Source organism: Bacillus sp. ATD (assembly GCF_050585765.1).
GTDB classification, from domain to species: domain Bacteria; phylum Bacillota; class Bacilli; order Bacillales; family Bacillaceae; genus Bacillus; species Bacillus stercoris.
In genome coordinates, this window is record NZ_JBOBQH010000002.1 from 112943 (window position 1) to 168610 (window position 55668).

Below are 55668 nucleotides of genomic sequence, written 5' to 3' on the forward strand. Positions count from 1 at the left end.
CGAGAAATTGACAAGCAACATGATTTTCAGGGCGGTGTTGGTGAGGTGGTTGAGTCCTATGTCGCACCGGCAGACTTTGAAATGAATGGGGAAGTCATTAAAAAGGGATCATGGGTCCTTGTCACAAAGGCTTCTGAGGAAGTTTGGGAACAAATCAAAAAAGGTGAAATTACCGGTTATTCAATGGCTGGTACTGCTGAGACAATTGAAAAACAAGAAGAAAAGCTCGTTTCTCAAGATAAAACAGATGAGAAAGGGCTTTTTTATTTGCTCAAAAACTTTTTTGTTGGAAAACAACAGCAATCGTATGAAGAGCCGGTTGAAAAGGCGGGCAGAAAGTTTTCTGCTTCAAACCTGCAAGAAATTAAGAATGCTCATGCAGCCCTTGGTAATTTACTGAGTCAGGTAGAAACAACAAAAGGGGAGGAAGAAGAAATGACTTCGGAAGAAGTAACAAAATCCATTCAAGCCGCTTTAGAGCCAATTGAGAAGCGACTCGAAACATTAGAAAAAGAGGAAGAACTTAAAAAGAAAGATAAAGAAAAAACAGAAGAAGAGGTTGAAAAAGAGGGCGAGAAGTTGAAAAAGGCAATTTCAGAAGCTGTTCAACCGCTCGTTGATCGAATTGAAGCAATCGAAAAAAAACGTGGAACATCTAAGCAAACCGAAGAATCGGGTTCTGAACAAGTTCAAAAATCAATCTGGTCAGGGTTGTTTTAATGGATAAGGAGGATACGAATGAGAAATCAAGAGGTTATTAATAAAGCAGAAATGACGCTTTCTACTTTAGAGAGCGGCGGGATTATGAACCCTACTCAAGCTTCAACTTTTATTCGAATGGTTCAAGATACGCCAACTATTTTAAGAGATGCGCGTGTTATTCAAATGGACCATGACACACAGAAAATCGAGAAGATCGGTTTTGGTCAGCGTATTTTAAGGGCAGCCCAAGAGGGAGTTGCGTTAACTAAAGATCAAAAATCAGTTCCATCAACTAGCACAGTTAACTTAAGCACAAAAGAAGTTATTGCTGAAGTTAACATCACTTATGACACACTTGAAAACAACATCGAAAAAAATGGCCTTCAAAATACAATCATGCAAATGATAGCTGAACGTGCTGCGATTGATATTGAAGAGTTGCTTGTAAATGGGGATACATCTTCGTCCGACTCATATCTTGCACAATTAGATGGCATCAGAAAACAAGCTACATCTCATATTGTCGATGCTGCAGGTGAGGAACTGACACGCCAAACATTTAAACGAGGATACAAAGCTGTACCTCCTAAATATTTGCGAATTCCGCAGGAGTTCCGTTTCTATACATCGCCTGGTATTGAGGTTGAATGGAAAGATCGTGTAGCGGATCGTCAAACGAACTTAGGGGATGCAGCTGTTCAAGGTGGTCTTTCTTCTGCGTTTGGTGTTCCGGTCAAAGGTATTGCGAACTTACAACCTTATACGATTGGAGAAGGAGATACAGCCACAGATGTTTCTGATATCATCCTTACTCATCCGAAGAATATTATTCTCGGATTCTCTCGTAACATTCGGATTGAAGTAGATAAGGACATCCGTCGCCGTATGTTTATCATTGTTTTGACAGCGAAATTGGATAGTGTTTTTGAAGAAGAAGACGCAGTAGTCAAGATTGTGAAAGTGAAGGAGTAGGTGGTCTGGCGTGTATACTGCAAAGCTTATTAAAGGCAAGACATACAATGTCATGGGAGTTACCTTTCGGGCAGGTGTCAGTCAAACAGTACCGAAAAGGCTCTATGAGTATTTAAATGAAAATCCATATTTTGTACTAAACCAAGAGCTTAATAATCAAAAGGCTGATCCGATAAATTATACTGAATCGGAATTGAAAGGGATGAATAAAGCAGAGCATGAATCCATTATTTCTAATCTTGGTGGCAATCCGTCTGACTTCAAAAACGCAGATGAAAGAATTGCCTACATCCTTAAGCGAATAGATAACAAAGGGTAGTGACCTATGCTGTTAATCACTCCCTATGAATTAAAGAGTTATTCAGTTTTTGAGTCTGTAAAGACCAGACCTGACGAGTTGTTAAAACAGGATATACTTGAGGCAACTGCCGATATCATTCTTAAAGTTGGACATGATTTTTCAGATGCAGAGTATATTCCTTTGCCTGAAACGGTTCGACTGGCCCTATTAAAGTTGTCTCAGTTTTATGCTCTTATAAATGGCGACGAGTCAATTATTAAAGGATATACAACTGAAAAAATTGGTGACTATTCATATACTCTAGGGGATGGCAGTTCTCTTCAAAAACCTGATGTGTATGCATTAATAAAAGATTATGTGAAACCGGCTGACCCTGATTTAGAAGGGATTGAAGCGAGAGTGCGGATGAGATCAATATGAGTTATCAATCCTTATTGACTCACAGATGTGACATTTACCATCTGCAGGAGAAAAAAGAAAATAGACAGCAAAAATTCGGGGTGCCGGTTGAAGATGTTCAACCGGTTTTTTCGTACCCTGATGAGCCGGACATAGAAAATCAGCCGTGTTATTTTACAGAAAAGAGTCAGTCCATTATCCAACAGGAACCAAATGTAGCTATTTATCAATCATTCCTTGTGCATTTCCCTGCTACTGCTGATATTCGAGTAAATGACAGGACGGTTTGGGATGGTACTGCTTATAAATTACAGAAGCCCCGCAAAGTCAGGAATCATCATTGGGAAGTTACGGCAGTACGGGAGGTTGAATATTTGTGAAGATCAAAGGTCTTGATCAGTTCATTCAGTCATTAAACCGTGCTTCTCGTGGAGAATTGAAAGGGGAATACGAGAAGTGGCTTGAAGCTATGGGTTTTGAGTTCCTAGACATTATTCAAGATGAAATTATCAGGACGAAGACGGTAGACACACGCTGCTTGCTTAATTCCTTTCAGAAAGGTGACCAGGATAATATCTTTTCAATGACAAAAGGCAGCTTAAAGTTGGATGTTGGAACAAATCTGGAATACGCCTCATACGTGAATGACGGGCACTTTACGATCGATCCGTCTAAAAATCAGGATAGACGATGGGTTCCAGGGCGGTGGAAAGGCGACCGTTTCGAATATGAACCTGCCGAAAGAAATTCCGGTATGCTGCTGAAGTTCCAATGGATAGACGGTTCTGGGTTTTGGGATAACGCCATGGCTATATTTCAGTTGATGTTTGAGAGAAGCCTTGAGCGGAAGCTGCAGCAATGGATTGATGAAGAATTTTAAGGTGGTGCTGCCATGAATCAAGAAGTAGGTTCAATTATGAGCTATCTATACAAACTGTATCCTGTTCAAGTGTATGAAGAAGAAATACCGCAGGACTTTGCTGTTCCGTCTCTTTACTTTCCACCGGCTTCCACGGTCGATGGGACGGACACAGTATCTACGTTTCAGAAAGCCTATGTTTTAAACGTGAAACTCTTTCACGAAAATGCACAGAAGGCTCATAACGAAGCGGAACGAATTGCGGATACACTTAGAAGCAATAGGGGCATAATTCCGCTCATGCAGGAATCTGGCGAGGATACGGGGGATTTTATTCGGCTATCTCGAATAGAAACACGGGTGTCAGACGATTACGCGACCATTGTCTTAAACTGGACGAGCCGCTATTGGTATGAGCGGGAAGAACAGCGTTCATTGGATGGTTTTAAATTTAAAAGTGGGGTGAAATGATGGCCGCTAAAAAAGAGAAAGCGGAAAATGCTTTTTATATTAAGGATTTGCGAGAGCACAGTCGAGAGCTCTTTGGGGTAAAACCCGAGGTGTTTGACGGTGCTCTTTTTCATGTTCATAAAACGAGTATTACAAAATCGGAAGCGAAGAAGTTGATTTCTCAGTTTCTTCAAAAGGAGGTCAAATAGATGAACGGCGGAACTTTCACACCTGGCAAGGAAAAAGAGCGTGCCGGTATTTACTTTAACTTCAAAACGACCGCGGAGAACCGTGTTTCTGCCGGAGAACGCGGGACAGTTGCGCTGCCGATAGCATCCAGCTGGGGTGAAGTTAAGAAATTCATTTCTATCTCTTCAATCGAGGATTTGAATAAAAAAGTGGGGCTTAACATCGATGATCCGTCTCTTTTGCTTTTACGTGAGGCAATGAAAAAGGCAAGTACAGTCTTGCTTTATCGTCTGACGGAAGGTCTTCGTGCTTCAGCAGACATTAGTGAAGGTGTAAAAGCTACTGCTCTTTATGGCGGCACTAAAGGAAATGACATCATTATCAGCATCACGGAGAATGTTATTGACTCTTCGAAAGTTGATGTCACTACCTACCTTGATCAGTCAGAAGTTGATAAACAAACAGTTTCTAAAGCTGAAGAGCTTAAACAAAATAACTATGTCACGTTTACGGGGAAAGGGGATTTAACAGTCACTATTCCGTTAACCGGTACGGCCCCTGAAGACGTCAGCGGTGCTCTCCCGGCATCTTCCGGAATCCGCTTGTCAGGTGGAACAGACAAAACACCGACAAATGCCGATTATACAGCTTTCTTGGAAGCGACTGAAACGGAATACTTTGACACAATCGCACTGCCTGTAGAGGATAACGAGCAATTAAAAGCAACGTTTGTTGCGTTTATCAAACGGCTGAGAGACAACCAAGGGCAAAAAGTTCAAGGTGTTCTTTCAAATTACAAGGGAGACCATGAGGGTATTATCAATGTAACTGGTGGTGTCCTGCTTGAAGATGGAACGGAGATCCCTCCTGAAAAAGCTACTGCTTGGGTTGCAGGCGCAAGTGCTGGGGCTACATTTAATCAATCACTTACATTTGTAGAATACGAGGGAGCTGTAGATGTCCTTAACCGAATTGACAACGACGAAATCGTTGAACGATTGTCAAATGGGGAATTCTTGTTTACTTATGATTCTCGTGATAAATCAGTAGCGGTTGAAAAGGACATTAATTCACTCACAAGCCTAACAGCAGAGAAAAATAAGATGTTCCAGAAAAACAAAATTGTCCGTGTACTTGATGCAATCAATAATGACCTGACATCTCAATTAAAAGCATTGATCAAGTCTCGCAAAGCAAGCGGCAGTGACGTTCCCGCTACAAATGACGGACTGCAGTTTGTAAAAACGCTGATTACTCAATACTTGAGTGTACTTCAAGATAACGGGGGAATTACTGATTTTGATTCAGAGAATGACATTACAATTGCTCTGAATAACGATCGTGACGGCTTCCTGATTGATCTTGCAGTTCAACCGGTGGATGCAGCTGAAAAATTCTACTTTAATGTTGAGGTGAAATAAGAATGGCATTAAAAGCGCAAAATACCATCTCGGGTAAAGAGGGCAGGCTGTTTCTTGATGGAGAAGAAATGGCTCATATCAAAACGTTTGAAGCCAATGTGGAGAAAAATAAATCCGAGGTAAATATCATGGGCCGTAGGATGACGGGGCACAAAACGACTGGAGCAAATGGAACGGGAACAGCCACTTTTTATAAAGTGACATCTCAATTTGTTCTTATTATGATGGACTATGTGAAAAAGGGAAGCGATCCTTACTTCACTTTACAAGCTGTACTGGATGACGCCTCTTCAGGACGTGGCACTGAGCGTGTCACCTTGTATGATGTGAACTTCGACTCTGCGAAAATCGCCGGGCTGGATGTTGATTCTGAAGCATTGGAAGAAGAAGTGCCGTTTACCTTTGAGGATTTTGATGTGCCTGAACAGTTAAAATCCACATTCTAATCACTTTCACGAAAAATCGTGAAACCATCCCGAGATATTCACGAAAAATCGCCGAACTTTAACGAAGAAATTCACGAAAAATCGTGAACTCTCACGAGATATTCACGAAAAAATGTGGTAAGATTACTTTAGAAGTAATCCAACTGAACAAGTTTCAAATAGAAACATGTATTTCTTTCAAAAGAAATGCATAAAATAAAAAAATACCGGAGTGCGGCAACACCCCGGCCTGTACAAATGTTGGCTCCTCATTGGAGCGCTGGCTATGAAGGTACGTATGGACCTACCCTAGAAGTTTCTCAGGCCTCAAAGGGTGGTCTATTTCTTTTTGTCTATATACGTCAACAAGGCGAGAATAAACATTCCCGTTCCAAGCATTAAACTAAGCGCTTGAAATGTCGACATAGGCGTCACCCCCTTTCAGGGGATTTAGCCAGCAGACCACCTTTGAGTTAGCCGTGCAAATGTACAGGAATAATTATACACTAGACAACCATTTTTGTGGTTGTCTTTTTTGTTAGCATGAGCAGTGATAGCAACACCAAACAATGGAAAAAATTGTGTGATGTATTTTTTGTAATGCATTTCAATTCTCTTGAAAAATTTTAGAGGAAACACCTATAATCTAGGGAAAACTAGTAGAATCTAAGAAAATCTAAAACATTACCACTTGATAACGCTGTGGTAAAGTGGTTAAAATAGTATTATCAATACTATTGCAAAGGTATTCATGAATACCGGTGTAATGCATTTCATTCTTGGTTTTCGTGTATTTCTTTCACAAGAAATGCATAAAATAAAAAAGTTAGAGTGCTGCAACACTCTAACTTTAGAAGCTACCTAGCCAAATTTCACTAAGACACTTCGGTGTCTTTTTTTCTATGAGTCAGTATGAACGTAACTAGGGTTAAGACCCAGATCATGATGTTGCCTATTAACCCAGCAAAGTTTATCATGACCATTAGTACTTCATATGTCGTCATTTTTATCACCTCCCCTTAACATTTAAGGGCAAACAAACCTGTGGGAGGCGGTAGCTTCAAAAATCTATTATACATGAATTATATGGAAAGCACATTCAAAAAGTATGAATGTGCTTTTTTTATTGTCCAAAACTAAAATAAAGGAGTTAATAAAAAATGAGCAAAAAAACATACGATCTTTCATTCTTTATGCCAGGACAATCCATTGAAGCGGAAGAAGTAAAAGTGCCGATTTCTAAACGGTTTGTAGACAAAGAGGGCAACGTTGTTCCATTCATTTTCAAAGCAATTACGACTGAACGAATTGACGAACTTGAGAAAGAGAACACCACTTACAAAAATGTAAAAGGCCGCGGTCGCGTAAAGGACTTGGACAGCCAACGCTTTTATGCTCGTATTGCGGTTGAAACGACTGTTTATCCGAACTTTAAAGCTAAGGAACTACGTGAGGCTTACAAAACAGAAGATCCAGTGGAAGTCGCCAAACGTGTTCTTTCAGTCGGCGGTGAGTATGCGAACTGGCTAAACAAAGCAATTGAAATCAACGGTTTTGATGATGATCTCGAAGACCTTGAAGAAACAGCAAAAAACTAGTAAAAGACGGGGACAAAGAGGCTGTATATCTTTATTACGCGATGCATGAGCTCAAATACGCCCCGTCAGAATTAAGAGAACTATATGAGGCTCCGAAAGAATTCAAGGCGCTCTTATATGGGTTAATCGGTTATAAGCTTGAGCTGTTAGAAAAAGAAGTGAAGAAGGGAGGTAATTAACTATGGCTAAACTAACAGCTACGTTTGAATTACATGATAAGATTTCCCGCAAGCTTCGAATGATACAAGGCAATGCTGAAAGACTTAAGAGGGCTACTAATGGTCCTCTTATTTTTGATGCTGAAGATCGGACTGAGAGAGTTATGCAGCGAATTGACCGATCAGCCAACCGTTTGACGGCTCGGGCTCGATCGATTGAAGTGGATCTAGATGATCGAGCTTCAAATGGCTTACATTCTATACGCCAGCAAGCTGAGGATCTTACCGAGGGCAGCCATGAGGTGACAGTTTCCGTAAATGATCAAGCTACACCACGTTTTCGTTTGATCCGTGGAGGTCTCTCTGATTTGAATCGCTCGCACGCTGAGCCAACTGTTTCAGTTCGTGATCATGCTTCAAACCAATTAGATGAGATCCATCGTCATGTGTCCGATGTAGACGGCGAACATGCTGAGCCAACTGTTTCTATTAAGGATAGAGCTTCAGCGGCTCTGGATGCAATTGAAGCGAAAATAGACAGCTTGAAGGATGCTACCATTACTCTGGCAGTTGCAGGCGGTTTTTCTGCAGGTTCAATTATGGGTTCTGGTAAGAGTACAATGTCTCAGGATGCTTATGTGTCAGCAACTTCAAACGTTAATAAGAAAGATGTTGCAAGAATGACGGATCAGATCTATTTCAACAATAAAGCGGGCAGTTCTCGTGAAGAAGTCAGTTTATCTTTGAGAAACTTATCACAACAGACAGGGGCGTCTAAAAAAGCTCTGGCTGATTTGACTGAGTCGTCAAGTAAGATTGCCCAGCTTATGAATGCTGATCAGGCAGAGGTAGATCGTGCTTTTAGTTCGATGTATAACAACTTGAAATTGTCTGGGAAACAAAGCGGAGACTTAATTGCTTATGTATATCGGAATGCCGGTGACCAAGCTGACGATTTATTGGACACGATGAATGAATACAGTTCCACCTTTAAAGACTTGAAGCTCACAGGCGGCCAAATTGCAAACGCCATGATAAAAGGAACAAAGGGTGGCGCCAGAAACTTCGATAACCTAGCCGATAGTATGCGTGAGTTTAACATCCGCCGAACCGAAATGTCTGATAGCCAAGTGGACGCATTTAAAACGCTGTTCGGAGCCAAGGAAACTAAGAAAATGTTCAAGGGCTTCAAAGATGGTTCAATAAGCGGAGAGGAAAGTTTATTTAGGGTGGCAAAAGCCCTTTCTAAAGTGAAAGATAAAACAAATCGGGCTGCTATTGCAACTGAGCTTATTGGAACACAATACGAAGACCTTAAGCAGCCTATTTTAGATATGGCTGAGGGTATTGGTACAAGTGCTAAAACAAGCGGTGAATTAGAACGTAGCTTTACGAAACTTCGGGATAATAACCCGATGACACCGGTTAATGATGCCATGAGAGATTTTGAAAGCATATCTAAGGATATGGGAACCTCTCTGCTAACTGGATTAGGACCGGCCTTTGATAAAATCAGTTCGTTCATTAATAGTAAAGAAGGTCAGGAAAAACTTAAAGAGATCAAAAAAGATATTGCCGATCTTGGTAAGGAGATAGGTGATAAGTTAAACGTAGCTATTGAGTGGAGCGTCAACCATTGGGATGATTTGAAAACAGCGATTAAAGTTGTGATCCCTTCTTTAATTGGATTGATTGGTTATTTGAAAATACTCCGTCCGTTGTTAAAAGGCATAGGTACTGTCGGAAGTGATGCAGCAGGCGTAATCCGAAAGTTAATTCCAAAACGTACTCCTGAAGCTGGCACTAATACGAAAAGTGAAAGGAGGAACAGAAACAGTAATCGTAATGCCAGCACAAGGAGCAGAGAATCCAAAACTGCCACAGGTCCAACGAGTTTACCTCGAAGCGGCAGCTTAACATGTTGCTGTTGTAGCGATGGAGGTAAAAATGATCGCATTCGTAGAAGACGAGGGAAAAGAGTTTTAGGTCGACGCGGTAATTCAACCCGAATGAACCCTTCTGACAGATCAATTACTGTGTCATCTGAACGGTTGGAGAGAAGGCGTTCCGGTAGAACTGTAGGTACTAATCCAACCAGAGATTCAAGATCAGCAATAATCACTACGAGATCGGAGCTATACTCAGCTGGTAGAGCTGCAGGCGGTACATCGAAGTTCGGGAAAGTCTTAAGTCCTCTGAAAAGTGTTGGCAAGTTTGCAAAGGGAGTCCCTCTATTAGGAACAGCTTTAGCGGCAACAGATTTAATTGGGATGAATAAAGACAATGTTGGTGAAAAAATTGGATCAGCTGGCGGTGGTCTTGCTGGAGCGGCTACAGGAGCAGCTATTGGCAGTGTTATTCCAGGAGTGGGAACAGCCATTGGTGGAATAGTTGGTGGTATAGCAGGCACCATGGGCGGTTCAAGTTTAGGTAAAGCGTTTGATGGTTCAGAAGTAAAAAAGAAACTAGACAGTACATTATTTGATCAAAAATGGTGGTCTGAAAAATGGTTCGGTATTAAGAGTAATGCGAAGACTTCTCTGAATGGGTTAAGTGATACATGGTCTCATGTAAAAGAAAAGGTGAAGTCTACTTTATTTAATAGTGAATGGTGGTCTGAGAAGTGGTCTGGCGTTAAAAGCTGGGCACAGGACAAATGGAATAGTGCATCATCTGTTTGGGAGTCCGTAAAGGGAAAAATAAAATCCACTTTGTTTAGTGAGAAGTGGTGGTCAGGAAAATGGGAAGGCGTAAAAAGTTGGGCTCAAAGTAAATGGGACAGCGCGTCTTCTGTTTGGCAATCAGTTAAAGGAAAGCTGAAATCCACTTTATTTAGCGAGAAATGGTGGTCAGGAAAATGGGAAAGTGTAAAGAGCTGGTCAAAAAATAAATGGGACAATGCTAAATCAATATGGAAAAGTGTTAAGAGTTCCATCTCAGAAACCCTTTTTAGTAAGAAGTGGTGGTCTGAAAAGTGGCAAAATGTAAAGGAATTGGGAAGCAGTATTTTAGGCGGAGTAAAAGAAGTTGGTGGTAAAGTAGCTTCAAGTGCGAAAAAAACTGCTGGTAAAGCGTGGGGATATGTGAAGAGTGGCGTAAACTATTTATTTGGTACGGGAAAAGAAAAGCCAAAGAAACATGCTACTGGTGGTTACATTACGAAGCCAACGATTTCTTGGATTGGTGAAGCTGGTAAAGAATTTGTTATCCCTGTTGAGAATAATAAAGGGCGCGGCAAAATGCTCCTTTCTCAAGCTGCTTCAAAATTAGGGATGAGTGTAGTTGATGATATAGCGTCTGCTTCACCTGCAGGAGGTGAACCAGCAACTTCCCCGCTAATCCGTAGAGCGGCGGTGACTGCTTCTGTATCTCCTATCATTGACACATCCAGTCTTGATGAACAAGCGACTTCATTTGGTCAACAGTTCACTAAAGGCTTTGATCAAGGAATTGGAGAGAATGTTGTTTCTATGGACGCTTGGAAACAGAAAAACGTTGGCCAGCCAATGAACAATTTAATCTCTTATTCTCCGAATTATGGAAAGCAAGTGGTTAATGGCTATGCCAAAGGTCAGAACAGTACTTCAACCGGTACAGATGGCTTCTTGCAGACGAAGGTTAAAACGCCATTTCAGAACACTGTTAATAAATCTTCATCATGGGGAAGCGGAACGGTCAAAGGTTTTGCTTCTGGACAAAATAGTTCACAAACTGGTACTGATCAATACGTCAGCACTCATATTAACAAGCCGTTTATCCGATCTAAAGAATCATCAAACGGCTGGGGAAGCGGTATGATCGGGAATTTTATTTCGGGCATGACTTCTAAGGCAAGTGAAGTCCATGAAGCTGCCAAGGAACTGGCGAAAAAAGTTGAGAAGGCATTTCGTGAAGAGCTTGATATTCATTCACCTTCCCGTGTCATGATGAGTCTCGGTCGTTTTGCCTCTATAGGTATTGTAAAAGGTCTGGATTCTGTTGATGTGAAAAAGTTTGCTGAAAAACAAGCAGGTTCACTGGCTGCTGCTTATTCCGGAATGGGAGCAGTAAGCGGAAATGTGAAGCAATGGCTTATGGCTGCTATCATGGCTACAAAGACGCCGGTGAGCTGGCTCCCAGGGCTGATGACAATTGCTCAGCATGAGTCAGGCGGTAATCCGAAGGCAATCAACTTATGGGATAGTAATGCGAAAGCAGGACATCCATCTCAGGGGCTCATGCAGACAATCCCAAGTACCTTCAACGCACACAAACTGCCGGGCATGAATAATATTCTTAACCCGATACACAACGCTGCTGCTGCGATTAGCTATATCAAAAGCAGATATGGATCAATTAATAATGTACCAGGCATTAGAAGCATGAGGCACGGAGGTCCATATGTTGGCTACGCTAACGGCGGACTTATTACCAAAGAGCAGATTGCACGTGTCGGTGAAGGAAACAAACGGGAATGGATCATTCCAGAGGAGCGAGGCATCCGTGGACGTTATCTGTTAGCACAAGCAGCTAAGGCACTCGGAATGGAAGTCACAGACCCATCTAAAAACGGGCAAACTGAATTATCTTCCGGTCAGGTAACAGTTGCCACAACGGGTCGTAATCAAACAACAGTTACAGCTGCAGGCGGCAAAGAGGTCATTATTCAGTTTAATGGCGATCAGCATTTTCACAATGACCAAGACATGAACAGTCTTGTAGCTAAGATTAAGCAGGCCCTTGTCGATGAGCTTGAACAGGATATCAACATTGGAACGAAGGGAGTCGTTGCTTTTGACTAAATCCATATATGAATTCTGGATTTCACAAGGGAAGGATAAGCTACGGCTTCCTGTCCTTCCTGAACAAATTGATATTTCAAACACAATTCAAAATGAATCAGTAAAAGTGGCTAGTTTTGGGGAGATCACTTTTATTGATAAACCGGGAGCGAAAGAAATTTCGTTCTCTTCTTTTTTTCCAAAGAAACATAGCCCGCTTGCTGAGTATAAAGGATTTCCTTCTCCTGAAAATGCTATTGCAAAGATCGAGAAATGGGTGAAATCTAAAAAGCCGATTCAATTCTTGATTACTGGAACGAAAATTAATTTAACTTGCAGTATCGAGGTTTTTTCTTATAGCGAGGGCCAAAAAGATATAGGTGATCGTGATTATGAAATGAAGCTGAAGGAATACAAAACTGCTTCGCCGCGGAAGATCAAGCAGAAGAAAAAGACGAAGAAGAAACGGCCATCTAAATCAGCTCCTAAAACATACACCGTTAAGAAAGGCGATACACTGTGGGACCTTGCCGGCAAATTTTATGGAGACAGTACAAAATGGCGCAAGATCTGGAACGTCAATAAAAAGGCTATGATCAAACGAAGCAAACGGAATATAAGACAGCCAGGGCACTGGATCTTTCCTGGTCAAAAATTAAAGATACCGCAGTAAGCAGGTGATGACATGATAGAACTTTTCGTCATTAAAGAAACGGAATGGCTTGAGCTGGTAACTGAAAGTGTTTCTCTTGAGGGACAACGGTATCAGGCACCCCGATCGATCACAGCAAAGATCATAACGAAACAAGGAACCCATTCATATTACAGCGTATCAGAAGGGGATACGGTTCTGTTTAAGTGGAAAGGGAAAGAGCTGTTTCGAGGTATTGTGTTTTCTCGCAATCCGGAAGAACATGGGCTGACCTTTACGGCTTATGACATGCTGCAATATCTGGTTAAGAACAAAGATGTTTATATGTTCTCCAATAAGCGTGCAGACGAGATTATTAAGCGCCTGGCAAGAGATTTTCAAATCCCAACGACATCCATAGCAAATACGGGTTACACCATTAAATCATTAGTGTTTAAAGATGATACGAGCCTTTATGACATGATTTTGAAAGCCTTGAAACAAACGAAAAGCCAAACCGGAAGGAATTATCAATTATATTCTGCAAAGGGGAAGCTTGGCCTTCGTGCTTGGCCTGATCAGTCAGAAGTATGGGTGCTGGAGACGGGTGTGAACATCATCGGCTATCAATACAGCACTTCAATTAATGACACGGCCACAAAAGTAAAGCTGCGGCGTCAGAAAGACAATAAAACATACACGGCTACCGCAAGCGACAACTCAGGCATCAGTAAATATGGTGTGCTTCAGTATGTCGAAACGGTTTCCGATAACATTAACCAGGCGCAGCTTCAGGAGCGTGCGAAAGTCAAACAGGCACAGAAAAAAGGCGTCAAAAAAGAACTCAAAAGTATTCAAGCGATTGGGATTCCGGATCTTCAAAGTGGTTTGCCCGTCTATATTTCAATTCCGGAAGTTGGGGTTAGGAAGACGTACTGGATCGATACAGATAAACACGAATTTAAAGGATCGACACACACGATGACCATTGATGTGGTGGAGAAAAATTCTATCCCTGATGGTGTTTCCTCATGAGATTAAGTGAAGCAATCAAACATTTGGCTGTCGGTGCAGTTGATTCTGAGTCACCGGTGGATATTATGCCGGCTGAAGTGGTTTCCGTTTCTCCGGTTGAAATTAAACTCAATGAAAATGAAAAGCTAATTATTCCGTCTGATTTGATTATTATTCCTAAACGGCTGCGCGGTGGAGGAGATGAAGAACTAAAGATGGGTGAGAATGTGATGGTTGTCTCCTTAAAAGGCGGACAATCTTTTTTTATTCTCGACAAAATATAGGAGGTGTTTGGAATGGCTTTGTCTCCGGAAATCGATTTTGAGGATATAGAAGATGACAGCGAAGTCATAGAGACCTCGCAAACCTACAAAATAGATTTTGAAAATGGCCGTATCACAAATGAAATCATTACAGGCCTTGAAGCGATCAAGCAGTTTGTATATTTGTCTCTCCATACTGAGCGATACGCATATTCTGTTTACAGTCATGACATTGGAAATGAGCTTCAAGACGTGCTGGCAGATAACGAAACAACAGACGCATATAAGAAAATGGAGATCCCTCGGCTGATAGAGGAAGCACTGATCTATGACGACCGAATTTTTGCTGTTACAGATTTTGAAATAGAAAAACAAGGCGAATCGTTCCGTGTCTCCTTTACAGTCGAGACTGACGAAGGAACATTGGAGATCAAGGAGGTGCTTGGCGAAGATGTTTGAAGATCAAACCTTTGAAGTGATTATGGACCGTATGTTAAACAGCATTTCAGCGGACATTGATACAAGGGAAGGAAGCGTGATTTATAACGCGTTAGCTCCTGCAGCCGCAGAATTGGCCAAGTCTTATATTTGGCTCGATACTGTGCTGGAACTTGTCTTCTCGGACACAGCACAAGGAGAATTTTTAGATCGTCGGGCTACTGAAGCCGGCATCGAGCGAACGGCTGCCACGAAAGCAGTCCGGGCAGCGGAGTTTACTGAAGGAGTAACCATTCCAGTGGGTTCCCGCTTTTTTGTAGATAACCTGTATTTCCAATACACAGCTGACGGGACGTTGGAATGTGAAACAGCGGGGGAAGCGGGGAACGCAAATATTTCCGGCCAGAATCTATTGTCATTAGACACCATACCAGGACTCCAAAAAGCGATCGTGAAAGAGATTCTAATCCCTGGTCGAGAAGAGGAGGATGATGACAGTTTAAGAGCTAGATATTTTACCCGCGTGCGTCGGGAAGCTGTCAGTGCCAATAAAGCTCACTATAAACAATGGGCTGAAGAAGTAGACGGAGTAGGGAAGGTAAAGGTCTTTCCGCTTTGGAACGGGGACGGTACAGTCAAAATTGTCGTGACCAATGCTAACTTGGAACCTGCTTCCGATATTTTAATATCAAAGGTGAAAAACTATATTGATCCTGAACCAGGACAAGGTGAGGGACAAGCGCCAATAGGTGCCTTTGTCACAGTGGAGAGTGCGGTATGGAAAGAGGTTGAGATTTCAGCCGAGGTACTTCCCGAGATCAATAACTCTATCGATCAGGTAAAGCAAGAAATCGAATCAGGTGTTTTAAATCTTTTTAAAAAGATTGCTTTTGAAGATAACGTCATCCGTTTATCGCAGATTAATAATATCGTCTACAATTCACCTTCAGTTAGTGATTACGCAGATATTAAAATCAATGGCGTAGCCGAAAATTTGGTTCTGAGTGACGTCGAAATCCCTAAATTGGGGCAGGTGAACATCATTGAGCAAACTCGATGAAATGGCTGCTTACCTGCCGCCGTTCCTTATCAAGTTAAAGGAAATGGCTGAACTTCTTAAAGTGGAAGCTCCGGAATTTGAGAAGCAAAATAACAGCATCTTTGATCTGACAGATCAGCTGTTTGTTACTACAGCAACCTGGGGGCTTGAACGATGGGAAAAGATTTTGAACGTACCGCGGGAATCAGGTGACACCGATGAGATCCGCCGATTGCGCATAATCTCTAAAATGTCCAATATACCGCCGGCAACATATAAGGCTATTGAACAGGCATTAAATCGGTTCCTGAAAAATCCGTCTGCTCAGGTCAGGCTACTTCAAGGACAGTACCGTTTTAATGTTGATATTGATATAGATGATATGCAGCATATGAGCGAGCTCATAGAAACATTGGAGAATATGAAGCCAGCTCATTTGGCATATACATTGCGAGCTGCTTTGAATGAGCCACTCAAGATAAAAGATACTGTCATTCTGAATAAAAGAAGGTATCGAAAAACAAGTGAGCTAAAGGTAGGTTATTCCGTCACGCTCAATAATAACGAGGTGGTCCTTGTATGATTACACAGCTTTATAGAGAGCGAACAGCTGCAGATTTGAAAAATAGAATATCGAAAGTGCTGCTGAATGGAAATGAAACAAAAATTGTGGAAGTCACTATTCAGGGGGCCGTTGTCACGGTGCTTACTCATCGAGAAGAAGATATCAAACACATTGAGAGTGTGCAGATCCTTGATGAGCAAAACAACGTGATTACGGGAAGAACAACAGATTTAGACGTCAGTAATAATAGAACGCTTGATTTTAGGATTACTTTTGAGGTGGTGTAACAAATGGCATATGAAGCAAAAACAGACTGGCTGCCAGATGATCCTATTAATGAGGATGATGTGAACCGTTGGGAGAAAGGTATTCAAGACGCGCATAAAGATTTAGATGTACATAAAAATGACATGAACAACCCTCACAATACAACAAAGGCGCAAATCGGGCTAGGGAACGTTGATAATGTACAGCAAGCTTCGAAAAAAGAATTTGAAGAGCATATTAATGATACACAACGGCACATAACACCAGTAGAGCGGGAGAATTGGAATGCAAAAGAAACAACTGCCGGAGCTCAGGAAAAAGCTGATAAGGCTTTATCGGATGCAAAATATTACGTAGATACCAACTACAAAAATAACAATCTGACATTAATTACTGGTGACAATGCTATTCAAGATGCTAGAAAGGGAGGGGAAGAATATCCTTTAGGACTGACCTTAATGGACATTGGTCAGGGCAATACTACAGGGTACCCTTTGAGTTATGGCATTGTCAAAAATGAAAAATATAATAATTACCGATTTACGCAATACTTTTATGGGACAGGAAATGAGTCTGGGACTTACTACTACAGTACAGGAGTTTGGATTAGGCACTGGTGGAGTGGTTCAGGCTGGACAAAATGGGAGAAAATATCGGGTTTTGCTCATGCAAATGTGGGAACTACAGGCATTCAATACTTAAAAAAAGTTGACCATACTAAAATAGCTTTCAATAGAATAATCAAGGACAGTCACAATGCTTTTGACATTAAAAATAACAGGTTTATTGCACCGAATGATGGAATGTATTTGGTTGGTTCAGGAATTTATGTGATAAACTCTCCTTCTTATATTAACCTTCATTTAAAAGTTTATTTAAATGGAAAAAAATACAAAACGCTACATCATATTCGAGGGTATTATGAAAATAGAGATAATGAAATGTACCTTGGTTTAAATGGTAATGCAACTGTCCCAATGAACAAAGGTGATTACTTAGAAATCTGGTGTTATTGTAATTACGTAGGAAATGGTCAAAGGGGCGTGGACGATAAGGATGGATCGTTTAACTTTATTGACATACAGGAATTAGGCGGGAGAAATTATCCAAGATTTTAGGAGGTAACGATGAATATAGGTGAAGCTATTCTTTTTAAATACCCAACAGCTGATCCCACAAAGGATTTTATTGTCCAGAATAATGGTGACGGAACTCCCTCATATATAGCAGAGTGGAATATTAGGGCACCTATACCAACGGAAGCAGAGTTAAAAACTTGGTGGGAAGAGCTTCAGAGTACATCTGCATATGAACCACCAGTTCAAGTGGATCTACTTGCAAGAGAGTTATCTCAGGAGAAGCTAGCCCGTAAACAGTTTGAAGAATTAAACCAAACTTTGGGAAGCGAGCTCTCAAAAATAAAGTTGCAACTGCTTACTCTACAAGGAGGGAAAGATTCATGAATTATTGGATTTGGGCTTTACATTATGACTGGGCTACTCCTGAAATGGTGAAACAGGCAATTCATTATAAAGATTGCTCGCCTGAGGATTTACAAAAAGGGGTAGAGAAAAAACTCATTACAGCTGAACAGTATAAAGAGATCACAGGAGAAGCCATTTAGGGCTTTTTTATTTTTCCTTAAAGGAGGTGGTTCCGTTGTAAACCCATGCTCACCACTAATGATCTACAATAGCAAGGAGGATTTATAATGGCATCATATAGTTTTCAATTTTCAACAGATGCAACTGGTAAGCCGGGGGCAGCCAAGCCATACAGAGAAGGAAACAGAGATTTTGTTGTGCCAGTAGCTTCAATCTCCGGTAATTCAGAGCTGCTGACGAACGCAGTTTTAAAAGCCACTGAAGTCTACACGCAATATGGACAAGATCGATTAGGTCAGGTTTTAATTTCAAAAGTAAAAGGTCACGCTTATTCTGATCGTGAAGGAACCTTATTCATCGAAGAAAGTAATGATATGAATACATGGACCACTGTCTCTTCATTGGTAGTTAAAGCAAATACGCTTGGCGAGACTGAATGGATTCATTTAACTAAACGCTATTTCCGTTTCAGATACGCAAATGGTAACCTGCAGCAATCTGAATTTTTACTATACCAGTCACTGGGCGCAGGTGAAGAGGATATAAACATTAACCACACTGTTCCTATTACAGCAGTTGCTCCGTTGTCAGTCCAGTTAGATAAAAACGGTTTAACTAATGATGGTCGTTTAAAAGTTCAAACTGAAGGCTTGAACCTTAGCTCATTAGACACTCAAGCAAAAACAATGGATATTGTCTTTCACGATAAAACAGAAACCATAGGTGAGGGTAACCCATTCACCGTTGGATCATTCAAAACGTTACTCATTGAGGTTTATGGGACGGCTGAGACAAGTGAATTGAAGTTCTGGGGTAAATCCTTATCGGGAACAAAAAGAGCCCTTAGAGGGCAGAAAGTAGATGACGGAACATTTGCCACTAGCACCAAAGGGAAATCAGAAGCTTGGTCTTTTAGCATTACTGGCTTTAAAGAAATTGTTATGGAGCTTACAGCTTTAACAAATGGAAACTTTTCAGTTAGAGGGACGGCCGTCTCATAAGATCCGGCTGTCCTTTTTTATTTGCCTCGGAGGAGGTGATTAGAATGGAGGAGACAAGTTTGTTTATCAATTTTGAAACATTAGATTTAGCAAGAGTATATTTATTTGGAGGGGTGAAGTACCTTGATTTACTTCTAGTACTTAGCATAATTGACGTTTTAACAGGAGTAATCAAGGCATGGAAATTCAAAAAACTGCGAAGCCGAAGCGCATGGTTTGGCTATGTCCGCAAGCTACTCAATTTCTTTGCGGTCATTTTAGCAAACGTGATTGATACAGTACTCAATTTGAACGGTGTCTTAACCTTTGGTACCGTTCTTTTTTATATCGCTAATGAAGGTTTGTCAATAACTGAAAACTTAGCACAGATTGGTGTTAAAATACCATCATCAATAACAGATCGATTACAAACAATTGAGAACGAAAAAGAACAGAGTAAGAATAACGCAGACAAAGCTGCTGGCTAAGCCAGTGGCTTTTTTTATTACACAGACGGAGGGAGAGAGGATATATGGCCATTAAAGTTGTAAAGAATCTAGTCTCCAAATCAAAGTATGGATTGAAATGTCCAAACCCCATGACGGCCGAATACATTACCATCCATAACACTGCGAATGATGCTTCAGCAGCCAATGAGATTTCTTACATGAAGAATAACTCTAGCTCAACGAGTTTTCACTTTGCAGTAGACGATAAACAAGTTATTCAAGGGATTCCAACGAATCGTAACGCTTGGCACACAGGAGATGGAAAAAATGGTACAGGGAATCGTAAGTCGATTGGTGTCGAAATTTGTTATAGCAAGTCAGGAGGGGCGCGATATAAGGCAGCGGAAAAGCTTGCTATTAAGTTTGTGGCGCAGCTACTTAAAGAACGCGGATGGGGCATTGATCGTGTCCGCAAGCATCAAGACTGGAACGGGAAGTATTGCCCGCACCGTATTTTGTCAGAGGGAAGATGGAATCAAGTTAAGGCTGCCATTGAAAAAGAATTAAAAGCGCTAGGTGGGGAAACGAGCTCAAGCAAAGTAAGTGTAGCTAAAAAGAAAACAACAAACTCAAGCAGCAAAAAAACTTCATTTACACTGCCTTTCGGTATTTTTAAAGTGAAGAACCCAATGATGAGAGGGGAAAAGGTAACACAAATTCAAAAAGCACTGGCTGCACTATACTTCTACCCGGATAAAGGAGCGAAGAATAATGGTATTGACGGCGTATACGGTCCGAAAACAGCAGATGCAGTTAGACGATTTCAGTTGATGCATGGACTATCTGCTGATGGAATTTATGGACCTAAGACTAAAGCCAAACTTGAAGCTCTATCAAAGAGGAACTGAACAAGCTCTAAGAATAATAAAACAGCTCCTTATCCTTTTAAATAGCACAATTTTTGTTGAGTGACTTTTGCCATTTGCCATTACAACCTTTATATCCAAAAATTCTTAATATACATCCAAATATTTTTATTATATACTTATCTAACCAAAAAAAAACTGGAGGTTGGTTTATTTATGCCATTATCAAATTCAATGACAAATCCGAGTGTTAGACTTGCTACTTCTCCACCACCACCGTTTCTGCTCATAAACACGCTTATATTTAAAACAGATTAAGAATCTGCGAAATATAAGCTGTTTCGCAGATTCGAAGGAGTAGAAAATGAAATCTAGCATACAGTTTATATTATCAATGATTATTTTTGGTACAATTGGTTTAATTGTGAGATACATTGACTTATCTTCGAGTGAAACAGCGTTTTTAAGTAGCTCAATTGGTTTTCTCTTTTTAACACTTGTGTTTATTAATAAGAGAAAAAGCTTCTCGTGGCAAAAAATAAAAAGTTGTGGGATATTTCTTTTTTTATCGGGTATTGCTTTGGGAGGAAATTGGATATTTCTTTATCAATCCTATGAGTATACAACTCTAACGAATGCCACGTTAGGTTATTATTTTGCACCTGTTTTTGTGATGTTACTTTCACCTATTTTTTTAAAGGAAAAACTCTCATTTAAAAAAGTGATATGTATCTTCGTAGCAGTATTAGGGATGATGTTCATTGTCGGAAATGGTGTTAGTGCATCCGGAAGAGAGGATTTAATTGGGATTATTTTGGGGTTAATTGCAGCTGCATTTTATGCTGCGTTAATGTTGTTAAATAAGTTTATTAAAGAGATGAATCGGCTGGAAGTAACCATTATCCAACTGTTGGTCACAGCTTTAATTCTTCTACCATATGTCCTTATTACAGAAGGACTTAACATGCTAAGTGTATCATCATCATCAATTCCTTTTATAATCTTTCTGGGGATTGTAAACACAGGAATAGGGTTCTGGTTGTTTTTCTCTGGCATGGAAAAATTAAAGGGTCAGAGCATAGCTGTGTTGAGTTATGTTGACCCATTTGTGGCTATTCTCATTTCTGGTCTAATATTACAAGAGCAATTCACGCTATTACAAATTATAGGTGGAGTTCTTTTATTAGGGTCTACTTTTGCTAGTGAAATAAGGTTTCGCAGAACACAAGAGTGCGTCAAACGGTTTTAGTCTATGTGCGGGTTACTTAGGACGACATTTATGGTCCTAAGACTAAAGCTAAAATTGAAGTAATATAAAAAGGCCCTCTCATAAAATGGGGGCCTTTCAGTGTTTCTTTTAAATAGCTTCTTTTAGTTTTTCTATTACACTTTTCAACCATTCTATTGGTGGTAATCCAATTGTCGGGAAATATATTTCTGCATTACACTTTATAATGTCTTCCTTTTCTTCTTTAGTTAGATTGCTATTTAGAAACTCTTCGCAATACTTTACTGTAAATAGCAAACCTTCTTTACTAATTTCCTCAATAAATTCGTCTAATGCGTGTTCAGGCGATTGGATATCTTGATGAAATGTTCCACCTAAAAAATTTTCTAATTCGTCTAAGAAATCATAACCTTCATCCACGGTACTTCCTCTCTTTTTTATATGGTTGGTTGGAATAAGCCCCCATTAAGAGGGACTTGTAAAGTACTCTTCTTTATTAAATAATTTTGAATGAATGTTATTTAAGCAACAGATTCTCTCTTTATATCAAAAATATCAATCTGCTTTGATTCCAAAAGATCTTGTAAATGGTCTGGACCGTGTTGTTCAGCTACTTGCAATTCTCCTTCTGAAATAGGTATAGCCATTAGCCAAGTAACATTTTTGTTGCTAAATTCAAGTAGCTCTAAATCTTCCTCCCACAGAAATGGGGGAACGAACATAACATGTTTCATGTCGGTTTCCCGATCATACATACTAATCACATCTTTAAAAATAACACCTGGTGCACAAGAGAAATTTGAGTTGATTATATTAAAGGCACAAGTTGATAAAACATTAGCATATATGTCTGAAGCTGACTCCATTGCAGCTACGATTTCTACCCGCAACGGAGTGCCATTCACCTCATAATTAATAGAATGATCCGACAAACCTAAAGTTGAATATGACGTGATACCTTCCTGAGGCTGGTCACTGACCGATAAAATATCAATGCTGCTACTCTTGTTATCATCCCAATATTTCGTAACCTTCGGTTTACCCCCAAAAGCTCCTAAAACTGTTCTAGCAATTACTTTATTTTCTTGTGTAACGCCCATTAGACAATCTCTCCTTAATCTCCAAAGTAATCATCCGTCATATCTTCCCCTTTATGACTCCTATTGGAGGAAGGTAATTCAGGTTGATAATGGTCTGGATTATTATGTTCATCTAAAAATTGCTTTCGACTAATATTTCTTTCCATCGCACTTTGTTGATGTTTTCTAAATTCATAACCTGGTTTATGACCCATATCCCATGGTTCATCTTTTTTCATTACTTGTTTTGTTAACGGGTCTTTAACAGATCCGGTTGAATCCTTAGCATTTTCCCAAACCTTATCTCTAACGCCTTTACGGAAATAAGTTGGTCTTTTGTACGTTTTAGGAACTTTAGTTTTTTTGCTGGTGTTAGTCGATGCTTCGCTAACTCGAGAACTTGATTTTGCATTAAGCTTTTTGTTAATTCCACGAGCTCCGAAAGGAACCAACATTGCCATTGCACCACTAAGGCTCTGTTCTTGCCTCTCTTTGGAGACTTTATTCCCGAACATATCGCGTCCTGTTATAGCTTCACTAAAACCATTTGCAGAAGCAAGTCCATAAAGTCCTTTGTTGGAGTTTTGAAGGGCATGGAATGTCTTAGGTGTTTTATATACATCGAGAGCTTTGTCTGCTCTATACAATGCTTTACTTGTTGAATAAACAGCTTTTCCACCTTTAGCTAATTTACCTGCCCATCCTACGATAGGGATGTATCCTGCCGCAGCCATTGCACCGGCAGCGACCCGTTGTCCAGCAGTTAATTTTTCGCCGGTAACAGGATCAACCCCATCAGCGGCTCTTTTATAATCATAATATCCAGAGACCTCTCCTGTAAAATTACAAACAGCATCCCAAGACTTTTCATACCATGGTCTGTTCGCCAGTTCTTCTTGTTCTTTTGCAATTCTTCTTTGTTCCGCCTGTTGGTCCTTAAAAGAGATGTAGTCTGTTGATTGTTTCTTTACATCCTCAGTCATCGTGTGAATCTCACTGTCTCTATAAGTCTTCGCATTATAGTGAATAGGAGAGGCGCTTTTGCCTTTTGCTGTCGCATTCATTAAAGCTTGATAATCAGCTTGAATCATTTGTTCATTTGCTTCTGATAGTCCGTATTCTGATGTTAAGTTTTCGTCAACTTCATCCATTTTCTCAATGGCTTCTTTTCGTTTCTTTTCGGCAGACGAAAGTTCATTTTTAAAAGTTTCTGTCGAGAACAGATCCAAAGGCAGTATATCGTTGATATCATTTAATATATCTTTCATGGCTTTTTTCTGTTCAGACATAATGGATTTTGATTTGGTGTAGGCGTTAGCAAGCTCATGCGCTAAAAAGGTTTCTTCTATGTAGGCATCTGATAAGTTTGCATCTTCTAAGAAACCAGGAATACTCGTTAAGAAAGAAATTTTCATCTCAATTAAATCAATCCATTGGTCAGCAATGCCAGCTTGATCTTCATAAAATGATTTGATGTTATTAGCACCTTTGCCTGAAAACTCGCTATCATCTAAATCTGCAACAGCTTTGAACGCTTTTTTTAATTTGACCATTTTACTTTTTAAATCTTTGTATTCCTTTGCTCGCTTTTCAGCCTCGGAGAGCAAGGTTTTGGCTTCAAATACTTTCATGATCATATCCTTTCATTTAATCGTCATAACAAAATATTACCATGGAAGAATGATGAAACTAACTGTTATGTGGATCAAATGGTGGAAATGAATCATTCGATCTGTGTCATTTTACCTATTTGCTAATCCTTTCAATGAAAGGGGACTTTCCAATTGTAACATCGCCATCATGAAAAAATTCGATAACGTAGCCATATTCACTAAACATAAAAGTATCTGATCCAACGGCAGTTACATCATCAATTACGTTTAATGCATGCTCAAGACTGGTTTTTAATGCTGGCTGTTCTCCGTAACCCCAAAGAATAATAATGTTCCTATCTTTAAAATGGTGTTTAGCTAGCCAATCGTCAATCTCTTCCTCGTAATCTATAGATTGGTGACAACAAACTTCTTCCCACTTGATTCGTCCCCAAGATGTAAAGGGAAAACTGTTTGAAAGCAGTTCATAATATTTTGCCGTTAATTCTTCTGATAAGATTTCTTTGTTTTTCCCTAGAGCTTCTAAGCATTCATCAAATAAGTCCAAAATGTTCACCTCAAAAGCTTTATGTATGATGGATTTTTTCAGTATCAGAAATAAGAAAAAGCCGTTATGAAACGGCTAAAGGGAATCAGAACTAATGTTGTTTATCGAATCAAACAAGGAATTCATGAGTAGGTGCGAGAGTTACATTCCGGGATGCTTCCTTCATTTCGCCATTAGACATAGATCCCAAAAAGGCAAGTCCAATTAAAACGGCGGATAAACTGATAAACAATTTAGATTTCGATTTTTGCTTTTTAGTATATACACTATTTTTTGGGAATGATAGTCTACTCCTATTCGGGCTGCGCATATCATGCTACACCTTTTATGATGAAAACAATTTCAGAATGTTTGTGAAAAGTATTATACTATAAATAATTCTTTAATGAGGATTATCATAGTAAGGTGCAACGTATAAAATACGTAAAAAGCCCATTTCATAAAAATACTTGAATACCTTTCTTTACCGTTATACAGGAGAAAGAACGGATAGAGTCATTACAAAAAAGCAGGCATAATGCCTGCCTTTTTTATAATGAACAAATCGAAAAAAGTTTGCGGTTTTTTTGCGGTTCAAACACTTTTTGGAAATGTTAGAATATTACATAAAAAGACATAAAAAGGAGGGATCATGTGAATCCGGTTTTACCTTCCTCACATGTAGGGGTTAAGATTACCGAATGGTATAAGATGATACGTCAGTTTAGTGTTCCGGATGCTGAAATTTTAAAAGCAGAAGTTGAAAGAGAAATCAAACAGATGGAAGAGGATGAGTACTTACTAATTTATTACTCCCTCATGAGCTTTCGACACCAACTTATGCTCGACTACTTAGAGCCAGAAAAAAAGTATAGAACAGCACGTCCAACCATCTCAGAATTACTTGAAAAAATTGAAGCTCCCCAAAAGAAATTAACCGGTCTCCTGAAATATTACTCATTATTTTTCCGTGGTATGTATGAATTCGATCAGCAAGAATTCGTCGAAGCTATTAATTATTACCGTAAAGCTGAAAAAGAACTTTATGCTGTTACTGATGAAATCGAACAAGCTGAATTTCATTTTAAAGTAGCAGAAGCTTATTACAACATGAAACAAACTCACGTTTCCATGCACCACATTTTAAAGGCATTGGAGATTTATGATCAGAATCCACTGTATACTGTAAGGAAAATTCAAAGCTTGTTTGTAATCGTTGGTAACTATCTTGATTTTAAACATTATGAAAAAGGATTGAAACATCTTGAAGAAGCTCTGAAACTTTCTAAAGAATTGGGCCACGACAGACTAATAAGTTCGGCTCTTTATAATTTAGGCGAATGTTATCATTACATGGGACAACCAAGTAAAGCTGAGGGATATTTGAAAGAAGCAGCTGAAGTTGCAGAAAAAGCAAATTTAAGGACACTTCCTCATACGCTTCATTCGTTGGCCACAGTTTTATTCAAGCAAGAAAAGTTTAATGAAGGACAGAAGGTTTTGCATCAAGGGATCGAAACAGCACAAAAATTTAATGACGAACTTTTCTTATCGATGAATAAGTTTCTGAATGCTTTATATATTGAGTCAGTTGATAAACAGGGTATCCTTAATATATTGAATGATCTTAATGAAAGTCACATGTTCTCTTTTACGGAACACATAACGTTGCTTACTGCAGAATATTATAGAGAAGGCGGAGAATTTGAAGAATCCAGTTTTTTCTACGATAAAATGGTTGAAGCGCAGCTTCAAATTCAGCGAGGTGACTGTTTATATGAGTATTAAAAAAGGTGTTTGCGTATTTCTCTTTGCTGTTATTGTAACCACTGGTTTATTTGCGTTTACTGCGGCTCCTGAACAATCTAACCAGCACATTGAGGCCCACACGACTAATGCTGAAATGGAAATGGCAGGTATCAGATTACAGACTTAATCTGTAAAAACCCTCTCATACTTGAGAGGGTTTTTTGGTTGAAAGTAGTAAGTTAAATACATTAAAGTATTAAACAATCCTTATAAGTCCTTTACATATAACCTCATTTTTTTGGAGAGAAAAAGGCAATAGGGCACCGCAATTTAAATTTTCGGTGAGACCGCAATAACTTTTTTATTACAACTACTTGTTGAGTACCTTATCTTCTTGTTTTAGAGTGATTCAATTCCACTAGAGTACCTACCTATGACATGGATTCAAATACAAGTCAATGAAGGTGTACCTCCATCAAATGCACATTTAGCCGCAAGTTTCATAGTGAAAATTTAAAAAGGAGAGATGATAATTAAAATCAGCCGGATTCTATTGGCGTAGTGGTATTAAGTAGAATCTTAAAATTACACACTTTGTTGATATAGACAGCGCTTCAAATGGTGGTCTCTAAATTGCCACAGATCGAGTTGGTGCATAAAGAGGAAGGAATTAGACCCTTCCTTTTTATTTGTACGGGTCTTTGAGGTTGTGTAAATGGAGGTAAAGGACGACTTTAAATGCTTGAATGGCGGGCTTTTGTTTATGGTAATAGATTTCACAAAAAAATTAGGGATTCTAAGAATGAAGATACCAAATCATATTGGTATCTTTTTTGCTTTAGATTTATTAAATTTCCTTCAGGAGTTCATGACTTGTCACCAAATGCATGTGTTAACCTTTTGATTACACAAGTTTAAAAGGCTTTAATAATTAATCAAAAAAAATTGATTTACTTTGTTGCATTTATTTTGAAATCATGAGTATAATAAATACATCAAAAAAAATTGATTAAAGAAGGCGATATGAATGGATGAGACGAAATCAGAACTGCTACGGAAATATGAACAAAAATTTAAGGCTCTTGCTGATCAGAAACGATTAGAGATCATGTATGAACTTTGTCAAAGGGGAAAAACCTGTGTTTGTGATCTGACTGAGATTTTTGAGGTGACGCAATCTAAACTTTCTTATCACCTAAAAATTTTATTAGATGCCAACTTAATAACGAAAGAGACAAAGGGAACATGGAGCTATTATGATTTAAATGATGAGGAAGTAAATAGTTTATTATCAGAAGAGCTTTGTTGTGTATTTAGAAAAAAAGGTGAAGGAGATTGTTGCTAAAAAAATTTAGGCATTAAATCAATTTTTTTTGATTAATAGATAAGAGGGGGAATTAAAATGAAATATGTTCATGTAGGGATTAACGTTGTCAACTTAGAGAATTCGATCAGTTTTTATGAAAAAGTTTTTGGAGTAAAGGCTGTAAAAGTAAAAACAGACTATGCAAAGTTTTTATTAGAGACTCCTGGACTGAACTTCACTTTAAATGTCGCAGATGAGGTGAAGGGAAATCAAGTGAATCATTTTGGATTCCAAGTAGATAGTTTGGAAGAAGTTTTGAAACACAAGGAAAGGCTTGAAAAAGAAGGGTTTTTTGCACGTGAGGAAATGGATACGACTTGTTGTTATGCAGTCCAAGATAAATTTTGGATTACTGATCCAGATGGAAACGAGTGGGAATTTTTCTATACCAAATCGAATAGCGAGATTCAAAAACAAGATTCTTCCTCTTGTTGTGTAGCACCACCAAGTGATAGTACAACGAACTCTTGCTGTTAGTAAAAAAGGTGAGGATAAAGTAATGAAACGTTTATCTTTTTTAGACCGTTATTTAACCATCTGGATTTTTCTTGCGATGGCATTGGGGATAGGATTAGGTTTTATATTTCCGAGTTTTGTTGGTGGATTAAACAAATTACAAGTAGGAACTACATCTATCCCTTTAGCTATTGGATTAGTATTAATGATGTATCCACCACTAGCAAAGGTTCGATATGAAGAAATTGGACGGGTATTTAAAGATATTAAAGTGTTAATTTTATCTTTAGTGCAAAACTGGATCATCGGACCGACTCTCATGTTTATTTTGGCTATCATCTTTTTGCCAGATAAACCGGAGTATATGATTGGGCTTATTATGATTGGATTAGCTCGCTGTATTGCGATGGTTATTGTTTGGAATGACTTATCAAAAGGTGATACGGAATACGCGGCAGGATTAGTTGCTTTCAACTCAATTTTCCAAATGCTTTTTTTCTCAGTTTATGCTTACATTTTTGTAACAGTTATTCCGCAATGGTTAGGGATGGAAGGAGCAGTAGTGAATATTACGATGGCAGAAGTCGCAAAATCAGTATTCATTTACCTTGGAGTTCCTTTTATTGCAGGAATGGTGACACGTTATATTTTTGTAAAAGTGAAGGGCAAAGAATGGTATGAAAAAGTGTTCATTCCTAAGATTAGTCCAATTACGTTAATTGCTTTGCTATTTACAATTATCGTCATGTTTTCCTTAAAAGGTGATGTAATTGTTAGCTTGCCGTTAGATGTTGTCCGAGTTGCGATTCCATTATTGATTTACTTTGTTTTAATGTTCTTTGTTTCCTTCTTTTTAGGGAAGAAAATCGGGGCAAACTATGCTGTAACTACTACTTTAGCTTTTACAGCAGGAAGCAATAACTTTGAATTAGCGATTGCTGTAGCTGTTGGTGTATTTGGAATTCATTCGGGTGCAGCATTTGCCGCCGTAATTGGTCCGCTTGTAGAAGTGCCAGTCATGATAGCACTTGTTAAGGTTGCTTTATGGTTTCAACGAAAATACTTTGGAAGTCACTCGATGTAGAGGTGGAATATATGGAGAATAAAATCATTTACTTTTTATGTACAGGGAACTCTTGCCGGAGCCAAATGGCTGAAGGATGGGCTAAACAATATTTAGGTGATGAGTGGAAAGTGTATAGCGCGGGGATAGAAGCACATGGATTAAATCCGAATGCTGTTAAAGCGATGAAGGAAGTTGGTATAGATATCTCTAATCAAACGTCAGATATAATCGATTCTGATATTCTGAACAATGCTGATTTAGTTGTTACGCTTTGTGGAGATGCTGCTGATAAATGCCCGATGACGCCTCCACATGTAAAACGTGAGCATTGGGGTTTTGATGATCCAGCAAAGGCACAAGGGACTGAAGAAGAAAAATGGGCGTTTTTCCAAAGAGTTCGTGATGAAATAGGGAATAGGTTGAAGGAATTTGCTGAAACAGGGAAATAATTAAACTCTTTTGTTATAGGATGCATATTTATATGTGTCCTTTTTTATTAATGTATAGCTATACGAACTTGACACCAATTTCAGATCTTGAACCACACTGATTGTTATGTTTTCTTAGAACCCTTGCAAAATGAAAAAACAGACAATTAAATTGTCTGCCTCAACAAGGTATTTTTTCTGGTTTAATCTCAAGATTGGAATAAAAATAACTTACTCAAAGTCGTTCCAGTTATCTAAGTAACGGTATAACGTTGTTTTACTGATACCCGTCTCTTTGGTAATTTGCTGTATGGTATACTTTTTGCTTTGGTACATCTCCATAGCACGGCGGACATTATGATCAGGTTTTCTCAGACGTCCTGTATTTTTCCCCTTTAATTTTGCCTCTTGAATTCCAACCTTTGTGTTTTCACTAATAATGTCAAATTGAAATTCGCTGACTCTTCTTTTTATCATCTAATCCTGTAGACATACAATAATTATTAAGGAAGAAATAAAGTAAAGGCTCAGACCCATGGAAAGACAATGAGTTTGAGCTTTGTTTACCCAATACGAAACTGCGGGGCAGGAACCACATTTTTATTTGTACAATGCTTAAATGAAAAAGCATTTTCATACCACTACGATAAGCTGAGTGGGGAGGGCACTGCTGGCATTCCTTGTATTTTGCTAATAACATAAAGTAAGTTATAAGAAGTAAAGGAATTCCTGTTCAAAATCCCTTTAAGACATTGTTTCATCTTTAGCGACTGGATGAGTTCTGATGAATAATCATACGATATTTACAATCGTTCTCCCTCTTACTTGTCCTTCCAATATTTCAGGAAGAACGTTAGGAAGTTGATCTAAAGTAATTTCTTGTGAAATAAATTCCTCTAAACTAGATGGTTTAAAATCAGTTGCTACACGATGCCATGTTTTTAACCGTGTTTCCATTGGACAATATACAGAATCAATCCCAAGTAAATTAACACCTCTTAAGATGAATGGAAAAACAGTAGTTGGCAGTTTTGTTCCAGCTGTTAATCCACTAACAGCAACGGAACCTCCATATTGAATTTGGCTTAAGATAGAGGCAAGAGGTTCCCCGCCTACAGGATCAACAGCTGCCGCCCATTTTTGTGATCCTAAGGCTTTAACCTTCCCTCCATAGGTCATATCCCGTGAAATAATTGTACTAGCTCCAAGTTTTCGTAAGTAATCATATTCTGATTCTTTACCTGTACTAGCTTCTACTTGATAACCGAGAGAGTTAAGGAATGAAACAGCAAAACTACCAACGCCACCTGTTGCTCCTGTTACCAGAACTTTTCCTTTTTCGGGAGATAGGTTATTTTCTTCTAGACGTTGAATAGATAGTGCCGCTGTGAAGCCAGCTGTTCCTACTATCATTGCTTCTTTGAGGGTCAAATTATCAGGTAAAGGTACAATCCAGTCTCCAGGGAGACTTGCATATTCGCTAAAACCGCCAAAATGAGAAACACCTATATCATAACTTGTGGCAATCACCTTATCCCCCTCTTTAAAGCGAGGATCATTAGAAGAAATGACTACACCTGCTAAATCTATACCCGGTATAAATGGGTATTTTCTTACGATTTTCCCATTGGGGTTCCCTGCAAGTCCATCTTTGTAGTTAATTCCAGAGTAGTGTACTTGGATGTGGACATCACTTTCTGGTAAAAACGCTGGAGAAACATTCTTTACTTTAATTGAAAATTCATCATCAACTTTGTTTACAACTAGAGCCTTGAATTCGTCTTTCATTTTATAAATCCTCCAATATGCTATCTTGATGTGAAACCACTTTAAGTATACACAATTATTCTGACCGGTCAAACTATTTTGTCTGGTCAGAATAATTTTGTGTGGATTTCATGAACTGTTGTATACTAATTGAAGGTTAGCTTTCTGGAGGTTTATTATGAAGAAAAAAGCAGAAGAAAGAAAGAATCAAATATTAAGGGCAGCTTTCCAAGCTGTGTCAACACAAGGTTATAATTCAGTTACACTACAAAGTATTGCTGATCACGCAGGAGTTAGTAAGGGCGTCGTGCATTATTACTTTGATAATAAGGAAGATACCCTTTCTCAACTACTTGAGTGGATTACAAATAAAATTTATAAACATGAATTGAAAGCAGTGGATTCGGAATCTACGCCACTGGATAAGTTGAAAGCTTATGTAAATTCAATATTTGTCTCTCCCGAGGAAAATGAAAAGTTTTACAAGGTTTATTTAGATTTCTTGTCTCAGGCAACCCGAAATGAAACGTACAGGAAAATTAACCATAGCTTTTATCAACAGTGCTGGGGCATCACATCTAACATTATTATTTTTGGACAGGAAACAGGAGTATTTGACCAAAGTATAGATGTTGAAAAAGCTTCAAAAACAATGCGATCTATTGTAGATGGATTGCTCATTCAATGGCTAATGAGTGAAGATATAAATTCACATGAATATTATAAAGAGATTTGTTATCAGAGCTTTTTGAAGCATTTAAAGCTCACTTAATTCTATTAGTTTATCTCCATTCTTTACGTAACAGAAAAAGACATAACGAATCTAAAAACAGAAAATGTCATTTAATTAAGAAGCATCATTGACACATGCAATGTCATAAAAATATTCAGTGGTTTACATTTATTGAGGGTACTTGAAGAATGAGGATACCAAATGAACAGGTTGGATCTTTATCGTTTTAGCTCACCATTTTTTAACCATATTTCATATAAACGTATAGAAATGGTGCAAAGTGAATATACAGAGTGTAATGAAAATAAGCTTTCATAACCAATGATATGGATTTACTATGTTGAGGGACTAGTGGGCGTGGTATATGTCAAAAAAGAAACCGATGATTCAAACCATCGGTTTTTTTATTTGTTTTCATACTCCTTGAAAATCACCTCATTAGGACAAACACTAGTTACATAGCATTACCCAAGGGGTGATGCATTTTATGAAGGTGATAATCATTGAGGGACCGCAAGCTGACAAATGCATTAACGATTGCTATCATTATTTAATAAAACTTTATAGGAAGGAGATCCAGGGTGATAGCAATATATGTAAGGGTATCGACCGAGGAACAAGCGATCAAGGGATCGAGCATCGACAGCCAGATCGAAGCCTGCATAAAGAAAGCAGGGACTAAGGATGTGCTGAAGTATGCCGATGAAGGATTTTCTGGCGAGCTTTTAGAACGTCCGGCTTTGAATCGCTTGAGGGAGGATGCAAGCAAGGGACTTATAAGTCAAGTCATTTGTTACGATCCTGACCGTCTTTCTCGGAAATTAATGAATCAGCTTATCATTGATGATGAACTGCGAAAGCGAAATATACCCTTGATTTTTGTAAATGGTGAATACGCCAATTCTCCAGAAGGCCAATTATTTTTCGCTATGCGCGGGGCAATATCAGAATTTGAAAAAGCCAAAATTAAAGAACGGACATCAAGCGGCCGACTTCAAAAAATGAAAAAAGGCATGATCATTAAAGATTCTAAACTATATGGCTATAAATTTGTTAAAGAGAAAAGAACTCTTGAGATATTTGAAGAGGAAGCCAAAATTATTCGAATGATTTTCAACTATTTCACCGATCATAAAAGCCCTTTTTTCGGCAGAGTAAATGGTATTGCTCTACATTTAACTCAGATGGGGGTTAAAACAAAAAAAGGTGCCAAAGTATGGCACAGGCAGGTTGTTCGACAGATATTAATGAACTCTTCTTATAAGGGTGAACACAAGCAGTATAAATATGACACTGAGGGTTCTTATGTTTCAAAGCAAGCAGGGAACAAATCTATAATTAAAATAAGACCTGAAGAAGAGCAAATCACTGTTATAATTCCGGCGATTATTCCAGCCGAACAATGGGATTATGCTCAAGAGCTTTTAGGCCAAAGTAAACGAAAGCACTTGAGTATTAGCCCTCACAATTACTTGTTATCGGGTTTGGTTAGATGTGGGAAATGCGGAAATACCATGACAGGCAAGAAAAGAAAATCACACGGTAAAGACTACTATGTGTATACTTGTCGGAAAAATTATTCTGGAGCAAAGGACCGCGGCTGCGGAAAAGAAATGTCTGAGAATAAATTAAACCGGCATGTATGGGGTGAGATTTTTAAATTTATCACCAATCCTCAAAAGTATGCTTCTTTTAAAGAGATTGAACAATCAAATCACCTGTCTGTTGAATTAGAACTTATTCAAAAAGAGATAGAGAAAACAAAAAAAGGCCGCAAGCGTCTTTTAACGCTAATCAGCCTAAGCGATGACGATGATTTAGATATTGATGAAATCAAAGCACAAATTATTGAACTGCAAAAAAAGCAAAATCAGCTTACTGAAAAGTGTAACGAAATTCAATCAAAAATGAAAGTCCTAGATGATACAAGCTCAAGTGAAAATGCTCTAAAGAGAGCCATCGACTACTTTCAATCAATCGGTGCAGATAACTTAACTCTTGAAGATAAAAAAACAATTGTTAACTTTATCGTGAAAGAAGTTACTGTTGTGGATTCTGACACCGTATATATTGAAACGTATTAAAGAGGGGTGTATGCACCCCCCTTTTGTAATTACAATCTCATTTTCAATACACCTCGCAGCATACGTCGCCAGCTTTGTCCCTTTACCAGCGGAATAGCTTTCAATTCCTTTAATCAGCCCGATCGTTCCGATGGAGATTAAGTCCTCTGCATCCTCACCTGTATTTTCAAATTTTTTCACAATATGGGCGACCAAGCGAAGATTATGCTCAATCAGCATGTTTCTGGCATGTTCATCCCCTTTAGCCATGAGCTCTAAGTATTTTTTTTCCTCGCTGCTTGAGAGCGGTTGTGGAAAGGCATTGTTTTTCACGTAAGATACTAAAAAGACAAGCTCTTTAACAACAAAGCCGAGCGCTGCGAAAACACCTGTCACCATCGTCACCTCCACAAAAGTATGTAGGCAAAAGCCTATATGTAAATGTATGTGGGCGGGAGGCTGTCTGTGTCTGTACCGGGAAATTTCTCGCAGGGGAGCCTGGCTTTTGTAAACAGCATACTACCTTCAAATTTTAAAAATAATCTATATCATGCGCCCATACATTGAAATGAACGAATGTATGGGGGGATGGGAATGAAAAAATGGATGGCAGGCCTGTTTCTTGCTGCAGCAGTTCTTCTTTGTGTAATGGTTCCGCAGCAGATCCAAGGCGCTTCTTTGTATGACAAAGTGTTATATTTTCCGCTGTCTCGTTATCCGGAAACAGGCGATCATATTAGAGATGCGATTGCAGAGGGACATTCTGAGATTTGCACCATAGATAGAGATGGAGCAGACAAAAGGCGGGAGGAATCATTAAAGGGTATTCCGACGAAGCCGGGCTATGATCGGGATGAGTGGCCGATGGCGGTCTGCGAGGAAGGCGGCGCAGGAGCTGATGTCCGATATGTGACGCCTTCTGATAATCGCGGGGCTGGCTCATGGGTAGGGAATCAAATGAGCAGCTATCCTGACGGCACCAGAGTGCTGTTTATTGTGCAGTAGTAAAGAAGAGGCTCTTTCTTGAGCCTCTGTTGTTACAACCCTTCGCCGTGCTGAATGTTCGGGGGATAGGTTTCTGCTTTTCGCCAATATTGGCGTGTGCCTTCGTCCCGTACAACAATGCCCAGCTGTGCCAGATCGAGACGGAATTCTTCAATATCGTCTTTTTGTTCGTCCTCCAGCGCTTTGTGCCGAGCTTTTAATAAGGCATGGGCGCCTTGCGATAGGTCCGGTGCCTCAGGAATCCATCGGCGAAATTGATCTTTAAACGGATCACCATCTGCTGCCCATTCGTAATGATGCTGTTTAAAGGCCTTCTCAACGTTTACTGGTTTTTCATCAATTTCTTCCCGTACCAATTCATATCCGGCTGTTCCTAGGAGGACAAGCTGTTTGTGATCCATAAATACAAGAGCGATGTCACCGGAATGAATTGATTGCACTTTTTTTCCTTTCATGAATTCCACTGTGTGATCTGTAATCTTGACAGACAGCAGCATTGCAATAACAGAATGAGCGAACCAAATCCCTGCAGTCATACCGAGAAGAGCAGTGATAAATGCAGCTGTTGATCCCTGAAAAGAGGTGATGAGCCGAAGCGGTCCTTCAAAAGGAATCCACGGAAGGGATAATGCCCATTTCGCAATCTGCGGGATAAAATACCCGATGGTAAGACCGATCATTGCAAATGCAGCGTATAAAAGGAATATAGCGGTTTTCGTAACACCAATAAGAGTATGAGATTGATTCTGCAACATGACACCTTCTTTTACTGAAAATCCTCTTCCCATATTTTAACTCAAAAAGATGGTAAATCAAGGATATAGTAAAAATTATGGATTTAAGAGGGTTCCGAAATGGAACTGGCAGGTACAGCCGGTCATGAAAAACATATTAAAATGGGCAGAAGATGTAGTTTCATTTTTTTTTCTGCGTGTCAACTACAAAGGGAACATAAAAAGTAAAGGCTTTTGACAATCAGGAAGAACAGGCATGAAAATCGGATTAATCGGCTTAGGGAAAATGGGCATAAACATAGGAAAGCAATTCATAGCCCGCAATCATCAAGCGGTTGGATATGCTATAAATCAAGGTTGGTGGGGCAGTTTTGCGTGATGTATGACCTTTATTAAGAAAAGGCGATATGATTATCGAAGCTGGAAACTCTCATTAATCGATCACTGCTACAATTAAATGAAAGAAGCGGTATCCATTATCTCGATGCCGGTACGGCGGGCGGAATGAAGGCGCATGGCATGGAGCCTGTTTTATGGTGGGGGTGATCATAAAGCATGGGAGATTGTAGAACCGCTTTTTCGGGACACCGCCTTCGGAAGCGGGAAGCGGACATTTTTGAAAAATGATCCATAGGTGAAGGGAAACGGACGGCGAAAACCACGCTTGATCTGCAGAGCGCAACTCCTGTGGTCGCATGTCGCTGCCCTTCGAAATGAATTTGGAGGCCATGCGACGGAAAAAAAGTAAGGGGGCGAACAAGCCTCCTTATTTTTTTGGCACCTTCAGAAGATGAGGGAACTTTTTATATATGACCAGCATGATGATCAGAATATACGCACCGTAAATGCTGATAGACAATAATTTATTGCTGGTGAAGTTGGCACCTGCAATGGTGACAACAACAATGTTGGGGATTTTCCCTATGAAAGATGCAAAGAAAAAAACATGCCAGCGAACCTGACTCAGTCCGCAGATCACGTTCATTATAAGGGAAGGTATGACCGGTATCAGCCTTCCTAATAAAACAGCGGTAAAAGCATTTTTGTTGAAGGAATCCTCGTAGCTTTGTATGGCAGGATATGCCTGAACTTTTTTTCTGGCCCAATCTCTAAAACTGTACCTGGTGAGAAAAAACAGCAATATTGTACCAAGCATTGAGCCGGTCAGTGTAATCCAAATTCCATTTGCCGTCCCGAACACAGCGCCATTTAAAGCAGCAACTAAAGCAAACGGCACTATTGGGAAAAAAACGTCGACAGCAATCAGCAGCATACTAAATAAAACGGAAAACATCCCTCCTGCTTTAATTGCATCAAGCCAAGCTTCTTTTTGAAAAAAACCGACTGCAATGATAGCAATCATCACAAGTATACCTATTCCCTTTTTTAACATAGTCTATGTCACTCCCAACTTAGATGATGTCAGGAGCCAAAATCTCCGTCATCTAAATTAGTATAACTGGTGCCATTTCAGCCGTTCAACTGAAAACCAGGTTAAGAACACAATTCTTTTTATTTCATAAAAAAGGCTGTCCGTCTATCTCTCTGTTTTCTTAACATAGGGGAGATAGAAAGGGTAACCATAACCTTAAGGGATAAGCTGTATCTTAGCCTATTTATTTCCTTTGGTTTGTGTGTTTTTCAGATTAGAGAGAAGGGAATTTAAAAATAAAAAGTCATCTGCTGCGCCGCAATGAAAGCAGAATGATATTCACTGAGGGGGACACGTTAACTATAGGAAAAAACAGTGTTAGCGAAAAAACTCTTCGTTGAACGAAGAGAAACAGAGGTATAACATTAAGGTGAGGATTTTGGGGGTGTAAAGATGAAACATTTTATCATCCTTTTCCTTCTGTTGTTCGTTACAGCAGGGTGCGAGGGAATGGGATACGAAGACGTTGTAGCATTTGGTGACAGCAATACGCGTGGCTCTAATTGGGATTATCGCGATTATCCAAAAGCACAGCAGTGGGTCAATATACTTAAAACAGCTGAACGCGGTAACCTTGATATACTCAATGCGGGAATCGGAGGACAGACGACAGAGGATGCCCGTCTTCGGTTTCAGACAGATGTGCTGGATCAAAAACCGAAGTATTTGTTTATTATGTTCGGCACAAATGACGCCGCCATACTGACTGAGGGAAAACCGAGAGTGTCGAAGCAGCGTTTTAGAGAAAATCTGGTTTATTTTATCGAAGAAAGCAGAAAACACGGGATCAAGCCAATCTTAATGACGTGTATTCCAATTATAGAAGGTAATGGGAAGCATCATCTGTTTTACTATTCCAGATATAAAGCAGCTGCTTTTGAACCAAAAGGCGGAGCAAGGAAATGGCACGACTCATACAACGATATTACAAGAGATGTGTCGAAGCGCCTGGATGTCCCTCTTGTAGATAACTGGAAGCATTTTATAGAAGCAGACGGCGGAAAAGCAACTGATGAAGCGCTTATCCAATCCGGTCTTATAGATCCTTCAGGCAATCATATGACACCTAAAGGGGCAAGGATTGTATATGAAGGAATACAAGATGGGCAGATTCTGCAGCGTTGAGCCGGACAACCGCCTAGTCCGATTTATTTCTCCTACATAGGCTGTTATAAAACCTTATTAAGGAGGCGCTTCACATGTATGGCGCAGGCAGAGCATATGGATACGCTTTTATTGTTGTTTTAGTTGTTGTTCTCCTGGTTGTGGGCGGCATATACTGGTTAGCATAATAACCGTCCCTTTAAAACACCTCTTTTTAGGGGTGTTTTTTGCTGAAAATAGTAGTAAAGCGCGCAGCCGAAGTGATATAATATCAGTCATCTGAGTAAAAAAAGGAAATACGCCCGGAAAAAATAGACAAATTCCTATTAAGAAGATACGGAAATAATATGTCCGAGCGATCTTCTTTTTATTTCGTTTTCAATTAACTCGATAAAGTCACGGTTTAAATTCATCTCGGTGGCTTTGAAATAAGATTCTATTAGTAATTCATCAGACAGTTTTCTCATGCTAGGAACCCAATTAATGGGAGAGGCACCTCCTTAAAAGTTGGAATCATTCATGATCTTAACGCATACAATGATAAGTTGCGTTTATCTGAGGTTGAAGTTATCTTTAATCTACCATGAAATGAATATAAGAACAATCGTTCTGTTATCCACACCGAAAAGTGGATAACTTGTGAGTATCGTGTTTATAATTTGTCTAAAGAGTGATGTAATAAGAGTGGATAGTGTGTGTAAATTTATCCACACCTGGTGAAGAAACCCAATTTTTGTCGAAATTTTTTTGCTCAGTTTTTCTTTAGGCGCAAGTTCGATTTTTTTCGACAATCATATTAAGGAGAAAGAAAAGGGAAGGGTGCGGGTTTTGTTAAAAAAGTTTTTTTTACCTGACGAGTTTGTAAAAAATATTTTTCATATTACGCCTGAAAAATTAAAGGAACGAAATGTAAAAGGGATTATTACTGATCTGGATAATACGCTTGTTGAATGGGACAGGCCGAACGCGACACCGCGCTTGATCGAGTGGTTTGAAGAAATGAAGGAACACGGCATTAAAGTGACAATCGTCTCTAATAATAATGAAAGAAGAGTGAAACTTTTCTCTGAACCGCTTGGAATCCCATTCATTTATAAAGCAAGAAAACCGATGGGTAAAGCCTTTAATAGAGCGGTGCGCAATATGGAGCTGAAAAAAGAGGACTGCGTGGTCATCGGAGACCAGTTGCTGACCGATGTACTCGGGGGAAACCGAAACGGCTACCATACGATTTTGGTCGTGCCAGTCGCTTCCTCTGACGGATTCATTACGCGCTTTAATCGCCAGGTTGAACGCAGAATACTGAGTGCTCTCAAACGAAAAGGGCACATTCAGTGGGAGGAGTAAGAAATGGAAAAGGTTGTTTGTATCGGATGCGGAGTTGCAATCCAAACCGAGGACAAAACAGGTCTGGGGTACGCGCCGCCTGCATCGCTTACGAAAGAAAATGTGATTTGCCAGCGTTGCTTCAGACTGAAAAACTACAATGAAATACAAGACGTTTCCTTAACGGATGATGATTTTTTGAACATCCTTCACGGTATTGGGGAAACGGACTCTCTTGTCGTAAAAATAGTTGATATTTTTGATTTTAACGGCAGCTGGATTAATGGGCTGCAGCGCTTGGTGGGGGGGAACCCTATCTTATTAGTTGGCAATAAAGCGGATATTTTGCCTAAGTCACTGAAAAGAGAGCGTCTGATCCAATGGATGAAACGTGAAGCGAAAGAGCTTGGCTTAAAACCTGTTGACGTATTTTTGGTCAGTGCGGGACGCGGCCAGGGAATCAAAGAAGTCATTGATGCGATTGAGCATTACCGCAACGGCAAAGATGTCTATGTTGTCGGATGTACAAATGTAGGGAAGTCCACCTTTATTAACCGGATTATTAAAGAAGTGTCAGGTGAAGAAGATATTATTACAACATCCCAATTTCCTGGCACAACCCTTGATGCGATTGAAATTCCGCTGGATGACGGCTCAGCGCTTTATGATACTCCGGGAATTATCAACAACCATCAAATGGCGCATTATGTCAATAAGAAGGATCTGAAAATACTATCCCCTAAAAAAGAGCTGAAGCCTCGCACTTTCCAGCTTAATGATCAGCAAACACTGTATTTTGGCGGACTTGCAAGGTTCGATTATGTGTCTGGGGAAAGATCTCCTTTTATTTGCTATATGCCAAATGAGCTGATGATTCATAGAACAAAACTTGAAAATGCAGATGCGCTTTATGAAAAGCATGCAGGGGAATTGCTCACGCCTCCGGGTAAAGATGAAATGGATGAGTTTCCGGAATTGGTCGCCCATACGTTTACGATAAAAGACAAAAAGACAGATATCGTTTTCTCTGGTTTAGGCTGGGTTACTGTCCATGACGCCGATAAAAAGGTAACTGCATACGCTCCAAAAGGCGTTCATGTATTTGTTCGGCGCTCATTAATTTAAGAAAAGGGGAGAGGAGTATGAAAAAGCTGTACGGGGTTATCGGAAATCCGATTGGCCATTCCATGTCACCTGATATTCATAACGCATCATTGAAAGATCTTGGGCTTGACGGGCATTATCATGCCTTCAAGGTGGAAGAGAATGATCTGGAGGATGCGGTAAAGGGAATAAGAGCTCTAGGCGTACACGGAATCAATGTGACTGTCCCGCACAAGGTTTCTATTATGGATTATTTGGATCATATTGATGAGAGTGCAAAAGTGCTTGGTGCCGTAAACACGGTCAGAAGAGAGGGAAACAAGCTTGTCGGATACAATACCGACGGGGAAGGCTTTGTGAAGTCATTAATGAAGGTATTAGACAAGCCCATCTCTGAACTGTCATTTTTAATGATCGGCGCGGGCGGAGCGGCGAGAGCCATCTTTACAACAATTGTCCGTAATAGCCCAAAAAAATTTGACATTTGCAACCGGACGCTGGAAAAAGCAAAGCGGCTTACAGAATCCACTCCCTCGTTTCACAATAAAGAAGTATTAAGCATAAAAGAAGCAGAAGAACGTCTTGAGCAGTATGATGTGATCATCCATACAACATCAGTGGGCATGTATCCGAACGTGGATGAAGTGCCGCTTTCATTACAGCGTGCCGCAAGCAGTGCTGTCGTATGTGATATCGTGTATAATCCAATTCAGACGGCTCTTTTAAAAGAAGCAAGCCAGAAAGGCTTAAAAACACTTGATGGTGTGGGCATGTTTGTTGAACAGGCGGCATTATCCTTTCAATTATGGACTGGACAAGAGCCTGATATTGAAAAAATGAGATCAATTGTAATAGGAAAATTAGGAGGAACAGAATGTTAACAGGTAAACAAAAACGTTTTTTGCGTTCAAAAGCGCATCATTTAACGCCGATTTTTCAAGTAGGTAAAGGCGGAGTAAACGACAACATGATTAAACAAATTGCTGAGGCACTTGAAGCGAGAGAGCTGATTAAAGTCAGTGTTCTCCAGAATTGCGAAGAGGATAAAAATGATGTGGCGGACGCTCTTGTAAAAGGAAGCCGCTCTCAATTGGTGCAGACAATCGGCAATACGATTGTGTTATATAAGGAATCAAAGGAAAATAAACAAATCGAGCTTCCTTAAAGGTGGTTGAAATGAAGAAAATCGGAATTTTCGGAGGCACGTTTGATCCTCCGCATAATGGTCACCTCTTAATGGCGAATGAGGTGCTGTACCAGGCGGGGCTTGATGAAATTTGGTTTATGCCCAATCAAATTCCGCCGCATAAACAGGACGAAGATTATACCGACAGCTTTCATCGTGTGGAAATGCTGAAGCTTGCGATTCAATCCAATCCGTCCTTTAAGCTGGAGCTTGTGGAAATGGAAAGAGAAGGGCCATCATATACCTTTGATACCGTTTCTTTATTGAAGCAGCGTTATCCAAATGATCAGCTGTTCTTTATTATCGGTGCTGATATGATTGAATATTTGCCGAAATGGTATAAGCTGGACGAGCTGCTGAACCTCATTCAATTTATTGGAGTAAAGCGCCCCGGTTTTCATGTTGAAACCCCTTATCCGCTTCTCTTTGCAGACGTTCCGGAATTTGAGGTATCATCAACTATGATAAGGGAACGGTTTAAAAGCAAGAAGCCCACTGACTACTTAATCCCTGATAAAGTGAAGAAGTATGTAGAGGAGAATGGTTTATATGAATCGTGAGGAGGCACTTGCATGCGTGAAGCAGCAATTGACCGAACACCGATATATCCACACGATTGGCGTGATGAACACGGCGATCGAACTTGCGGAGCGTTTTGGAGCCGATTCTAAAAAAGCGGAAACAGCGGCGATCTTTCATGATTATGCTAAATTCCGCCCAAAAGAAGAAATGAAACAAATTATTGCGCGAGAAAAAATGCCTGCGCATTTATTGGATCATAATCCGGAGCTCTGGCACGCTCCGGTCGGCGCGTATTTGGTCCAAAGAGAAGCGGGTGTCCAAGATGAAGACATTCTTGACGCCATCAGGTATCATACCTCAGGGCGCCCTGGCATGACACTTTTAGAAAAAGTCATTTACGTTGCTGATTACATTGAGCCTAATCGGGCATTTCCCGGTGTCGATGAGGTGCGTAAGCTTGCTGAAACTGATTTGAATCAAGCGCTGATTCAGTCCATTAAAAATACAATGGTTTTTCTTATGAAAAAAAATCAACCGGTTTTTCCAGACACATTTTTAACATATAACTGGCTTGTGTCTGGCAACTGAACAGGAGGAATTTGTGAATGAACCAAAAGGCCATTTTAAAGCTCGCAGCTGCGGCATGCGATGATAAACGGGCAGAGGATATTTTAGCACTGGATATGGAAGGCATTTCTCTAGTTGCTGATTATTTTTTGATCTGCCACGGAAATTCAGATAAACAGGTGCAGGCGATTGCCCGTGAAATCAAGGATCAGGCTGATGAAAACGGCATTCAAGTCAAAAAGATGGAAGGCTTTGATGAAGCAAGATGGGTGCTCGTTGATCTTGGCGATGTGATTGTTCATGTCTTCCACAAGGACGAAAGAAGCTACTATAACCTTGAAAAGCTGTGGGGAGACGCTCCGCTCGCAGATCTTGACCTTGGAATGAACCAATGATTTATCAAGGCTTTGCAAGCGTGTATGACGAGTTGATGTCACACGCGCCTTATGATCAATGGACAAAATGGATTGATGCATCTCTCCCGGAAAAAGGCCGTGTTCTTGATCTTGCATGCGGCACGGGAGAAATCTCTATCCGGCTTGCCGAAAAAGGTTTCGAGGTTACAGGCATCGACCTCAGCGAGGAGATGCTTTCCTTCGCCCAGCAAAAGGTATCTAGTAGCCAGCCTATTCTATTTCTTCAGCAGGATATGAGAGAGATTTCCGGCTTTGACGGTCAGTTTGATGCTGTTGCGATATGCTGTGACTCATTAAATTATTTAAAAACAAAAAATGATGTAATCCAAACCTTTAAAAGTGTGTTTCGGGTGTTAAAGCCCGGAGGCATTTTGCTGTTTGATGTTCATTCATCTTATAAAATTGCGGAAGTTTTTCCGGATAGCACATTTGCTGACCAGGACGAAGATATCAGCTATATTTGGCAGAGCTTTGCTGGAAGTGAAGAGCTTTCTGTCATTCATGATATGTCGTTTTTTGTTTGGAACGGAGAAGCATATGACCGCTTTGATGAGACACACGAGCAAAGAACGTTCCCAGTGGATGAATACGAAGAAATGCTGAAGAACTGCGGCTTTCAGCTCCATCACGTGACAGCTGATTTTACGGATTCCGAGCCATCAGCACAATCAGAACGCCTATTTTTCAAGGCGCAGAAACCAAAAACCATCGTTTCCTAAAACGATGGTTTTTTAAAATGCTTTTTTATGCTTTTGCAGTACAGACAAAAGTATGACATACTCGCCTACACATGAAACTGCTTTTTCACTGCGGAAATATCCTCCTCGTACTTCATATGAGTATTTTGAAATACCCGATGAAACATATCCTGCACACCGCTTTCCAGCGCTTTAATGCCTTCTCCCGTTACACCGCCTTTAACGCAAACCTTTTCCTGTAATGCAGGCAGGGTGTACAATTCGGTTTCTAACAGTTTTCCCATTCCGACAAGCATTTCCTTACACATCAAAATCGCGTCCTGTTTAGACACTGACGTTTCCGAAACAGCTGCATCTATAAACCGCTGAATCAGATAGCTCATAAAAGCGGGGCCGCAGCTTACGATGTCTGATGCAACTCTCGTAATGTCACTTTCAATTTGCAGCGGATGAGAAATATGCTGCATCAGCTCATTGATTTTCGCTTTTGCAGATTCGCCGCAGCTTGTGCCGAAAGTGACGAGAGAAACACCTGCCAGCGCCCTGTTCGTAATACTTGGGATCACTCGCGCCACTTGACACGGCACATATTGTTCGAGCTGTTCGGTTTGAACGGGGCTTGTAATTGAAATGAGAATATGATCTTTTCTTAAATAAGGTAACGCTCTTGCCAGTAAAGGATATATATCAAGCGGCTTAACACAAATAAAAATCATTTCGTTTTCAGAAACGAGCTTTTCGAGACTTTCGGTAACGTTGATGCTGTTGTAGCGGTTTTTTATGTGCAACGCTTTTTCAATTGTGCGGTTTGTGATTGTCATGTTTGAGGGATCGGCTGCTTTTGATTCAATAAATGATTCTATAAGGATCGTACCCATATTTCCTGTGCCGATAAAGCCTATCTTCAATGGTTTCCCCTCCTTTGAGCTATTATCCTCTAAACCATATGTGTTATGAAAATAAAATATGACGAAAGCGGGGAACATGCACGATGAATTGGTTGAATCAGCATAAGAAAGCAATGATTTTAGCGGCTTCTGCAGCTGTTTTCACAGCAATTATGATCTTTCTAGCCAGCGGGAGAAACAAAGAGCCGGTGAAGCAGGCTGTACCAACTGAGACGGTAAATACAGAGGTAAAGCAGGAAGCAGGCAAAGATGAGTCAAGCGAAGAAATTGTGATAGACATCAAAGGTGCTGTTCAGCATCCTGGCGTTTATGAAATGCGAACAGGGGACAGAGTATCTCAGGCAATTGAGAAAGCAGGAGGAACCAATGAGAAAGCAGATGAAGTGCAAGTGAATTTGGCGGAGATTCTGCAGGACGGGACAGTGGTGTACATCCCGGAAAAAGGAGAGGAAACAGCAGTGCAGCAGGGTGCCGGAGGAGCTGTCCAAAGCGATGGAGGGAAGGGGGTGGTAAATATCAATACAGCCACCTTAGAGCAGTTACAAGGCATCTCAGGGGTGGGGCCATCCAAAGCTGAAGCTATTATTGCATACCGGGAAGAAAATGGGCGTTTCCAGACTATTGAAGATATCACGAAGGTTTCAGGAATAGGCGAAAAGTCATTTGAGAAAATAAAGTCTTCCATTTCAGTAAAGTGATTTGACGGTCATGCATTATGATAGGTAAACTAAAGGTCAGGCAACACAACATTTGGAGGGAACAACGTGGAACGAATATCATGGAATCAATACTTTATGGCTCAAAGCCATTTATTGGCGCTGCGCAGCACCTGTCCGAGATTATCTGTCGGCGCTACTATAGTCAGAGACAAACGCATGATTGCAGGAGGCTATAACGGGTCAATCGCCGGCGGCGTGCATTGTGCCGACGAAGGATGCTTAATGATAGATGATCATTGTGCAAGAACGATTCACGCTGAAATGAATGCGATTCTACAATGCTCTAAGTTTGGGGTACCGACTGATGGAGCGGAGATTTATGTGACGCATTATCCGTGCATTCAATGCTGCAAATCTATTATTCAAGCGGGTATCAAAACGGTTTATTATGCTGAGGATTACAAAACTCATCCGTATGCGCAGGAATTATTTGAACAGGCGGGTGTAACTGTTGAACAGGTTGAACTCGATGAAATGATCGTTGATTTGAAAAACAGGGAAAAGCTTTCATTTGTAGCGGGTCTTATAGGGAAATTGGCCGATGCCGGTTTAGCGGAGGAAGAATTGAAAAAGATACATGAACAGGCGAATACACTTTTCACGAGCTACGTGTGATGAATGCGTAATTCGCGTTTGTTATTGCCTATGGCGGCAGCTTCGGCAACGGCTGGAATTACTGCCGCCGCTTATTTCCCCGCTACTTTTTTATTCATCCTCTTTCTCCTCATCATTTTAATCAAAACGAGGCACGCTTTTCTTCTTATTGTTTGTTTCTTCTCTTTTATATTGTTTTTTGTACTGTATGCAGTCACAGATTCTCAGAATGTCTCTTCCTATCGGCAGGGAACCTATCAATTAAAGGCAGTGATTGACACTATTCCCAAAATTGACGGCGACCGTATGTCTATGATCGTTAAGACACCTGATAAGGAAAAATGGGCTGCTGCGTATCGCATTCAGTCTGCTGATGAAAAAGAACAGCTGTTATACATAGAATCAGGAATGTCATGTGAGTTGACTGGTACATTGGAAGAACCGAATCACGCAACTGTGCCGGGTGCATTTGATTATAACGAGTATCTTTATCGGCAGCATATTTATTGGAACTACTCTGTCACGTCTATCCAAAACTGCAGCGAACCTGAAAATTTCAAGTATAAGGTGCTCAGCTTGAGAAAACATATCATATCATTCACAAACAGCCTTCTGCCTCCTGATTCGGCAGGAATTGTACAGGCACTTACAGTTGGTGACAGATTTTATGTGGAGGACGAAGTGCTTACCGCGTATCAAAAGCTTGGTGTTGTCCATCTCTTGGCGATTTCAGGGCTCCACGTTGGGATTTTGACAGCGGGATTGTTTTTTATCATGATCCGTGTCGGTATAACAAGAGAAAAGGCGTCAATTCTGTTGCTATTATTTCTGCCGCTCTATGTGATGTTGACCGGCGCTGCTCCTTCAGTGCTTCGCGCCGCTTTAATGTCAGGTGTTTACTTAGCTGGAGATCTCGTCAAATGGCGTGTCCGCTCGGCAACGGCAATCTGTCTCTCATATATCGCCCTTCTGCTCTTCAATCCTTATCATCTCTTTGAAGCCGGTTTTCAGCTATCGTTCGCCGTCAGTTTTTCTTTAATTCTTTCCTCTTCTATTTTTCAGCAGGTAAAAACCTCCTTGGGTCAGCTGGCAATTGTATCACTCATCGCTCAGCTCGGATCGCTTCCGATTCTCCTGTATCATTTTCATCAGTTTTCAATCATCAGCATACCGATGAATATGTTGTTGGTTCCATTTTATACGTTCTGTATTTTGCCGGGGGCTGTAGCAGGTGTTCTTCTATTAAGTCTTTCCGCTTCATTTGGCAGATTGTTTTTCAGTTGGTTTGATTTCTTGATAAGTTGGACCAATAAGCTGATCACAAAAATCGCAGATATTGATGTGTTCACGCTTATCATCGCACGTCCCGCGCCTGTTCTTCTCTTTTTATTCACAGTGACGATCATCCTATTGCTGATGTCGATTGAAAAACGCTCCTTTTCTCAGTTGATGGTAACCAGCGGCATTTGCTGCTCGGTGCTGTTTCTTCTCTTTGCATCTCCGCGTCTTAGTCCCGAAGGAGAAGTGGATATGATTGATATTGGGCAGGGGGACAGCATGTATGTAGGTGCTCCGCATCAGCGGGGACATGTCTTAATCGATACTGGCGGCACTTTGTCTTACTCGTCAGAGCCTTGGCGCGAAAAACAACATCCGTTTTCACTGGGAGAAAAGGTGCTGATTCCGTTTTTAACTGCTAAAGGAATCAAACAGCTTGATGCTTTAATTCTGACGCACGCTGACCAAGATCATATCGGAGAGGCGGAGACTTTACTGAAGCATCATAAAGTAAAGCGCCTCGTGATTCCGAAAGGGTTCGTTTCTGAACCTAAAGATGAAAAAGTGCTGCAGGCAGCCAGAGAAGAGGGAGTGGTAATTGAAGAGGTGAAGCGAGGCGATGTATTGCAAATAAAGGATTTGCAGTTCCATATACTGTCACCGAGAGCACCTGATCCGGCAAGCAAAAATAATTCATCTCTCGTTCTGTGGATGGAAATGGGCGGTATGAGCTGGATCTTGACGGGTGATCTGGAGAAAGAAGGGGAACAAGAGGTGATGAAGGTGTTTCCGAATATAAAAGCAGATGTGTTAAAGGTGGGGCACCATGGGAGCAAAGGCTCTACCGGTGAAGAATTCATCAAACAGCTTCAGCCGAAAACGGCCATTATCTCAGCCGGGAAAAACAATCGGTATCACCATCCTCATCAAGAAGTTCTGCAGATATTACAAAGACATTCTATCCGTGTGCTGCGTACAGATCAAAACGGAACGATCCAATATAGATATCAAAACAGAGTTGGAACCTTTTCTGTCTATCCTCCATATGATACATCAGATATAACAGAGACGAACTAAAAAAAGACTGCCGAGAAATCAGCAGCCCGGGCAGTCGCTGTTATGAACCAACCAGGTGAATAACCGTTGCCATGACAAACAAGAAGGCGAAAAATCCGAAGGACACAACAAAACCAACAGCTGAGTCTACAGCATCATTTCGTTTGCTTTGAACGTTTTTTTCAAAATCATTCAACTTTATCCCTCCTGACTGATTTAAGTATAATCGAATCGTTTTGAAAAATCTAGAAGCTTAGGTAACGTTTTCTGTTCTGGTGATTATCGCCTTTTTACAAGCTGTCCCGGGGGCTTGCGAACAGGCGTTTAATATAAATGGGGAAGCAGCAGTCAGGCTTCCTCTTTACTATTTTGCAAACTCAATTTAGGATAGAAGGGGATGATGAAAGAGAGGAAGTCGTACAACAATGGTATTTGATGTGTGGAAAAGCCTGAAAAAAGGAGATGTCCATCCGGTTTATTGCTTATACGGAAAAGAGACATATCTGCTGCAGGAAACCGTCAGCAGGATCAGACAGACGGTCGTTGATCAGGAGACAAAGGATTTCAATCTATCCGTTTTTGATCTGGAAGAGGACCCGCTGGATCAAGCGATTGCAGATGCTGAAACGTTTCCGTTTATGGGGGAGCGGCGTCTTGTCATTGTGAAAAATCCATATTTTTTAACAGGTGAAAAGAAAAAAGAAAAACTGGAGCACAACATAAGTGCGCTTGAATCGTATATACAATCGCCTGCGCCTTATACAGTTTTTGTCCTGCTTGCTCCGTATGAAAAGCTTGATGAGCGGAAAAAGCTGACGAAAGCGTTAAAGAAGCACGCGTTTATGATGGAGGCGAAGGAATTAAACGCAAAGGAGACAACAGACTTTACTGTCAACCTTGCAAAAACAGAGCATAAAACAATTGGCATTGAAGCGGCGGAGCATTTGGTTCTGCTTGTGAATGGACATCTGTCATCGATTTTTCAGGAGATTCAAAAGCTCTGCACGTTTATTGGAGACCGTGAAGAAATTACGCTGGATGATGTGAAAATGCTTGTTGCTAGAAGCCTTGAACAAAATATTTTTGAGCTGATCAATAAAATCGTCAACCGAAAACGAACTGAGAGTCTGCAAATTTTTTATGATTTGCTTAAACAAAATGAAGAACCGATCAAGATCATGGCGCTTATTTCGAACCAGTTCCGGCTGATTCTGCAGACAAAGTACTTTGCGGAACAGGGGTACGGACAAAAACAAATCGCGTCTAATCTAAAAGTTCACCCATTTCGGGTAAAGCTGGCGATGGATCAAGCGAGGCTTTTTTCAGAGGAGGAGCTCCGTTCTATCATTGAGCAGCTTGCCGTCATGGACTATGAGATGAAAACCGGTAAAAAGGACAAGCAGCTCCTGCTCGAACTGTTCCTTTTACAGCTGTTAAAAAGAAATGAAAAAAACGATCCCCATTATTGAGGATCGTTTTTATATTATGCAGAAAGTCCGTTCACTTTTTTCGCTAGTCTTGATTTGTATCGAGCTGCGGTATTTTTGTGTACAAGACCTGTTTTCACTGCTTTATCAATACGTTTAGCTGCTTCAGTAAGAGCAGTTTTCGCTTTGTCAGCTTCGTTGTTGGCAACAGAAGCTTCAACTTGTTTGATTGCAGTACGCATAGCAGATTTGATTGTCGCGTTATGAACGCGGCGTTCGTTGTTTGTTTTTGTACGTTTAATCGCTGATTTAATGTTTGGCATGTGTTTCACCTCCTAAGATACAACCTGTAGCACAGTGTCTTAAGGTTAAATCTTCTTCACAATAGAACAAATTGTATTCTATCAAACACATCTTTAGATTGCAATATAAATGTAAAGTATTTTTCATTGAAGGCTCTCTTTTTAGCATGATTCATTCAGCAAATGGCAACAATATAGGTACTTAATGTGAAGGAGGCCCCTGTATGAAAAAGAGTGAGCTGGATGTGAATCAGTATTTGATACGTACCGATTTGGCAGTGGAAACGAAGGAAGCAATGGCCAATCAGCAGGCTGTGCCGACAAAAGAAATTAAAGGATTTATTGAAAAAGAGCGTGATCACGGCGGCATTAAAATCCGCACAGTTGATGTTACAAAGGAAGGCGCGGAGCTTTCGGGGAAAAAAGAAGGGCGCTATTTAACGCTTGAGGCACAGGGAATCAGGGAGAATGATTCGGAAATGCAGGAAAAGGTCTCTGCTGTCTTTGCAGAGGAATTCTCTGCTTTTCTTGAAAACCTTAATATCTCAAAAGATGCGAGCTGTTTGATCGTTGGACTCGGCAACTGGAACGTGACACCTGACGCGCTTGGGCCGATGGCTGTAGAAAATCTGTTGGTAACAAGGCACTTATTTAAGCTTCAGCCGGAAAACGTACAGGAGGGGTATAGGCCTGTCAGTGCATTTGCACCGGGTGTCATGGGGATTACAGGAATCGAAACAAGCGACATTATTAAAGGTGTGGTTGAGCAATCGAAGCCTGATTTTGTCATTGCTATTGACGCATTGGCGGCACGGGCGGTGGAAAGGGTCAACACAACCATTCAGATATCAGATACAGGCATTCACCCAGGATCTGGGGTGGGGAATAAACGAAAAGATTTAAGCAAAGACACACTTGGTGTTCCGGTTATTGCTATCGGTGTTCCGACAGTAGTTGATGCCGTGACAATTGCCAGCGACACGGTGGACTACATATTAAAACATTTTGGCAGAGAAATGAAGGATAACAGTCCATCAAGATCACTTGTTCCAGCTGGCATGACGTTTGGGAAAAAGAAAGTGCTCACTGAAGAAGATCTTCCAGATGAAAAGCAGCGCCAATCGTTTCTGGGTATTGTCGGAACCCTTCATGAAGATGAAAAACGGCAGCTTATTCACGAGGTGCTTTCGCCTTTAGGGCACAACTTAATGGTTACGCCGAAGGAAGTCGATTCATTTATCGATGACATGGCAAATGTTTTAGCGAACGGATTAAACACAGCGCTTCATGAAAAAGTATCACAAGAAAACAAAGGCTCCTACAATCACTAAACAGTTCTACTTCCTCTAGCTTGTTCATAGAGTAATTACTAGACAAGCGCTGGAGGGATTCAATGAGAAATAAACGCAGAAACAGACAAATTGTTGTTGCGGTAAATGGCGGGAAAGCGGTAAAAGCCATCTTTCTATTTATCGTAAGCCTTATCGTGATTTTTGTTCTATCCGGTGTGCTGACGTCTCTCCGGCCGGAACTCAGGCCGTCGTCCGACTCTTTTTATGGGATTGCTGAAGAATTGCCGGGTGACGTGTTTGCACACTTGCTGCGGATGGAAAACCATTATTTTGCTTCTGACCTTTCTGAAACCGACAGCTCATTTCATCTTTCGCGTCTATCTTTAAAGCTGGCGACGAGCATTAACCTCGAAGATCCGCGGAGCTTTCTCGGCCGGGAGCTGCCGGGGTTTGCACAATTTGATACCGAGATTCTGTTAGCTGGACAAGGCACGGATTATACGAATATGCCTGCGGAATCGCCGCCGCCGTCTAAGGTGATGGAAGAAGAAAGAGAAGCGAATTTGGCAGAGATTGAAAAACAGCAGACGCAATCAGACAATGGGCAAAAAGATCCGCCGAAACAAACAACAGGTGACAAAAAGGTCGTGTTTATCTATCATACGCACAATACGGAATCATATCTCCCTCTATTAAAAGGCGAGACTAATCCTGATATGGCGCGCCATTCTAAAGCCAACGTCACGCTTGTAGGAGATATGTTCGGAAAAGCGCTTGAATCCCAAGGTATCGGAGCCACAGTGAATAAAACCGATATACAGTCGAAACTGAATAAAAAAGGCTTAAACTATGCAAGGTCTTATGATGAATCAAGACCGGTCGTGAAAGACGCTCTCACTACAAATAAAAATCTGCAATATATCATTGATATCCACAGAGACTCACGACGCAAAAAAGACACGACCGCAACGATTAAAGGGAAAAGCTATGCCAGGGTATCCTTCGTCGTCGGGAAAAAAAGCAAAAACTTCGAAGAAAACTATAAAATTGCGAGCGAGCTTCATAAACTGATGGAGAAAAAATACCCTGGACTAAGTACAGGTGTCTTTTCCAAAGGTTCGCCAGGCGATAACGGTGTTTACAATCAAGATTTAACAGACAGAGCGCTTTTGCTCGAATTTGGCGGAGTAGATAATAATCTCGAAGAGCTGCAGCGTGCGGCTAACGCGGCAGCGGATGTATTCAGCGAAATGTATTGGGATGCTGAAAAGGTCAACGCGAAGAGCGGTGAGACGAAAAAACAATAAGAAATAGGTGGTTGATTTGATTGCATACTTTGGAAAGTGCTTACTGCTTGTTACGATCATGTTTTTAGGCGTTCTGTTTGGCATGCAGCAGGCAAACAACGGGATGCTGAGTATGAAAGGCTATCATGATCCTTCTCTGAAGGGGGCGTTTACGCTCACCGACGGAAAAGGGAATGAAAAAGAAGCCTCGATTCTAGGAGAAACAGTCACAGCAAAAGATTTAGAAGAAAAACAAAAAGAGCTTGAACAGGTGGAAACATTCAATATGTTCTCAAAAGCCGGAAAAGCGCTTTCGGATACCGTAACCAATACTGCCCAGTCAATGTATGAATGGATACGGGATATGAATCAATAGGTATGTGGAAGAGAAAAGCAGCCCAGATATGACGGGGGACTTTTCTCTTTCTTGTTTTACATTGAATCTTTACAATCCTATTGATATAATCTAAGCTAATGTATTTTGCGTTTAATAGTAGGAGTGATAGATTGTGACAGATAAAGAAAAGCGTTTAGAGAGGCAGTCGAGAATACGGAATTTCTCTATCATTGCCCATATTGACCACGGAAAATCGACCTTAGCGGATCGTATTTTAGAAAAAACGTCGGCAATCACTCAACGAGAAATGAAAGAACAATTGCTCGATTCTATGGATCTTGAACGTGAGCGGGGCATAACCATTAAGTTAAACTCTGTTCAGCTTAAATATAAAGCAAAAGACGGAGAGGAATATATTTTTCATCTGATCGACACGCCGGGACACGTCGACTTCACGTATGAAGTATCCCGAAGCCTTGCTGCCTGCGAGGGAGCGATTCTAGTCGTGGATGCAGCCCAGGGGATTGAAGCGCAGACGCTCGCCAATGTCTACTTAGCGCTTGACAACGATCTTGAAATCCTTCCGGTCATCAATAAAATCGACCTTCCGAGCGCCGAACCGGAACGCGTACGCCAAGAGGTAGAAGACGTTATCGGCCTTGATGCGTCAGAAGCCGTGCTTGCTTCCGCAAAAGCAGGAATCGGGATCGAGGAGATTTTAGAGCAAATCGTAGAAAAGGTGCCCGCTCCGACCGGAGATCCAGAGGCACCGCTAAAAGCGCTGATTTTCGACTCGCTTTATGACGCCTACCGCGGTGTCGTGGCGTATATCAGAGTTGTAGAAGGAACGGTAAAGCCGGGTCAAAAAATCAAAATGATGGCAACCGGCAAAGAATTCGAAGTAACAGAGGTCGGCGTGTTCACGCCGAAAGCGACTCCGACAAATGAACTGACTGTCGGTGATGTAGGCTTCCTGACTGCATCAATTAAAAATGTCGGTGACACACGTGTCGGTGATACAATAACGAGCGCTGCCAATCCTGCAGAAGAAGCGCTGCCGGGATACCGCAAGCTAAACCCGATGGTGTACTGTGGTTTGTATCCGATTGATACAGCGAAGTACAATGATTTAAGGGAGGCCCTTGAAAAGCTTGAGCTGAATGATTCATCCCTTCAATATGAAGCGGAAACTTCGCAAGCGCTTGGATTTGGGTTCCGCTGCGGATTTTTAGGCATGCTCCACATGGAGATCATTCAGGAGCGTATTGAGCGTGAGTTCAACATTGACCTGATTACGACAGCGCCAAGTGTTATCTATGACGTGTATATGACAGACGGCGAAAAGGTCGTTGTCGACAACCCATCCAACATGCCGGACCCTCAAAAGATCGAACGGGTTGAGGAGCCATACGTAAAAGCGACGATGATGGTGCCGAATGACTATGTCGGCGCTGTAATGGAGCTTTGCCAAGGAAAACGCGGCAATTTCATTGATATGCAGTATTTAGACGCAAACCGTGTCAGCATCATTTATGATATGCCATTAGCGGAAATCGTATATGAGTTTTTTGACCAGCTGAAATCAAGCACTAAAGGCTATGCGTCCTTTGATTATGAACTGATCGGCTACAAACCGTCTAAACTTGTCAAGATGGACATTATGCTGAATGGTGAAAAAATCGATGCCCTTTCCTTTATCGTGCATCGTGATTACGCATATGAGCGCGGAAAAGTGATCGTTGAAAAACTGAAAGAACTTATTCCGCGCCAGCACTTTGAAGTACCGATTCAAGCGGCGATCGGCCAGAAAATCGTGGCCCGCTCTACCATAAAAGCAATGCGTAAAAACGTATTGGCTAAATGTTACGGAGGGGACATCTCGCGGAAACGAAAGCTTCTTGAAAAACAAAAAGAAGGAAAACGCCGAATGAAGCAGGTCGGCTCAGTTGAA

Annotated in this window: 68 protein-coding genes and 4 pseudogenes (2 of these 72 only partly in view); 56 read left to right on the forward strand and 16 right to left on the reverse strand. The window is 40.6% G+C overall.

Annotated elements, in window-relative coordinates; all coding sequences use genetic code 11:
* The 10 genes in view from ACQXR1_RS04965 to ACQXR1_RS05010 are tightly spaced (at most 18 nt apart) and all read left to right on the forward strand, a layout consistent with a single transcriptional unit that may run on beyond the window.
* Positions 1-720, forward strand: the 3' portion of a protein-coding gene (locus tag ACQXR1_RS04965) for an XkdF-like putative serine protease domain-containing protein (RefSeq protein WP_128753624.1). It extends 258 nt beyond the left edge of the window; the window shows 720 of its 978 coding nt (coding positions 259-978); the start codon falls outside the window, past its left edge; the stop codon is at positions 718-720.
* A gap of 18 nt (positions 721-738) precedes the next feature.
* A complete protein-coding gene (locus ACQXR1_RS04970) occupies positions 739-1674 on the forward strand; it encodes a phage major capsid protein (protein WP_430771823.1) in 936 nt (311 codons plus the stop codon).
* A 10-nt stretch (positions 1675-1684) separates the two neighbouring features.
* Complete coding sequence (locus ACQXR1_RS04975) at positions 1685-1993, forward strand: YqbF domain-containing protein (RefSeq protein WP_128753622.1); 309 nt, start codon at positions 1685-1687, stop codon at positions 1991-1993.
* A gap of 6 nt (positions 1994-1999) precedes the next feature.
* Positions 2000-2395, forward strand: a complete 396-nt coding sequence (gene yqbG, locus ACQXR1_RS04980; RefSeq protein ID WP_128753621.1) for a protein YqbG — start codon at positions 2000-2002, stop codon at positions 2393-2395.
* A complete protein-coding gene (locus tag ACQXR1_RS04985; protein WP_040082438.1) occupies positions 2392-2754 on the forward strand; it encodes a YqbH/XkdH family protein in 363 nt (120 codons plus the stop codon). The genes yqbG and ACQXR1_RS04985 overlap by 4 nt, the downstream gene beginning before the upstream one ends.
* Positions 2751-3254: an HK97 gp10 family phage protein gene (locus ACQXR1_RS04990; RefSeq protein ID WP_430771824.1), complete on the forward strand. Its 504-nt coding sequence runs from the start codon at positions 2751-2753 to the stop codon at positions 3252-3254. The genes ACQXR1_RS04985 and ACQXR1_RS04990 overlap by 4 nt, the downstream gene beginning before the upstream one ends.
* A gap of 12 nt (positions 3255-3266) precedes the next feature.
* Positions 3267-3704, forward strand: a complete 438-nt coding sequence (locus tag ACQXR1_RS04995) for a phage tail terminator family protein (protein WP_208561509.1) — start codon at positions 3267-3269, stop codon at positions 3702-3704.
* Positions 3701-3892, forward strand: a complete 192-nt coding sequence (locus ACQXR1_RS05000; protein WP_128753618.1) for a hypothetical protein — start codon at positions 3701-3703, stop codon at positions 3890-3892. The genes ACQXR1_RS04995 and ACQXR1_RS05000 overlap by 4 nt, the downstream gene beginning before the upstream one ends.
* Positions 3893-5293, forward strand: coding sequence for a phage tail sheath family protein (locus tag ACQXR1_RS05005; protein WP_128753617.1), 1401 nt, complete (start codon positions 3893-3895; stop codon positions 5291-5293). It abuts the gene before it with no gap.
* A 2-nt stretch (positions 5294-5295) separates the two neighbouring features.
* The gene (locus ACQXR1_RS05010; protein WP_003229930.1) at positions 5296-5739 is read left to right on the forward strand and encodes a phage tail tube protein; all 444 of its coding nucleotides are present in this window, start codon (positions 5296-5298) and stop codon (positions 5737-5739) included.
* Between the two features lie 318 nt (positions 5740-6057).
* Here ACQXR1_RS05010 and ACQXR1_RS05015 read toward each other — a convergent pair whose 3' ends face one another.
* Together ACQXR1_RS05015 and ACQXR1_RS05020 are read right to left on the reverse strand one after the other, a co-directional pair.
* A complete protein-coding gene (locus tag ACQXR1_RS05015; protein WP_106610765.1) occupies positions 6058-6144 on the reverse strand; it encodes a putative holin-like toxin in 87 nt (28 codons plus the stop codon).
* 449 nt (positions 6145-6593) lie between these two features.
* Positions 6594-6722: a putative holin-like toxin gene (locus tag ACQXR1_RS05020; RefSeq protein WP_350308356.1), complete on the reverse strand. Its 129-nt coding sequence runs from the start codon at positions 6720-6722 to the stop codon at positions 6594-6596.
* Positions 6723-6878: 156 nt separating this feature from the next.
* Here ACQXR1_RS05020 and ACQXR1_RS05025 point away from each other — a divergent pair, with 156 nt between their 5' ends.
* The 17 genes from ACQXR1_RS05025 to ACQXR1_RS05105 all read left to right on the forward strand — a co-directional run bounded on the left by ACQXR1_RS05025 (position 6879) and on the right by ACQXR1_RS05105 (position 21599).
* The gene (locus ACQXR1_RS05025) at positions 6879-7316 is read left to right on the forward strand and encodes a phage tail assembly chaperone (protein ID WP_128753616.1); all 438 of its coding nucleotides are present in this window, start codon (positions 6879-6881) and stop codon (positions 7314-7316) included.
* 41 nt (positions 7317-7357) lie between these two features.
* Positions 7358-7495 (forward strand): hypothetical protein, encoded by a 138-nt coding sequence (locus ACQXR1_RS05030; protein ID WP_128753615.1) that lies wholly within the window; start codon positions 7358-7360, stop codon positions 7493-7495.
* Between the two features lie 2 nt (positions 7496-7497).
* The gene (locus ACQXR1_RS05035) at positions 7498-12255 is read left to right on the forward strand and encodes a phage tail tape measure protein (RefSeq protein ID WP_430771825.1); all 4758 of its coding nucleotides are present in this window, start codon (positions 7498-7500) and stop codon (positions 12253-12255) included.
* Complete coding sequence (locus tag ACQXR1_RS05040; protein WP_430771826.1) at positions 12248-12907, forward strand: LysM peptidoglycan-binding domain-containing protein; 660 nt, start codon at positions 12248-12250, stop codon at positions 12905-12907. Before ACQXR1_RS05035 ends, ACQXR1_RS05040 begins: the two co-directional genes overlap by 8 nt.
* A 12-nt stretch (positions 12908-12919) precedes the next feature.
* Positions 12920-13900, forward strand: coding sequence for an XkdQ/YqbQ family protein (locus ACQXR1_RS05045; RefSeq protein ID WP_430771827.1), 981 nt, complete (start codon positions 12920-12922; stop codon positions 13898-13900).
* Entirely contained in the window at positions 13897-14163 is a 267-nt protein-coding gene (locus ACQXR1_RS05050) for a DUF2577 family protein (protein WP_041850059.1), read from the forward strand. The genes ACQXR1_RS05045 and ACQXR1_RS05050 overlap by 4 nt, the downstream gene beginning before the upstream one ends.
* A 12-nt stretch (positions 14164-14175) precedes the next feature.
* Positions 14176-14601, forward strand: coding sequence for a DUF2634 domain-containing protein (locus ACQXR1_RS05055; protein ID WP_085186539.1), 426 nt, complete (start codon positions 14176-14178; stop codon positions 14599-14601).
* Positions 14594-15640, forward strand: coding sequence for a baseplate J/gp47 family protein (locus ACQXR1_RS05060; protein WP_095317836.1), 1047 nt, complete (start codon positions 14594-14596; stop codon positions 15638-15640). The genes ACQXR1_RS05055 and ACQXR1_RS05060 overlap by 8 nt, the downstream gene beginning before the upstream one ends.
* Positions 15624-16202: a YmfQ family protein gene (locus ACQXR1_RS05065; protein ID WP_430771828.1), complete on the forward strand. Its 579-nt coding sequence runs from the start codon at positions 15624-15626 to the stop codon at positions 16200-16202. The genes ACQXR1_RS05060 and ACQXR1_RS05065 overlap by 17 nt, the downstream gene beginning before the upstream one ends.
* On the forward strand, positions 16199-16471 hold the full coding sequence (locus ACQXR1_RS05070) for a hypothetical protein (RefSeq protein WP_095713345.1): 273 nt from the start codon (positions 16199-16201) through the stop codon (positions 16469-16471). The genes ACQXR1_RS05065 and ACQXR1_RS05070 overlap by 4 nt, the downstream gene beginning before the upstream one ends.
* 3 nt (positions 16472-16474) lie before the next feature.
* Complete coding sequence (locus ACQXR1_RS05075; RefSeq protein WP_095713344.1) at positions 16475-17569, forward strand: hypothetical protein; 1095 nt, start codon at positions 16475-16477, stop codon at positions 17567-17569.
* A gap of 9 nt (positions 17570-17578) precedes the next feature.
* Complete coding sequence (locus ACQXR1_RS05080; RefSeq protein WP_040082456.1) at positions 17579-17914, forward strand: XkdW family protein; 336 nt, start codon at positions 17579-17581, stop codon at positions 17912-17914.
* Positions 17911-18075 carry an XkdX family protein gene (locus ACQXR1_RS05085; protein ID WP_040082457.1) on the forward strand — a complete coding sequence of 55 codons (165 nt, stop codon included), beginning with the start codon at positions 17911-17913 and terminating at the stop codon, positions 18073-18075. Before ACQXR1_RS05080 ends, ACQXR1_RS05085 begins: the two co-directional genes overlap by 4 nt.
* Positions 18076-18162: 87 nt before the next feature.
* Positions 18163-19056 carry a phage-like element PBSX protein XepA gene (xepA, locus tag ACQXR1_RS05090; protein WP_085186530.1) on the forward strand — a complete coding sequence of 298 codons (894 nt, stop codon included), beginning with the start codon at positions 18163-18165 and terminating at the stop codon, positions 19054-19056.
* A gap of 44 nt (positions 19057-19100) precedes the next feature.
* Positions 19101-19523 carry a phage holin family protein gene (locus ACQXR1_RS05095; RefSeq protein WP_003246208.1) on the forward strand — a complete coding sequence of 141 codons (423 nt, stop codon included), beginning with the start codon at positions 19101-19103 and terminating at the stop codon, positions 19521-19523.
* A gap of 44 nt (positions 19524-19567) precedes the next feature.
* Entirely contained in the window at positions 19568-20392 is an 825-nt protein-coding gene (locus tag ACQXR1_RS05100) for a peptidoglycan recognition protein family protein (protein ID WP_430771829.1), read from the forward strand.
* A gap of 322 nt (positions 20393-20714) precedes the next feature.
* A complete protein-coding gene (locus ACQXR1_RS05105) occupies positions 20715-21599 on the forward strand; it encodes a DMT family transporter (RefSeq protein WP_172850651.1) in 885 nt (294 codons plus the stop codon).
* A gap of 108 nt (positions 21600-21707) precedes the next feature.
* On the opposite strand, the gene ACQXR1_RS05110 is transcribed toward ACQXR1_RS05105, so the two are convergent.
* The 5 genes from ACQXR1_RS05110 to ACQXR1_RS05130 form a co-directional block, all read right to left on the reverse strand.
* Complete coding sequence (locus tag ACQXR1_RS05110) at positions 21708-21998, reverse strand: contact-dependent growth inhibition system immunity protein (RefSeq protein ID WP_172850653.1); 291 nt, start codon at positions 21996-21998, stop codon at positions 21708-21710.
* 101 nt (positions 21999-22099) lie between these two features.
* Complete coding sequence (gene yqcF / locus ACQXR1_RS05115; RefSeq protein ID WP_172850655.1) at positions 22100-22678, reverse strand: type VII secretion system immunity protein YqcF; 579 nt, start codon at positions 22676-22678, stop codon at positions 22100-22102.
* Between the two features lie 14 nt (positions 22679-22692).
* Positions 22693-24288: an LXG family T7SS effector endonuclease toxin YqcG gene (gene yqcG, locus ACQXR1_RS05120; protein WP_430771830.1), complete on the reverse strand. Its 1596-nt coding sequence runs from the start codon at positions 24286-24288 to the stop codon at positions 22693-22695.
* A 115-nt stretch (positions 24289-24403) separates the two neighbouring features.
* Positions 24404-24817: a hypothetical protein gene (locus ACQXR1_RS05125; RefSeq protein ID WP_430771831.1), complete on the reverse strand. Its 414-nt coding sequence runs from the start codon at positions 24815-24817 to the stop codon at positions 24404-24406.
* A gap of 109 nt (positions 24818-24926) precedes the next feature.
* Positions 24927-25049, reverse strand: a complete 123-nt coding sequence (locus ACQXR1_RS05130; protein WP_163138312.1) for a hypothetical protein — start codon at positions 25047-25049, stop codon at positions 24927-24929.
* A 458-nt stretch (positions 25050-25507) separates the two neighbouring features.
* Here ACQXR1_RS05130 and ACQXR1_RS05135 point away from each other — a divergent pair, with 458 nt between their 5' ends.
* The 6 genes from ACQXR1_RS05135 to arsC all read left to right on the forward strand — a co-directional run bounded on the left by ACQXR1_RS05135 (position 25508) and on the right by arsC (position 29882).
* Positions 25508-26584, forward strand: a complete 1077-nt coding sequence (locus ACQXR1_RS05135; RefSeq protein ID WP_404309729.1) for a tetratricopeptide repeat protein — start codon at positions 25508-25510, stop codon at positions 26582-26584.
* On the forward strand, positions 26574-26732 hold the full coding sequence (locus ACQXR1_RS05140; RefSeq protein ID WP_162830452.1) for a hypothetical protein: 159 nt from the start codon (positions 26574-26576) through the stop codon (positions 26730-26732). The genes ACQXR1_RS05135 and ACQXR1_RS05140 overlap by 11 nt, the downstream gene beginning before the upstream one ends.
* 840 nt (positions 26733-27572) lie before the next feature.
* Positions 27573-27890, forward strand: coding sequence for an arsenical resistance operon transcriptional regulator ArsR (gene arsR / locus ACQXR1_RS05145; RefSeq protein ID WP_141949618.1), 318 nt, complete (start codon positions 27573-27575; stop codon positions 27888-27890).
* A gap of 57 nt (positions 27891-27947) precedes the next feature.
* Entirely contained in the window at positions 27948-28388 is a 441-nt protein-coding gene (locus ACQXR1_RS05150) for an ArsI/CadI family heavy metal resistance metalloenzyme (protein ID WP_032722151.1), read from the forward strand.
* A gap of 22 nt (positions 28389-28410) precedes the next feature.
* Positions 28411-29451: an arsenite efflux transporter Acr3 gene (gene acr3 / locus ACQXR1_RS05155; protein ID WP_004398718.1), complete on the forward strand. Its 1041-nt coding sequence runs from the start codon at positions 28411-28413 to the stop codon at positions 29449-29451.
* Positions 29452-29462: 11 nt separating this feature from the next.
* Positions 29463-29882 (forward strand): arsenate reductase (thioredoxin), encoded by a 420-nt coding sequence (gene arsC / locus ACQXR1_RS05160; RefSeq protein ID WP_029318100.1) that lies wholly within the window; start codon positions 29463-29465, stop codon positions 29880-29882.
* Between the two features lie 210 nt (positions 29883-30092).
* Here the strand turns inward: arsC and ACQXR1_RS05165 are convergent.
* Positions 30093-30326: pseudogene (locus ACQXR1_RS05165) on the reverse strand (helix-turn-helix domain-containing protein); the annotation flags it as partial.
* Positions 30327-30653: 327 nt separating this feature from the next.
* Positions 30654-31649 (reverse strand): NADPH:quinone oxidoreductase family protein, encoded by a 996-nt coding sequence (locus tag ACQXR1_RS05170; protein WP_029318099.1) that lies wholly within the window; start codon positions 31647-31649, stop codon positions 30654-30656.
* 157 nt (positions 31650-31806) lie between these two features.
* Here ACQXR1_RS05170 and ACQXR1_RS05175 point away from each other — a divergent pair, with 157 nt between their 5' ends.
* From ACQXR1_RS05175 to spoIVCA, 3 genes and pseudogenes are all read left to right on the forward strand, one after another.
* Positions 31807-32400: a TetR/AcrR family transcriptional regulator gene (locus ACQXR1_RS05175; protein WP_029318098.1), complete on the forward strand. Its 594-nt coding sequence runs from the start codon at positions 31807-31809 to the stop codon at positions 32398-32400.
* A 448-nt stretch (positions 32401-32848) separates the two neighbouring features.
* Positions 32849-33027 (forward strand): annotated as a pseudogene (locus ACQXR1_RS05180) (hypothetical protein).
* Positions 32985-34445: a site-specific DNA recombinase SpoIVCA gene (gene spoIVCA, locus ACQXR1_RS05185; protein WP_430771972.1), complete on the forward strand. Its 1461-nt coding sequence runs from the start codon at positions 32985-32987 to the stop codon at positions 34443-34445. Before ACQXR1_RS05180 ends, spoIVCA begins: the two are co-directional and overlap by 43 nt.
* Positions 34446-34472: 27 nt before the next feature.
* On the opposite strand, the pseudogene ACQXR1_RS05190 reads toward spoIVCA, so the two are convergent.
* A pseudogene (locus tag ACQXR1_RS05190) lies at positions 34473-34823 on the reverse strand (sigma-70 family RNA polymerase sigma factor); the annotation flags it as partial.
* Positions 34824-35018: 195 nt separating this feature from the next.
* Here ACQXR1_RS05190 and nucB point away from each other — a divergent pair.
* Positions 35019-35429, forward strand: coding sequence for a sporulation-specific Dnase NucB (gene nucB, locus ACQXR1_RS05195; RefSeq protein WP_069149902.1), 411 nt, complete (start codon positions 35019-35021; stop codon positions 35427-35429).
* 32 nt (positions 35430-35461) lie between these two features.
* On the opposite strand, the gene ACQXR1_RS05200 is transcribed toward nucB, so the two are convergent.
* Positions 35462-36184 (reverse strand): YqeB family protein, encoded by a 723-nt coding sequence (locus tag ACQXR1_RS05200; protein WP_326273215.1) that lies wholly within the window; start codon positions 36182-36184, stop codon positions 35462-35464.
* A gap of 235 nt (positions 36185-36419) precedes the next feature.
* Here ACQXR1_RS05200 and ACQXR1_RS05205 point away from each other — a divergent pair.
* Positions 36420-36911, forward strand: a pseudogene (locus ACQXR1_RS05205) (NAD(P)-binding domain-containing protein).
* An 18-nt stretch (positions 36912-36929) separates the two neighbouring features.
* On the opposite strand, the gene ACQXR1_RS05210 reads toward ACQXR1_RS05205, so the two are convergent.
* On the reverse strand, positions 36930-37556 hold the full coding sequence (locus ACQXR1_RS05210; RefSeq protein ID WP_367066732.1) for a TVP38/TMEM64 family protein: 627 nt from the start codon (positions 37554-37556) through the stop codon (positions 36930-36932).
* 432 nt (positions 37557-37988) lie between these two features.
* Between ACQXR1_RS05210 and ACQXR1_RS05215 the strand changes: the two genes are divergently transcribed.
* Positions 37989-38720 (forward strand): SGNH/GDSL hydrolase family protein, encoded by a 732-nt coding sequence (locus tag ACQXR1_RS05215; protein WP_367066730.1) that lies wholly within the window; start codon positions 37989-37991, stop codon positions 38718-38720.
* A gap of 305 nt (positions 38721-39025) precedes the next feature.
* On the opposite strand, the gene ACQXR1_RS05220 is transcribed toward ACQXR1_RS05215, so the two are convergent.
* Positions 39026-39166: a sporulation histidine kinase inhibitor Sda gene (locus tag ACQXR1_RS05220; RefSeq protein WP_003226124.1), complete on the reverse strand. Its 141-nt coding sequence runs from the start codon at positions 39164-39166 to the stop codon at positions 39026-39028.
* A gap of 361 nt (positions 39167-39527) precedes the next feature.
* On the opposite strand from ACQXR1_RS05220, the gene ACQXR1_RS05225 reads away from it, so the two are divergent.
* The 8 genes from ACQXR1_RS05225 to ACQXR1_RS05260 are packed head-to-tail and all read left to right on the forward strand — an operon-like array spanning position 39528 to position 44539.
* Positions 39528-40046, forward strand: a complete 519-nt coding sequence (locus ACQXR1_RS05225) for a YqeG family HAD IIIA-type phosphatase (protein ID WP_003226126.1) — start codon at positions 39528-39530, stop codon at positions 40044-40046.
* Between the two features lie 3 nt (positions 40047-40049).
* On the forward strand, positions 40050-41150 hold the full coding sequence (gene yqeH, locus ACQXR1_RS05230; protein ID WP_040082573.1) for a ribosome biogenesis GTPase YqeH: 1101 nt from the start codon (positions 40050-40052) through the stop codon (positions 41148-41150).
* A gap of 17 nt (positions 41151-41167) precedes the next feature.
* Positions 41168-42010 (forward strand): shikimate dehydrogenase, encoded by an 843-nt coding sequence (aroE, locus tag ACQXR1_RS05235; protein WP_326273220.1) that lies wholly within the window; start codon positions 41168-41170, stop codon positions 42008-42010.
* Positions 42004-42294, forward strand: a complete 291-nt coding sequence (gene yhbY, locus ACQXR1_RS05240) for a ribosome assembly RNA-binding protein YhbY (protein WP_014664674.1) — start codon at positions 42004-42006, stop codon at positions 42292-42294. Before aroE ends, yhbY begins: the two co-directional genes overlap by 7 nt.
* Positions 42295-42305: 11 nt before the next feature.
* Positions 42306-42875: a nicotinate-nucleotide adenylyltransferase gene (locus ACQXR1_RS05245; protein WP_014477393.1), complete on the forward strand. Its 570-nt coding sequence runs from the start codon at positions 42306-42308 to the stop codon at positions 42873-42875.
* A complete protein-coding gene (gene yqeK / locus ACQXR1_RS05250) occupies positions 42865-43425 on the forward strand; it encodes a bis(5'-nucleosyl)-tetraphosphatase (symmetrical) YqeK (RefSeq protein WP_014664672.1) in 561 nt (186 codons plus the stop codon). Before ACQXR1_RS05245 ends, yqeK begins: the two co-directional genes overlap by 11 nt.
* Positions 43426-43442: 17 nt before the next feature.
* Positions 43443-43799, forward strand: coding sequence for a ribosome silencing factor (gene rsfS, locus ACQXR1_RS05255; RefSeq protein WP_014664671.1), 357 nt, complete (start codon positions 43443-43445; stop codon positions 43797-43799).
* Positions 43796-44539, forward strand: a complete 744-nt coding sequence (locus ACQXR1_RS05260) for a class I SAM-dependent DNA methyltransferase (protein ID WP_014664670.1) — start codon at positions 43796-43798, stop codon at positions 44537-44539. Before rsfS ends, ACQXR1_RS05260 begins: the two co-directional genes overlap by 4 nt.
* Positions 44540-44604: 65 nt before the next feature.
* Here the strand turns inward: ACQXR1_RS05260 and comER are convergent, their stop codons facing one another.
* Complete coding sequence (gene comER, locus ACQXR1_RS05265) at positions 44605-45426, reverse strand: late competence protein ComER (protein ID WP_004398597.1); 822 nt, start codon at positions 45424-45426, stop codon at positions 44605-44607.
* A gap of 83 nt (positions 45427-45509) precedes the next feature.
* Here comER and ACQXR1_RS05270 point away from each other — a divergent pair, with 83 nt between their 5' ends.
* From ACQXR1_RS05270 to ACQXR1_RS05280, 3 genes are all read left to right on the forward strand, one after another.
* Positions 45510-46124, forward strand: a complete 615-nt coding sequence (locus tag ACQXR1_RS05270) for a helix-hairpin-helix domain-containing protein (RefSeq protein ID WP_416723174.1) — start codon at positions 45510-45512, stop codon at positions 46122-46124.
* Between the two features lie 66 nt (positions 46125-46190).
* Positions 46191-46760 (forward strand): ComE operon protein 2, encoded by a 570-nt coding sequence (locus ACQXR1_RS05275; protein WP_003229978.1) that lies wholly within the window; start codon positions 46191-46193, stop codon positions 46758-46760.
* A 3-nt stretch (positions 46761-46763) separates the two neighbouring features.
* Entirely contained in the window at positions 46764-49094 is a 2331-nt protein-coding gene (locus tag ACQXR1_RS05280; protein ID WP_416723173.1) for a DNA internalization-related competence protein ComEC/Rec2, read from the forward strand.
* Between the two features lie 40 nt (positions 49095-49134).
* Here ACQXR1_RS05280 and ACQXR1_RS05285 read toward each other — a convergent pair whose 3' ends face one another.
* On the reverse strand, positions 49135-49269 hold the full coding sequence (locus tag ACQXR1_RS05285; RefSeq protein WP_003229983.1) for a YqzM family protein: 135 nt from the start codon (positions 49267-49269) through the stop codon (positions 49135-49137).
* A gap of 76 nt (positions 49270-49345) precedes the next feature.
* Here ACQXR1_RS05285 and ACQXR1_RS05290 point away from each other — a divergent pair, with 76 nt between their 5' ends.
* Positions 49346-49459 carry a hypothetical protein gene (locus tag ACQXR1_RS05290; protein ID WP_122060479.1) on the forward strand — a complete coding sequence of 38 codons (114 nt, stop codon included), beginning with the start codon at positions 49346-49348 and terminating at the stop codon, positions 49457-49459.
* A 39-nt stretch (positions 49460-49498) separates the two neighbouring features.
* The gene (holA, locus tag ACQXR1_RS05295) at positions 49499-50542 is read left to right on the forward strand and encodes a DNA polymerase III subunit delta (protein WP_416723172.1); all 1044 of its coding nucleotides are present in this window, start codon (positions 49499-49501) and stop codon (positions 50540-50542) included.
* 14 nt (positions 50543-50556) lie between these two features.
* Here the strand turns inward: holA and rpsT are convergent, their stop codons facing one another.
* Positions 50557-50823 (reverse strand): 30S ribosomal protein S20, encoded by a 267-nt coding sequence (gene rpsT, locus ACQXR1_RS05300; protein WP_003229989.1) that lies wholly within the window; start codon positions 50821-50823, stop codon positions 50557-50559.
* 203 nt (positions 50824-51026) lie between these two features.
* On the opposite strand from rpsT, the gene gpr reads away from it, so the two are divergent.
* From gpr to lepA, 4 genes are all read left to right on the forward strand, one after another.
* Positions 51027-52133 (forward strand): GPR endopeptidase, encoded by a 1107-nt coding sequence (gene gpr / locus ACQXR1_RS05305; RefSeq protein WP_069149897.1) that lies wholly within the window; start codon positions 51027-51029, stop codon positions 52131-52133.
* A gap of 62 nt (positions 52134-52195) precedes the next feature.
* Positions 52196-53401 (forward strand): spore autolysin SpoIIP, encoded by a 1206-nt coding sequence (gene spoIIP, locus ACQXR1_RS05310; protein WP_040082576.1) that lies wholly within the window; start codon positions 52196-52198, stop codon positions 53399-53401.
* A gap of 16 nt (positions 53402-53417) precedes the next feature.
* Positions 53418-53756 carry a YqxA family protein gene (locus ACQXR1_RS05315; protein ID WP_014664663.1) on the forward strand — a complete coding sequence of 113 codons (339 nt, stop codon included), beginning with the start codon at positions 53418-53420 and terminating at the stop codon, positions 53754-53756.
* A 133-nt stretch (positions 53757-53889) separates the two neighbouring features.
* Positions 53890-55668: the 5' portion of a translation elongation factor 4 gene (gene lepA / locus ACQXR1_RS05320; RefSeq protein WP_014664662.1), read on the forward strand. The gene runs 57 nt beyond the window's last position; 1779 of the gene's 1836 nt are visible here — the first part of the coding sequence; its start codon is at positions 53890-53892; its stop codon lies off the right edge, out of view.

Excerpts from the sequence above, each read along its gene's own strand:
- ACQXR1_RS04970 (WP_430771823.1), top strand. The coding sequence starts at position 739 with ATGAGAAATCAAGAGGTTATTAATAAAGCAGAAATGACGCTTTCTACT.
- yqbG (WP_128753621.1), top strand. The coding sequence starts at position 2,000 with ATGCTGTTAATCACTCCCTATGAATTAAAGAGTTATTCAGTTTTTGAG.
- ACQXR1_RS04985 (WP_040082438.1), top strand. The coding sequence starts at position 2,392 with ATGAGTTATCAATCCTTATTGACTCACAGATGTGACATTTACCATCTG.
- ACQXR1_RS04995 (WP_208561509.1), top strand. The coding sequence starts at position 3,267 with ATGAATCAAGAAGTAGGTTCAATTATGAGCTATCTATACAAACTGTAT.
- ACQXR1_RS05000 (WP_128753618.1), top strand. The coding sequence starts at position 3,701 with ATGATGGCCGCTAAAAAAGAGAAAGCGGAAAATGCTTTTTATATTAAG.
- ACQXR1_RS05005 (WP_128753617.1), top strand. The coding sequence starts at position 3,893 with ATGAACGGCGGAACTTTCACACCTGGCAAGGAAAAAGAGCGTGCCGGT.
- ACQXR1_RS05010 (WP_003229930.1), top strand. The coding sequence starts at position 5,296 with ATGGCATTAAAAGCGCAAAATACCATCTCGGGTAAAGAGGGCAGGCTG.
- ACQXR1_RS05015 (WP_106610765.1), bottom strand. The coding sequence starts at position 6,144 with ATGTCGACATTTCAAGCGCTTAGTTTAATGCTTGGAACGGGAATGTTT.
- ACQXR1_RS05020 (WP_350308356.1), bottom strand. The coding sequence starts at position 6,722 with ATGACGACATATGAAGTACTAATGGTCATGATAAACTTTGCTGGGTTA.
- ACQXR1_RS05025 (WP_128753616.1), top strand. The coding sequence starts at position 6,879 with ATGAGCAAAAAAACATACGATCTTTCATTCTTTATGCCAGGACAATCC.
- ACQXR1_RS05030 (WP_128753615.1), top strand. The coding sequence starts at position 7,358 with ATGCATGAGCTCAAATACGCCCCGTCAGAATTAAGAGAACTATATGAG.
- ACQXR1_RS05035 (WP_430771825.1), top strand. The coding sequence starts at position 7,498 with ATGGCTAAACTAACAGCTACGTTTGAATTACATGATAAGATTTCCCGC.
- ACQXR1_RS05045 (WP_430771827.1), top strand. The coding sequence starts at position 12,920 with ATGATAGAACTTTTCGTCATTAAAGAAACGGAATGGCTTGAGCTGGTA.
- ACQXR1_RS05050 (WP_041850059.1), top strand. The coding sequence starts at position 13,897 with ATGAGATTAAGTGAAGCAATCAAACATTTGGCTGTCGGTGCAGTTGAT.
- ACQXR1_RS05055 (WP_085186539.1), top strand. The coding sequence starts at position 14,176 with ATGGCTTTGTCTCCGGAAATCGATTTTGAGGATATAGAAGATGACAGC.
- ACQXR1_RS05060 (WP_095317836.1), top strand. The coding sequence starts at position 14,594 with ATGTTTGAAGATCAAACCTTTGAAGTGATTATGGACCGTATGTTAAAC.
- ACQXR1_RS05070 (WP_095713345.1), top strand. The coding sequence starts at position 16,199 with ATGATTACACAGCTTTATAGAGAGCGAACAGCTGCAGATTTGAAAAAT.
- ACQXR1_RS05075 (WP_095713344.1), top strand. The coding sequence starts at position 16,475 with ATGGCATATGAAGCAAAAACAGACTGGCTGCCAGATGATCCTATTAAT.
- ACQXR1_RS05080 (WP_040082456.1), top strand. The coding sequence starts at position 17,579 with ATGAATATAGGTGAAGCTATTCTTTTTAAATACCCAACAGCTGATCCC.
- ACQXR1_RS05085 (WP_040082457.1), top strand. The coding sequence starts at position 17,911 with ATGAATTATTGGATTTGGGCTTTACATTATGACTGGGCTACTCCTGAA.
- xepA (WP_085186530.1), top strand. The coding sequence starts at position 18,163 with ATGGCATCATATAGTTTTCAATTTTCAACAGATGCAACTGGTAAGCCG.
- ACQXR1_RS05095 (WP_003246208.1), top strand. The coding sequence starts at position 19,101 with ATGGAGGAGACAAGTTTGTTTATCAATTTTGAAACATTAGATTTAGCA.
- ACQXR1_RS05100 (WP_430771829.1), top strand. The coding sequence starts at position 19,568 with ATGGCCATTAAAGTTGTAAAGAATCTAGTCTCCAAATCAAAGTATGGA.
- ACQXR1_RS05105 (WP_172850651.1), top strand. The coding sequence starts at position 20,715 with ATGAAATCTAGCATACAGTTTATATTATCAATGATTATTTTTGGTACA.
- yqcF (WP_172850655.1), bottom strand. The coding sequence starts at position 22,678 with ATGGGCGTTACACAAGAAAATAAAGTAATTGCTAGAACAGTTTTAGGA.
- yqcG (WP_430771830.1), bottom strand. The coding sequence starts at position 24,288 with ATGAAAGTATTTGAAGCCAAAACCTTGCTCTCCGAGGCTGAAAAGCGA.
- ACQXR1_RS05135 (WP_404309729.1), top strand. The coding sequence starts at position 25,508 with ATGATACGTCAGTTTAGTGTTCCGGATGCTGAAATTTTAAAAGCAGAA.
- ACQXR1_RS05140 (WP_162830452.1), top strand. The coding sequence starts at position 26,574 with ATGAGTATTAAAAAAGGTGTTTGCGTATTTCTCTTTGCTGTTATTGTA.
- arsR (WP_141949618.1), top strand. The coding sequence starts at position 27,573 with ATGGATGAGACGAAATCAGAACTGCTACGGAAATATGAACAAAAATTT.
- ACQXR1_RS05150 (WP_032722151.1), top strand. The coding sequence starts at position 27,948 with ATGAAATATGTTCATGTAGGGATTAACGTTGTCAACTTAGAGAATTCG.
- acr3 (WP_004398718.1), top strand. The coding sequence starts at position 28,411 with ATGAAACGTTTATCTTTTTTAGACCGTTATTTAACCATCTGGATTTTT.
- arsC (WP_029318100.1), top strand. The coding sequence starts at position 29,463 with ATGGAGAATAAAATCATTTACTTTTTATGTACAGGGAACTCTTGCCGG.
- ACQXR1_RS05170 (WP_029318099.1), bottom strand. The coding sequence starts at position 31,649 with ATGAAAGACGAATTCAAGGCTCTAGTTGTAAACAAAGTTGATGATGAA.
- ACQXR1_RS05175 (WP_029318098.1), top strand. The coding sequence starts at position 31,807 with ATGAAGAAAAAAGCAGAAGAAAGAAAGAATCAAATATTAAGGGCAGCT.
- nucB (WP_069149902.1), top strand. The coding sequence starts at position 35,019 with ATGAAAAAATGGATGGCAGGCCTGTTTCTTGCTGCAGCAGTTCTTCTT.
- ACQXR1_RS05200 (WP_326273215.1), bottom strand. The coding sequence starts at position 36,184 with ATGTTGCAGAATCAATCTCATACTCTTATTGGTGTTACGAAAACCGCT.
- ACQXR1_RS05210 (WP_367066732.1), bottom strand. The coding sequence starts at position 37,556 with ATGTTAAAAAAGGGAATAGGTATACTTGTGATGATTGCTATCATTGCA.
- ACQXR1_RS05215 (WP_367066730.1), top strand. The coding sequence starts at position 37,989 with ATGAAACATTTTATCATCCTTTTCCTTCTGTTGTTCGTTACAGCAGGG.
- ACQXR1_RS05220 (WP_003226124.1), bottom strand. The coding sequence starts at position 39,166 with ATGAGAAAACTGTCTGATGAATTACTAATAGAATCTTATTTCAAAGCC.
- yqeH (WP_040082573.1), top strand. The coding sequence starts at position 40,050 with ATGGAAAAGGTTGTTTGTATCGGATGCGGAGTTGCAATCCAAACCGAG.
- aroE (WP_326273220.1), top strand. The coding sequence starts at position 41,168 with ATGAAAAAGCTGTACGGGGTTATCGGAAATCCGATTGGCCATTCCATG.
- yhbY (WP_014664674.1), top strand. The coding sequence starts at position 42,004 with ATGTTAACAGGTAAACAAAAACGTTTTTTGCGTTCAAAAGCGCATCAT.
- ACQXR1_RS05245 (WP_014477393.1), top strand. The coding sequence starts at position 42,306 with ATGAAGAAAATCGGAATTTTCGGAGGCACGTTTGATCCTCCGCATAAT.
- yqeK (WP_014664672.1), top strand. The coding sequence starts at position 42,865 with ATGAATCGTGAGGAGGCACTTGCATGCGTGAAGCAGCAATTGACCGAA.
- rsfS (WP_014664671.1), top strand. The coding sequence starts at position 43,443 with ATGAACCAAAAGGCCATTTTAAAGCTCGCAGCTGCGGCATGCGATGAT.
- ACQXR1_RS05260 (WP_014664670.1), top strand. The coding sequence starts at position 43,796 with ATGATTTATCAAGGCTTTGCAAGCGTGTATGACGAGTTGATGTCACAC.
- ACQXR1_RS05270 (WP_416723174.1), top strand. The coding sequence starts at position 45,510 with ATGAATTGGTTGAATCAGCATAAGAAAGCAATGATTTTAGCGGCTTCT.
- ACQXR1_RS05280 (WP_416723173.1), top strand. The coding sequence starts at position 46,764 with ATGCGTAATTCGCGTTTGTTATTGCCTATGGCGGCAGCTTCGGCAACG.
- holA (WP_416723172.1), top strand. The coding sequence starts at position 49,499 with ATGGTATTTGATGTGTGGAAAAGCCTGAAAAAAGGAGATGTCCATCCG.
- rpsT (WP_003229989.1), bottom strand. The coding sequence starts at position 50,823 with ATGCCAAACATTAAATCAGCGATTAAACGTACAAAAACAAACAACGAA.
- gpr (WP_069149897.1), top strand. The coding sequence starts at position 51,027 with ATGAAAAAGAGTGAGCTGGATGTGAATCAGTATTTGATACGTACCGAT.
- spoIIP (WP_040082576.1), top strand. The coding sequence starts at position 52,196 with ATGAGAAATAAACGCAGAAACAGACAAATTGTTGTTGCGGTAAATGGC.